At 43.7% G+C, this 40,488-nt stretch carries 33 protein-coding genes, 1 rRNA gene and 1 pseudogene; 33 read left to right on the top strand and 2 right to left on the bottom strand.

Translation table 11 applies throughout. The annotated features are described in order from the left end of the window. Positions 1 to 214 (bottom strand): annotated as a pseudogene (locus G590_RS0117430) (IS5/IS1182 family transposase); the annotation flags it as partial. A 235-nt stretch (positions 215 to 449) separates the two neighbouring features. Between G590_RS0117430 and G590_RS21600 the strand changes: the two are divergent. From G590_RS21600 to G590_RS0117405, 5 genes are all read left to right on the top strand, one after another. Then, a complete protein-coding gene (locus tag G590_RS21600; RefSeq protein ID WP_022766924.1) occupies positions 450 to 2,201 on the top strand; it encodes a hypothetical protein in 1,752 nt (583 codons plus the stop codon). Positions 2,202 to 2,322: 121 nt separating this feature from the next. Beyond that, positions 2,323 to 3,792 carry a histidine kinase N-terminal 7TM domain-containing protein gene (locus G590_RS0117420; RefSeq protein ID WP_022766923.1) on the top strand — a complete coding sequence of 490 codons (1,470 nt, stop codon included), beginning with the start codon at positions 2,323 to 2,325 and terminating at the stop codon, positions 3,790 to 3,792. Then, positions 3,783 to 5,036, top strand: a complete 1,254-nt coding sequence (locus G590_RS0117415) for a hypothetical protein (RefSeq protein ID WP_022766922.1) — start codon at positions 3,783 to 3,785, stop codon at positions 5,034 to 5,036. The genes G590_RS0117420 and G590_RS0117415 overlap by 10 nt, the downstream gene beginning before the upstream one ends. Positions 5,037 to 5,057: 21 nt before the next feature. Then, positions 5,058 to 5,702 carry a response regulator transcription factor gene (locus G590_RS0117410; protein WP_035763716.1) on the top strand — a complete coding sequence of 215 codons (645 nt, stop codon included), beginning with the start codon at positions 5,058 to 5,060 and terminating at the stop codon, positions 5,700 to 5,702. Positions 5,703 to 5,748: 46 nt separating this feature from the next. Further along, positions 5,749 to 6,315, top strand: a complete 567-nt coding sequence (locus tag G590_RS0117405) for a CAP domain-containing protein (protein ID WP_196802516.1) — start codon at positions 5,749 to 5,751, stop codon at positions 6,313 to 6,315. Positions 6,316 to 6,322: 7 nt separating this feature from the next. Here the strand turns inward: G590_RS0117405 and G590_RS20920 are convergent, their stop codons facing one another. Continuing rightward, complete coding sequence (locus tag G590_RS20920; RefSeq protein WP_022766919.1) at positions 6,323 to 7,366, bottom strand: hypothetical protein; 1,044 nt, start codon at positions 7,364 to 7,366, stop codon at positions 6,323 to 6,325. A gap of 106 nt (positions 7,367 to 7,472) precedes the next feature. On the opposite strand from G590_RS20920, the gene G590_RS20110 reads away from it, so the two are divergent. From G590_RS20110 to G590_RS0117260, 28 genes are all read left to right on the top strand, one after another. Then, positions 7,473 to 8,567, top strand: coding sequence for a ribose-phosphate pyrophosphokinase (locus G590_RS20110; protein WP_022766918.1), 1,095 nt, complete (start codon positions 7,473 to 7,475; stop codon positions 8,565 to 8,567). Between the two features lie 67 nt (positions 8,568 to 8,634). Beyond that, the gene (locus tag G590_RS0117390; protein ID WP_022766917.1) at positions 8,635 to 9,996 is read left to right on the top strand and encodes a hemolysin family protein; all 1,362 of its coding nucleotides are present in this window, start codon (positions 8,635 to 8,637) and stop codon (positions 9,994 to 9,996) included. 29 nt (positions 9,997 to 10,025) lie between these two features. Beyond that, entirely contained in the window at positions 10,026 to 10,763 is a 738-nt protein-coding gene (locus G590_RS0117385; protein WP_022766916.1) for a YebC/PmpR family DNA-binding transcriptional regulator, read from the top strand. 25 nt (positions 10,764 to 10,788) lie between these two features. Continuing rightward, on the top strand, positions 10,789 to 12,606 hold the full coding sequence (locus tag G590_RS0117380; RefSeq protein WP_022766915.1) for a hypothetical protein: 1,818 nt from the start codon (positions 10,789 to 10,791) through the stop codon (positions 12,604 to 12,606). A 24-nt stretch (positions 12,607 to 12,630) separates the two neighbouring features. Beyond that, positions 12,631 to 15,561 (top strand): insulinase family protein, encoded by a 2,931-nt coding sequence (locus G590_RS0117375; RefSeq protein WP_022766914.1) that lies wholly within the window; start codon positions 12,631 to 12,633, stop codon positions 15,559 to 15,561. A gap of 42 nt (positions 15,562 to 15,603) precedes the next feature. Beyond that, positions 15,604 to 16,635, top strand: a complete 1,032-nt coding sequence (locus G590_RS20105) for a DUF4349 domain-containing protein (RefSeq protein WP_022766913.1) — start codon at positions 15,604 to 15,606, stop codon at positions 16,633 to 16,635. Beyond that, entirely contained in the window at positions 16,619 to 17,686 is a 1,068-nt protein-coding gene (gene era, locus G590_RS21750) for a GTPase Era (protein ID WP_026494245.1), read from the top strand. The genes G590_RS20105 and era overlap by 17 nt, the downstream gene beginning before the upstream one ends. Positions 17,687 to 17,695: 9 nt before the next feature. Then, entirely contained in the window at positions 17,696 to 18,355 is a 660-nt protein-coding gene (gene recO, locus G590_RS0117360) for a DNA repair protein RecO (RefSeq protein ID WP_022766911.1), read from the top strand. 72 nt (positions 18,356 to 18,427) lie between these two features. Next, positions 18,428 to 19,048, top strand: a complete 621-nt coding sequence (locus G590_RS0117355; RefSeq protein ID WP_022766910.1) for a hypothetical protein — start codon at positions 18,428 to 18,430, stop codon at positions 19,046 to 19,048. Positions 19,049 to 19,076: 28 nt separating this feature from the next. Further along, positions 19,077 to 20,486 (top strand): glycine--tRNA ligase, encoded by a 1,410-nt coding sequence (locus tag G590_RS0117350; protein WP_022766909.1) that lies wholly within the window; start codon positions 19,077 to 19,079, stop codon positions 20,484 to 20,486. 10 nt (positions 20,487 to 20,496) lie between these two features. Next, positions 20,497 to 23,148: an alanine--tRNA ligase gene (gene alaS, locus G590_RS0117345; protein ID WP_022766908.1), complete on the top strand. Its 2,652-nt coding sequence runs from the start codon at positions 20,497 to 20,499 to the stop codon at positions 23,146 to 23,148. Between the two features lie 10 nt (positions 23,149 to 23,158). After that, positions 23,159 to 24,967: a hypothetical protein gene (locus tag G590_RS0117340; protein WP_022766907.1), complete on the top strand. Its 1,809-nt coding sequence runs from the start codon at positions 23,159 to 23,161 to the stop codon at positions 24,965 to 24,967. A 149-nt stretch (positions 24,968 to 25,116) separates the two neighbouring features. Beyond that, positions 25,117 to 25,293, top strand: coding sequence for a 30S ribosomal protein S21 (gene rpsU / locus G590_RS0117335; RefSeq protein WP_013280615.1), 177 nt, complete (start codon positions 25,117 to 25,119; stop codon positions 25,291 to 25,293). A 122-nt stretch (positions 25,294 to 25,415) separates the two neighbouring features. Beyond that, positions 25,416 to 26,300 (top strand): metallophosphoesterase, encoded by an 885-nt coding sequence (locus G590_RS0117330; RefSeq protein ID WP_022766906.1) that lies wholly within the window; start codon positions 25,416 to 25,418, stop codon positions 26,298 to 26,300. Next, on the top strand, positions 26,290 to 27,039 hold the full coding sequence (locus G590_RS0117325) for a segregation and condensation protein A (RefSeq protein WP_022766905.1): 750 nt from the start codon (positions 26,290 to 26,292) through the stop codon (positions 27,037 to 27,039). The genes G590_RS0117330 and G590_RS0117325 overlap by 11 nt, the downstream gene beginning before the upstream one ends. A 1-nt stretch (position 27,040) precedes the next feature. Further along, a complete protein-coding gene (gene scpB, locus G590_RS0117320) occupies positions 27,041 to 27,610 on the top strand; it encodes an SMC-Scp complex subunit ScpB (protein WP_022766904.1) in 570 nt (189 codons plus the stop codon). A gap of 125 nt (positions 27,611 to 27,735) precedes the next feature. After that, positions 27,736 to 29,166 (top strand): acyl-CoA carboxylase subunit beta, encoded by a 1,431-nt coding sequence (locus G590_RS0117315; protein ID WP_022766903.1) that lies wholly within the window; start codon positions 27,736 to 27,738, stop codon positions 29,164 to 29,166. A gap of 17 nt (positions 29,167 to 29,183) precedes the next feature. Next, complete coding sequence (locus G590_RS20915; RefSeq protein ID WP_196802515.1) at positions 29,184 to 30,035, top strand: OadG family transporter subunit; 852 nt, start codon at positions 29,184 to 29,186, stop codon at positions 30,033 to 30,035. Positions 30,036 to 30,061: 26 nt separating this feature from the next. Next, the gene (locus G590_RS0117305; RefSeq protein ID WP_022766901.1) at positions 30,062 to 30,424 is read left to right on the top strand and encodes a biotin/lipoyl-containing protein; all 363 of its coding nucleotides are present in this window, start codon (positions 30,062 to 30,064) and stop codon (positions 30,422 to 30,424) included. Positions 30,425 to 30,471: 47 nt separating this feature from the next. Continuing rightward, positions 30,472 to 31,614 (top strand): sodium ion-translocating decarboxylase subunit beta, encoded by a 1,143-nt coding sequence (locus tag G590_RS0117300; protein WP_022766900.1) that lies wholly within the window; start codon positions 30,472 to 30,474, stop codon positions 31,612 to 31,614. 37 nt (positions 31,615 to 31,651) lie between these two features. Beyond that, positions 31,652 to 33,064 carry an oxaloacetate decarboxylase subunit alpha gene (locus G590_RS0117295; RefSeq protein ID WP_022766899.1) on the top strand — a complete coding sequence of 471 codons (1,413 nt, stop codon included), beginning with the start codon at positions 31,652 to 31,654 and terminating at the stop codon, positions 33,062 to 33,064. A 171-nt stretch (positions 33,065 to 33,235) separates the two neighbouring features. Then, on the top strand, positions 33,236 to 35,413 hold the full coding sequence (gene glgX, locus G590_RS0117290) for a glycogen debranching protein GlgX (RefSeq protein ID WP_022766898.1): 2,178 nt from the start codon (positions 33,236 to 33,238) through the stop codon (positions 35,411 to 35,413). Next, positions 35,403 to 36,011 (top strand): hypothetical protein, encoded by a 609-nt coding sequence (locus G590_RS0117285; protein ID WP_022766897.1) that lies wholly within the window; start codon positions 35,403 to 35,405, stop codon positions 36,009 to 36,011. The genes glgX and G590_RS0117285 overlap by 11 nt, the downstream gene beginning before the upstream one ends. A gap of 16 nt (positions 36,012 to 36,027) precedes the next feature. Beyond that, on the top strand, positions 36,028 to 36,705 hold the full coding sequence (locus G590_RS0117280) for a response regulator transcription factor (protein WP_022766896.1): 678 nt from the start codon (positions 36,028 to 36,030) through the stop codon (positions 36,703 to 36,705). A 7-nt stretch (positions 36,706 to 36,712) separates the two neighbouring features. Beyond that, positions 36,713 to 38,218 carry a sensor histidine kinase gene (locus G590_RS0117275; protein WP_022766895.1) on the top strand — a complete coding sequence of 502 codons (1,506 nt, stop codon included), beginning with the start codon at positions 36,713 to 36,715 and terminating at the stop codon, positions 38,216 to 38,218. A 1-nt stretch (position 38,219) separates the two neighbouring features. After that, positions 38,220 to 39,071, top strand: coding sequence for a hypothetical protein (locus tag G590_RS0117270; RefSeq protein ID WP_022766894.1), 852 nt, complete (start codon positions 38,220 to 38,222; stop codon positions 39,069 to 39,071). A 14-nt stretch (positions 39,072 to 39,085) separates the two neighbouring features. After that, entirely contained in the window at positions 39,086 to 39,931 is an 846-nt protein-coding gene (locus G590_RS0117265) for a DegV family protein (protein ID WP_022766893.1), read from the top strand. Between the two features lie 391 nt (positions 39,932 to 40,322). Next, positions 40,323 to 40,488, top strand: a 16S ribosomal RNA gene (locus tag G590_RS0117260); the annotation flags it as partial.

The following is a 40,488-nucleotide window of genomic DNA, read 5'->3' as shown; positions in this document are numbered from 1 at the left end:
ATAAATACTGAATGAATGGGATTTTTATGAGAGTGACAGGATCCATGCTGGGCCTGCCCATGTCGGATGAATACTTATCTTCAACAAGGTCATATATAAATGACCAGTCAATGGCTTTATCGATAAGACGTAGCATGTGGTCCTGGGGAACCAGGTCATCCATGCTCACAAACTGCATCTGTTCGCGTTTTCTTTCGGTATTAGAAGTCATCATAAAGGCAATCCCCATTCCCAACTTTGATACTTCTATTATACCAGAAAAAGTGCCTCAATCCCAGATAAATACTGGGTTCATGACACTTTTACAAAGAAAAATCCACGGCGAATGCCGTGGACTTTGTCTACAGTCTGAAATCACCCGTTTGGGTGATTTTTTATTTTACTTCCGGATATAAAATCTTATCTGCAGTTAGAAACTTTGTTTATCTATTATGAGGGAGATAGCAAATATGGCAAATAAGAGAGTAAGAGGAATTGTTCTGAAAGTGATTGCCGGTGCAACGGCAGCAATGGTAATGGGAACCACGGTAACTGCAGCCTCGCTTCCGGTTTATGCTGAGGAAGATGGCTATGACGATGGTTATGACGATGGTTATGACAATGGTGAGTATGACGGCGGAGATGATATCAATCCCGGCGATGTCGATGCTGAATTCGACGATGATGACTACGACGATGATGACTACGACGATGATGACTACGACGATGATGACTATGACGATGATGACGACGATGATGACGATGATGACGGCGACGACGATGACTACGGCGACGATGATGATGACTTCGACGACGGCGATGATGACGACGATGATGATGACTACGGCGATGAAGACGACGATTACTATGACGAAAATGGCATTCATTGGGAAGGCCCTGAACTTGTACTGGCAGATGAAGATGACGATAGCGAATACTACGAATATGGCGATAGGATCGGCGAAGGCTTTGAGGATGAGGAGCAAGCCGACAGGATCGCTGCTGAAAAGCAGGCAGAGCAGGACAAGATAGAAGCTGATTTTATAAGCAAAGGCGGAGATTATTCAGGAAGTGCGACTGTTGTTCATGATGGTGAAGAATTTACAAATTATTATTATACTGAGTCTCGTTCTGACGCTATGGACTTTGCCGGATCAGTTGATGGCAACTGGTATATTATAGATTCTTATACTGATACAACAGAGCCCGAAATGTTTGCAGATCAGGATGCGGTTGACGCTAAAGAGAAGGAGATAAGAGAAGACGAAAATGTAGTAAATGTAAATCAGGTGATCCTGTCAAGTGCCACTGAAATGACAGCGACGCAGGTCGATTTTGCTGAGGATGGCAGGGACATTGAAGGAAAAATACATTTTGACGGATATTATGTTGAGTATGTGAGTCCGGAAGATGAACTCGCACAGGATACTGAAGCCTATAGGATAGTTGTTACGGGCGGCCTCGACGAGATCATTATCGATCTTTCAGATATATTCAGAATAGCGAAAGGTGGCTTTGATCTGATCCAGTTCGCTGAGATCCAGATTGTTAACCAATCAGGAGATGACTATATAGTTGATGAATATTATTCCAGTCTTAAAGATCAAGATCAAAATCAATACGGAAGTAATGATCCGGCTAACCTTGATGAGCTAAAAAACAACGTAAATTATGGCACTTTCTATTCATACGTACCTGATTTTGAAGCAGAATCATTTATTGAGCAGATGAGGCTTAAGTATTTCTCAGGGATTACGGCCATGTTTGAGGTTGAAATAGCAACCGGCTATGAGGTTGAGTACACTGATTATGATGATGTGATCAAGGTTGTCATAAGCGGTAGCGGATGGCTTCCAAAGGAAAGACAGGAAGAGCAAGAGGATACACCTGATGATCCTGTAAATAACGATGAGCCTCAGCAGGATACACCTGCTGACGAGCCTGTTCAGCAGACAACTCCTGAGACACTGGCATCTGAGCCTACAACAGTAACAACAGCTACTATTACAGATACACCGGTAGCTACAGCACCTGCAGCTGTTCTTGGCGAAGTAAGAGAAAATGCTTCTGCAGAAGCACCTAGCGGAGTAGTACTCGGCGCAAGAAAAGGTTCAACAGAGGATACAGCTAATTCTATGGCAAGAGTTATCATAATGATACTTGCAGTAGCCGGCTGTATGGTTGCAAACATCATTTCAGTATTTATCAAGAAGAAAGCATGATAGCTTAACATTTTAGTAAAAAATATTTAGGGACTGTAAAAGTGACTGTTAGTTCTTTTACAGTCCCTAGTTTTTTAGTAAACTGTATATAGTGAATTTATTTTATTGGGAGATGATAATTTTGTCCGGGATAAAACTGATTAAAACAGATGACTACGCTATATACGTGATGACCGCGATCTATCTGCTGGCAATACTCAGCAGATATACCCCGGCTGATTTTATGACCAATGATCTCTCTATCTTTTTGTGTTTCGTGGCATGTGTGGTCTGGATAGTCTATATCAAGGCCAGGATTGTTGTCGGAAGGCAGAGACTCCTCCTTTGTCTTATAGCTCTTTTACTAATGCTCCTTCACTTTACCCAATTATGTAAATATACGATATTCTCTGGTGCTGAGGTTTATGAGAGAAGGATGTGGTATGCGTACTACATACCAACTACAGTCGTGCCTCTTTTATCTCTATATATATCTGTACTTACGGGTAAAGCTTCGACAGAGAAGATACCCGTATATCTAAAGCTTTTATTGGTGCCTGCTCTGTTGCAGATAGTTCTTTTCATGACCAACGATTACCATCAGCTGGCATTTTCATTTGGGGATGGCTTTGCAAATTGGAACAAGGACTATGGCCATGGGATACTTTTTTACATCAATATGGCCTGGACCTATCTTCTTATGCTGATCAGTTTCATTATCATCCTGGATAAAGGCTTTCGAAAGAGGCTTAGAAGGGGAACCGCTATCGGCTCTTTTATTGCTGTTTGTCACTATGCTTTGACTCTGGTCCTGTTTGTTAATACTTCAGATAATCTGAAAGTATTCGGGACTGTCCCTATAACCATGCCCATGCTCTATAGCATGACCTTTGTCATGTTCTGGGAGACTATGATCCATTTCAAACTGTTTCCGTCAAGTTCGGGATATGCCGAGATTTTCAATATTGCTGATATTTCTGCTGTTATCAAGGCTAAGAGAGGTAAGGCTACCCTTGAGTCCAAAAACAAGATAATAACCGACTCAGAGGATATCAAGCAGCACAGTAAGAACATAATGGGAGGCACGATCTATTGGAGTGAGGACATCAGCAGGATCAATGCTCTTAACAGGACTCTTAAAGAAGTCGGTGATGAACTGAGGGAAAGCAATGCTCTGCTGATAGAGGAGGCAGAGATCAAGGCCAGAAGCGCAAAGCTGAAGGTAAAAAATGATATATATGATGAGATCGTATGCTACATGAAACCTCATTTCGGAATCATAGAAAAAAGCCTTAAAGGCTCGGAGGATCTTACTGAGGAAGAGTTTAGGGAAAGGCTGATTATTTCATGCTTTGAAGCCTGCTTTATCAAGAGAGGCGCAAACCTGCTCCTTGCGGTAAAGAGTGGAGAGGACATAAAGAAAAGAGATTTTTCCATTGCAGTAAGTGAGCTCTTTAACTTTGCAAAAATGGCCGGAATAAAATGTGGAATTCGCATATGTGATTACGGGAAGCTGACCAATGAAAAGATGATAGACATCTATGAGTATTCCCATAAGGCGTTATTTGATGCCTTTGAGACAGGAAGTGAGGTGAAGGTTTTATGGAACTGATCCATGTAAGACTCTTAGCCCTTTTCTTCACTGCCATGTTCATACTTGGAATTGCGATATCTTCGACCTTTATCAACAGGAGACGGAAATTTAAATATGTCTTTCTGGGCCTATTGTTTTCAGTGGGAGCATATGTATTCTCGCAAATATTCTTTGAGTATATAACAAAAATTGTTGAAGCAGATCCAAATAGAGGAGCGCTGTACAGCTTTGTGGCTGAAATGCCTAAGCTCTCAGCGATTGCTCTTGTTAACGGGTACATTGTAATTTACACGGTACTGATCCTGGAAATACATTCATATCTGTTTTCGACTATCACGCCTGTCAGTATTAGAGAGGGATTCAATGCACTGCCTGACGGAGTTATGTTCTTTTATGATAATGAGCCTATTCATATGATAAATCCGGCGATGATCAGTATTTCACAAGAGATATGCGGAAGGACTCCGACTTATGGAAAAGAGCTAACAGACAGACTTGATGAGCCGATAGTAAAAATGTCCGATGGAAGAGTATTCTCTTTTGAACAGAGAAAAAAGGACTATCGGGGAAGCGCTATAAATGAAGTTCTGGCCTTTGATGTCACAGAGGAACACAGGCTTTTGGAAGAACTTGCGGGGAAGAATGCAGAGCTTGAAATTCAAAGTAGAAGACTTCGCAGCCTCAACGAAACAATTACGGATATGACCATTGAGGGAGAAGTTTTAAAGACCAGGATCAGAATACATGATGAACTTGGCAATTGTATCGGCGCAGCCAAGCATTATCTGGATACCGGTGCGGGGGACAGGAATGATGTAGTGGTCCGATTCCTTAACAACATCAGTATCCTGGATGAAGACAACAAAAAGGATATGTCCACTGACATTGAGGTGGTGCTCAGGGCTGCAAAAGATGTGGGTGTTTCTGTTGTTATTGAGGGAAATATTCCTGATGGAGGTGCTGCAAATAAGATAATTGCAGCTGCCATAAGGGAATGTACAGTCAATACCTTTAAACATGCAGGTGGTGATGCGGTGGTAGTAAAGTGCGTCACTGATGGAAATCTGATCAAGGTCATCATCAGCAATAACGGTAATCCACCCGGAAAAGAGATCGTCGAAAGCGGAGGCCTCTTAAATCTTAGAAATCTGGTTGAGAGAAACGGCGGGACTATGAAGATCAAAAGCATACCGGTATTTCTTTTGACCATAACACTGGATAGCAGGCTTAGCGAGATATTACCTGAGGTATATGCAATATAAGAGGGTACATAAGTGGGAGATATGATTGAAAAGATAAAGGTCATTGTTGTTGAAGATCAGGCGATGCCAAGACAGCTTTTTAAGCTTTTGATTGATGATTCTGACAGATATGAGCTTTTGTATGCGCTGGAATCGGCATCTGTGGCGAGCATGTACTGCGACAGATTTGCTGTTGATCTGGTGATAATGGATGTGGTCATGAGGGATGGCTCAAACGGGATTGATGCTGCCGAGAGGATCAAGAAGTCACACCCCGATATCAAGATCATAATAGTTACTTCAATGCCTGAAGTGTCCTACATCGATAAAGCCAAAAAGATCGGTGTGGAGAGCTTTTGGTACAAGGAGAACTGGGGCGGAGAGGCGTCGGACCTTTTGGATGTTATGGACAGAACCATGGCTGGAGAAAATGTGTATCCGGGAAGTGCTCCGACAGTATATATCGGAAAGGCTAAGAGTACTGACCTTACCAGGGCAGAATTTGCTGTGCTCAGGTGTCTGACCAAGGGTATGAGCAACACTGAGATCGGGGAAAAGCTATTCATAGGCCCGGATACTGTTAAGACTCATATATCCAGCATGCTTCAAAAGACAGACCTTCAAAACAGAACAGAACTGGCAATAAAGGCCAGGGCTACAGGTCTTGTAATAGAGGATGATAAGTAAATCTAATATTGAGGAGTGGATAGAAATTATGGGAAGACGTCGCTTTATGATTCAGGTGATATCTGCGACTATGGCACTGTGCATATGTGCCTGTGGTAGAAATACAGCATCTAATAATATGGAGTTCTCGGAAATAAGGGCATACCGAGATACTTCACAGCTTGATTATGGCACAGCACCTGATATTGAAGATATTATTGACGGCTACTACATGGCGCCTGATAATCAGGAGCTTATTTATGAGGCTTTTGAGATGCTGAACACGGCTCGAGATGACAATGGACTTAGTGCATTTGTCTGGGATCAGGAGCTTGCAACCTGTGCAGTAATCCGGGCTGAGGAGATTTCATATAGTTTTGATAAGAACCATATTCGCCCAAATGGAGCGGAATGGTATACGCTCTATCCGAGTATGCTTCTGGGGGAGGATATCTGCAGAGCTTCAGGTGACGTAAAAAAAGTCATGGAATCATGGCTGGAGAACCCTGCTGATAGGGAGAATTTTCTCTGCCCTGATTTTACAAAAGTTGCGATAGCTGTTTATGAAGACAGCAAAGGTCAGTTTTACTGGACGTGTGAGTTTGGTAATGACAGCTCAAAAAAAGCAGAGTAAACACAGTTCACTGAAATCTTTTCTTGGCATCGGTATACTGGGCGTTGATCTCCTGAAGAGCAGCAGTGTCACCGTCCATGTTGTCGGGGTGATATAGTTTGACGAGCGATTTGTATTTCTTGTCTACGCTTTCGCGGCTGTTACAGCCTGCGAAGAAATCGAAGGCAGCAGAAGGGGATGGCCTGCGGCTGGGTTTCGGATCATCATAGTCATCCTCGAAGTCCTCGTCTTCATAGTCTTCGTCTTCATCTTCGTAGTAGTCTTCTTCGTCCTCGTAATATTCCTCTTCATCTTCGTAGTAATCATCTTCGTCTTCGTAGTAGTCGTCAGGATCTTCATAATCATCGTAATCATCGTAATTGTCGGATCCGTCGTCCTCGTCTTCGTAGAACTCGGCACGCTTATCGCGTTTTCGGCTTCGTTCTTCCGCCTCGAGTTCTCGATTTCTCTTTTTCATCATCCTGTCATATTTGCGTTCCTCGTGCTTCCTGCCGGCTTCTGGGAACATCCTGTAGTATCTGCCCATGAGCTGGGAGATAAAGCTCTTGCCAAAAAGAGCCATCAGGACATAGAGTACAGCATCAACTACCGCAGCGATGAACAGGACATTTCCGTAGGAGGCGAAAACCGAGATGAGGAGCAGTACGCACACTACAGGAAGGAACATGAGAACTGTCAGGACTAAAAGTGCGATGTAAGCAACACTTCCGCTATAGGAGTGAATATTAAACATCCACCAGCGATAGAGCTCAGCAAAAATAGAAATAGTCACATGTCTTCCTCTGTCCAGTACGGGCGTGGCCTGCTGGGCAATGTCAGTTCCCTCCGGGATATTGCTCACAATACTGTTAAAGCCCCCAAAGAGCAGAAATATATTCACAATAAAAAGCAGGAAAAAAACAATGCAGGTGACCGGCAGAGCCGCAAAGAACAGCTTGACAACCTTAAGAAAGCTCTTAAGAAACCATGAAATCAGCGAAAAAAACGCTTTCAGGGCATACAGAAGAGCAGTGGTCACTGCATTGATGATCATTGTCAGAAATGAAACCATTTTGCCTCCAATCAATACTTTCTCAATTATAAGAAAAATGTGACACCTGCACAAGATTTTCATATAATTAGGGTACAGTAACTATGCAAAAACACGGAGGCTATAGATGACACAAAAGCTTGGAATAATAGCCCTTGAATCAGCAGCGGGTATAGGAGAGAAGGTCAACGACACATTAAAGAAATGGCGCGGAGAGGATTATCTTATTGCGTGTGAGTGTCCGAGATTCAACAGCGGAGAAGCAAAGGGAATAATAAGAGAATCGGTAAGGGACAAGGACATCTACATAATTGTTGATGTGTGCAACAATTCCATTACTTACAACATGGACGGAGAGCCGAACAGGATGTCTCCGGATGACCATTATCAGGATCTTAAGAGGATAATAGCTGCATGTAACGGAAAGGCTTCAAGGATTACCGTTATCATGCCTTTCCTCTATGAGAGCCGCCAGCACAGAAAGACCATGCGCGAGTCGCTGGACTGCGCTGTTATGCTTAAAGAGCTTGAAGCGATGGGAGTGTATGATGTTGTAACGTTTGATGCCCATGACCCCAGAATGCAGAATGTAGTTCCTCTTAAGGGAATTGAAAACATCTCGCCTGCTCTTCAGTTTTCACAGGCTCTTCTTACGGAATACGATGATATTCAGATCGACAAAGAGCATCTGATGTTTGTTGCGCCTGATGAGGGAGCAACTGAGAGAGTAGTTTTCCTTGCATCAATCTTTGGCGTAAATATCGGAATGTTCTACAAAAGAAGAGACTATTCCACAATCGTTAACGGTACGAACCCGATTGTCGCTCATGATTTCTGCGGCGGAGATGTATCAGGCATGGACGTTGTAATTGTGGATGACATGATAGATTCCGGCGGAAGCATGATGGATGTTTCAAGGCAGCTCAAGGAAAAAGGCGCCAAAAGAGTATTTATCTTCTCAACCTTTGGTCTGTTCTCAAGAGGCTTTGAGAAATTTGATAAGGCATACGAGGAAGGCTTATTTGACCGCATGTTTACCACGGACCTTATCCATCAGAAGCCTGAACTGCTGCAAAAACCCTACTATTGCAGCGTAAAAATGGGAAGATATATTGCAGCGATCATAGATACCATAAACAAGGGCGACAGCCTGCATGCGATCATCAAACCTGCGGACAGAATCAAACAAACTATAGAAAACTATAAAAAGAATGAAGCATAATATAAGAAAATGTGGTATAGTGTAATTTGACTTATTTTGCAAACCTTTTTATACAGGAGGAAATATTATGGAGGGTGGTCCCTCTTCGGCCGCTATTATCGCCTTTTTTGTCATTCTCATTATTGATTTCCTGATCCATGGTTTTGGCATGGCACTTGAGCATGTCAGCAAGGATGAGATTGAGAAAAAGAGCCTTGAGAACAAGGACAGGATCAGTGCTAAGCTGTTAAAGCTCCTGGAGGATGAGACTCACCATATAGAAGCTATGCAGCTGCTGACCATCATACTGAATATGGTGCTTGGCATATTGTGCGTTTTGCAGCTCAGCAGATTTTTTGCAAAGGTCTTTTCATTCTCGGAAAGCGGAGTGACTTGTGCAATAGTCACTATACTGACCGGGATAATTGTGGCTGTGCTCATTATGAGCTTCGGAATCCTTATTCCAAGAAGGCTTTCAGCACGAAACCCTGAGAAATGGGCATATGGGTGTTATTATCCGGCCGCTATTTTCAGAGTGATCCTATATCCGCTTGTGATGCTTTCGGTGTTTTTATCAAGCAGTATCCTTTACATATTCGGTATCAGAGGAGATGATAATCTTACCGATGTCACAGAGGAAGAGATCAAATCCATGGTAACTGAGGGACAGGAGCAGGGCGTTATTCAGGAATCCGAGGCGGATATGATCTCCAATATCTTCGAGTTTTCTGACAAGGAAGCTCAGGATATCATGACCAACAGAAACGCCATGGTGGCAATTGATGCCAACATCAGCCTGAAGGAAGCGGTAGACTTCATGATGGACACCAACAATTCAAGATTCCCTGTGTATCTTGATGATATTGATCACATCATAGGAATCATGCATATAAGAGATGCCATGAAGAAGCTCTCCGACAGTACTGATTCGGATCTCCCCATCAGGAAGATCAAGGGACTCCTCAGGCAGCCCAAATTTGTTCCTGAGACCAGGAATATTGATTCGCTCTTCCACAGCATGCAGTCTTCCAAGACTCAGATGGTAATTGTCATTGATGAGTACGGACAGACAGCGGGACTTGTTTCCATGGAGGATATCCTTGAGGAGATCGTAGGAAACATCATGGATGAGTACGATGAGGATGAGAACTACGTCAAGCCCACCAGGAACGCCGGTGAGTTTACGGTGGATGGCAAGACTCCTCTTGAAGTACTTGAGAAGAAGTTTAAGATCTCTTTTGGAGAGAGTGAGTTTGAAACCCTCAACGGATATATTATATCCAAGCTCGACAGGATCCCTGAGAGCGATGAGGACTTTGAAGTAACAGTGGATGGCTATAATTTCAAGATTCTTTCAGTTCAGAATCACATGGTTAACAGCGTTCTTCTGACCAAATTGCCGGAGGAAGCGCCTGCTGAAGAAGAAAAAGAATCAGAAATAGCAAAATAGATTAACAAGTAATACGAAAGGAAGTTTTTATGTCAGGACATTCAAAATTTGCAAACATCAAGCACAAAAAAGAAAAGAATGATGCAGCAAAGGGTAAGATCTTTACCATTATCGGAAGAGAAATTGCTGTAGCAGTTAAGGAAGGCGGACCTGATCCTGCCAACAACTTCAAGCTTGCTCAGGTTATCGCCAAGGCTAAGGCTAACAACATGCCTAACGATACAATCGATCGTGGAATCAAGAAGGCTTCAGGCGCTGAAGGCAACGTTGATTATAAGAACATTACTTACGAAGGATACGGCCCCGGCGGAACAGCCATCATCGTAGAGGCACTTACAGATAACCAGAACAGAACAGCATCCAATGTTAAGGCTGCATTTTCAAAGGGAAACGGAAATGTTGGTACACCCGGATGCGTATCATACATGTTTGATAACAAGGGACAGATTCTCATCGACAAGGAAGAGTGCAAGATGTCATCAGATGATCTTATGATGCTTGTTCTTGATGCCGGTGCAGATGACTTCAACGAGGAAGACGACAGCTACGAGATCCTCACAACTCCTGATAATTTCCAGGCAGTAGTAGAGGCTCTTAACAAAGAGAATATTGAGACAGCTTCAGCTGAGGTTACAATGATCCCTCAGAACTATGTTGCTGTTACAGATCCTGAGAATGTTAAGTATCTTCAGAGAATTCTTGATCTTCTTGATGAGGATGACGATGTTCAGGCAGTATATCACAACTGGGATGAGCCTGAGGAATAAAACTTAAAATGTTGGGGGACTTAAAATGAAACTGAGACGTGCATGGCCTGCAGTAGGCATCTGGGTTATATTTCTTATATTTGAATTTGTTATGGTGGCAAGTTCCGGTTTCTTTTTAGGTCTTTTCCCCGATGAGAATAAACTTATCTATTCCATAGTTTTTGCAGTACTCAGTATTCTGCTAATGTCAGTTGTAGTGATATTTGCAGGCAGGTGCAGCGACACTCTTGGTGCCGATAAATGGCCTACCAAGGTGCCGTTTGTTGTTGCTTATCAGATAGTACTGGCCCTGATTCTCACAGGCGCAGTCTGGTACAGATTTGAACTGCTTGCACATACGTCACAGGAGGTCACAGGTAAGCTGAGCCTTTATGAGAATGCCATGGTCGGCGGAACTCCTGTAGCAGAGTACGATCTTTTATCTATTATCTACTCAAGTATACTTAAGGTTATACTTCTGTTTACCGGTAATATCATTACGGTTCCGTTCTTTTTCCAGATAGCATGCTTCTTATTATTCATGATATGCAGTTTCTATACGGTTAAGATGCTCCTTGGTTACGGCGCAGCTCTGGTGTTTACAGCATACGTTGCGTTCATGCCTGTATTCACACCGGCATTTACAGGACCGCAACTCAGTACAGATCCGTTGTTTATGGCAATGTTTGGAATTGAGATGCTTTTTGTGGCACTCTTTTTGGAATGCTCTTCTAAGAAAAGATATAAATCCGGAGCCTGGATTATCTGGTACATGATAGTGGGCGTGGTAGTAGGATTTATGTCCTATATGGACGCCGGAACCATTATCATGATTATTCCGTTTTTGTTTGCGGTACTGTTTATCTACGGAACAAAGGTAAAAGAGGAGGCACTCAGGCTCCTTGTAGTTATAGCTGCTGCAGTACTTACCTTTATCGGGATGTTTATTCAGGAGCAGGGAATTATGATGGCCGATGTGCGCTTTGCCAACTGGGCGTCATACTATTTCCACAATCTCAATACTTTCGACATGTTCTGGGCTTACACAGATTACAAGATCATCTATCTTGTTACACTCGTTGTCATGAGCGGAGTGATTGTGGGCTTTTGGAAGAACAGAACAGTTGAGAAGATCTCACCGTGGCTTTGGTCCATAATCTTCATCTTTGTCTCAGTTCCTTTTATGGGAGCCACAAGGATGAACACTCAGACCTTCGTTACCGTGTACTATGCATTTATCCTCGCTTGTGTGGTTTCTCTCATTGCACTTCCCGCTGATGAGGAAGAGGCAGAGTATGTAGAAGCGTCTGCCGGTGAGTCTGCAGAAGATGAGACGGAAGAAGAGCTTAAGAAACTGGCAGAGGATGCAGAAGAAGATTTGGCAAAAGAGCCTGAAGAAGAAATTCAGCAGTCTTCACCTGAAGCAGAACAGGGTGTTGCAGAAGTGACAGAGCCCGATTATGAGTTTGAGGATGAACCTGAAACAGAGCCCTATGCGGTTCCAAAAGCAGAAGCACCAGAGGCAGAGAAGCCAAAAGCTGATCCTGAGCCTAAAGAGGAAGAACACAAGGGGCACTTTGTACCTGAGGGAATGGTGCTTCCTGAGGACGATGAGGACGTCGATCTTACACCCCGCATGAAGATTCCTGAGTTTACAGGAACCATCAGCCTTGCAGAGACAGCAAGACAGGTCAATGAGAAACTGAAGGCACAAGAGAAAAAAGAAGAAATCAATAAGGCAGAGGACAAGAAGGCCGAAGTCAGGAAGCCTGAAGAACGCAAGAATAAAGCCGCCGCCGCTCCAAAAACAAGGAAAGATGATTTTGATATCGACCTTAAGCCCGGCGATGACTTTGATCTATAAGATTACAGATAGGATGGAACATAAATGAGAATTGAAGATTTATCTTCTTACGAGATCATCGAGAAGAGACGTATCGATGACCTCAATTCAGAAAGCTATTTAATAAGACACAAAAAGTCAGGGGCAAGAGTAGCTCTTTTGTCCAATGATGATGACAACAAGGTGTTTGCAATCGGCTTTAGAACACCGCCCAAGAACTCAACAGGTGTGGCTCATATTATCGAGCATACCGTGCTCTGCGGATCAAAAGAGTTTCCTGTCAAGGACCCTTTTGTAGAGCTTGTAAAGGGTTCACTCAATACATTTTTGAATGCAATGACATATCCGGACAAGACCGTGTATCCGATCGCCAGCTGCAATGATGCTGACTTCCAGAATCTGATGCATGTATATCTGGATGCAGTCTTTTACCCTAATATATACAGTACTGACAAGATATTTAAGCAGGAAGGCTGGCACTATGAGATGGAGGATGAAAAGAGTGATCTTACCATCAACGGTGTTGTTTACAATGAGATGAAGGGAGCGTTTTCATCTGCGGATGACATGCTCTCAAGAGAAATCCAGAACTCTCTTTATCCTGATACGACCTATGGTATTGAGTCAGGCGGAGACCCGGATGTTATTCCTGAGCTTACTTATGAGGAGTATCTGGACTTCCACAGAAAGTACTATCATCCTTCAAACAGCTATATCTATCTGTTTGGAAATATGGATATGGCTGAGAAGCTTGATTATATTGACAAGAACTATCTTTCAAAGTTTGACCGCATAGAGGTTGATTCTGAGGTTGGTGTTCAGAAGGCGTTTGAGGAGCCGAGGAAGGTAGTTAAGCCTTATCCTGTACTTCCGGACGATGAGATAGCCAAAAACACATATCTTTCATACAACTTCAGTGTAGGCTCACCTCTTGATAAGAAGCTCTATATCGCTTTTGATATCCTTGATTATGCTCTCTGTTCAGCACCCGGAGCGCCGATCAAGAAGACCCTTATCGAAAAGGGAATAGGACAGGATGTTTACAGCGAGTATGACAATGGTATCAGACAGCCTGTTTTCTCAATTGTTGCCAAGAACGCAGACGAATCACAGCTCGATGAGTTTGTTGATACGATACAGGGCATTCTCAGGGATCAGGTTGAGAAGGGAATTGACAAGAAGTCTCTTCTTGCAGGTCTTTCCTATGATGAGTTTAAGTACCGTGAGGCTGACTTTGGCCGCTTCCCCAAGGGCTTGTTGTACGGACTTCAGGTCTTCGACAGCTGGCTCTATGACGATAACATGCCATGGATAAATGTTGAGGCCAATGAAACCTTTGCAGAGCTCAAGAAGGAAGTGGATGGCAGATATTTTGAGGGGCTTGTACAGAAGTACCTTCTTGATAACAATCACAAGAGCGTAGTGGTTCTGCGTCCTGAGAAAGGCCTTACCGAAAAGAAGGATGAGGAACTCAGGGACAAGCTTCAGAAATACAAAGAGTCTCTTTCAGAGGAAGAGATCAGGAAGATAGTGCAGGAGACAAAAGAGCTGAGGGAATACCAGGACACTCCTGATGATCCTGCTGATCTTGCCAAGATACCGCTTCTTACCCTTGCGGATATGAGGAAGGAAGCCGACAGGTTTATTTATGAACTCAGAGATGCCGAAGGAACCAAGGTTCTTTTCCATGATGTGTTTACAAACGGCATCGCATATATCAATTTCGTGTTTGATATGAGCAGCGTTGATGCTGAGCTTCTTCCGTTTGCATCTTCTCTTAAGAAGGCACTTGGCATGCTGAACACTGAGCATTACAGCTACGGCGATCTTTACAATGAGATCAACATCAGAACCGGCGGAATCAGCGGTTCAATCAGCACATATACAGACTCAGAGGATGTTACAAAGTTCCAGACCAAGTTCGAGATCAGCGTCAAGGTGCTTCATGATAATCTTCATTACGCCTTTGATCTGGTAAAAGAGATCATGACTTCCACTAAATTTGACGACGTCAAGAGACTTCGCGAGATCTTTGGTGAACAGTACGCAAGACTTCAGTCAGACCTTGCATCTGCAGGACATCAGAGCGCAGCGCTCAGGGCTATGTCCTATGTATCACCTGCGGCAATGGTATCGGACAATGTAAGCGGAATAGGCTATTTCAGACATCTTGAGAATCTTAATAAAGCCCTTGATACAGAAGATGGGGCAAAAGAGATTGTTGAGAAATTTAAAAAACTCTGTCACCTGATCTTCAGACCTGAGAATCTTCTTTTGGATATCACGGGAACAGAGAAGGAATACGACGGAATAGAGGAACAGACCAAAAACTTTGCCAAGGCTCTTTATACAGAGGATGTTACCAAGGGTGAGTTAAAGCTTGTTCCAAAGAAAAAGAACGAAGGCTTTAAGACTGCCGGTCAGGTTCAGTATGTTTGCAGAGCAGGTAACTTTGCAAAGAGTGGTCTTAAGTACCACGGCTCTTTAAGAGTACTGAAGGTTATGATGGGCTATGACTATCTCTGGAAGAATATAAGAGTACTGGGAGGAGCCTACGGCTGCATGAGCAGCTTTGCCAAGAATGGCGACAGTGCTTTTGTGACCTACAGAGATCCGCACCTTACAAACAGTATAGAAATATTTAAAGGTGCTTCGGAGTACCTTAGAAGCTTTGATTCTGACGACAGAACGATACTTCAGTATATAATCGGAGCTATCTCAGACCTTGATACACCCAAGACACCATCAGCCAAGGGAGCATATGGACTTACTGCTTACCTGTGCAATGCCAAGATGGAAAACATCCAGAAGAACAGGGATGAGCTTCTTGGAACAACCAAGGAGACCATCAGAAGTCTTGCGGACTATGTTGATGCATTTATGTCAGATGAGTGTCTCTGTGTTATCGGTTCAGCTGAGAAGATTGATGGCTCAGCAGATATCTTTGGCTCAGTAGAGCAGCTTGTCGGAAGGTAAGAGATCTTTTACGACAGAGGTTCTGTCAAAAGGAGGGGAATTATGAAAAAGAGAAGTGTTAGAGTTTTAGGTGCAGCAATGGCTCTTTTCATGGGAGTTGTGCTCACTGCCTGTGGATCATCAAGTGATTCTGCCGGATCAGCCAAGTATGCAGCAACTGAAACCGCAGCTGACTATGGCGTGTATGAACAGCCTGCAATGGCTGAGGAAATGGCTGATTATGATACTGCTTCAGGCAGTTCTACCGAGCAGGTTCAGGATACCAGCAGAAAGCTTATAAAAACAGTAAATCTCGAGACAGAGACCGAGGACCTTGAGCAGACCGTTGCTCTTGTAGAGCAGAAAGTAAGAGGCCTTGGCGGATACATCGAGTCCAGCAATATTTATAACGGAACAAGCTATTCCGGACGCTCATCAAGAAGTGCCAGCATAACAGCGAGAATCCCGGCTGCCAATCTGGATGCCTTCGTTGATGTGGTTGAGGGTAACACCAACATAACCAGAAAGTCAGTCAATGTAGATGACATCACTCTTACCTACGTGGATATTGAGAGTAAGAGAAATTCACTCAGGACAGAGGAAAAGAGACTCCTCGAGATCCTTGAGTCTGCAGAGACAGTTGAGGACCTCATAACCGTAGAGGATAAGCTTGCAGATGTAAGGTACGAGCTGGAGAGCATTGAGTCACAGATTCGAAGCTATGACAACCTCGTAGATTACAGCACTGTATATCTGAACATCGATGAAGTGGTTAAGTTCACTCCGGTTGAGAAGGAGAGCGCTTTCAAAAGAATGGGCAAGGGATTCATGGAGAACCTCTCAGATGTGGGAGAAGCAATTGTTGAGTTCTTCGTATGGTTCGTATCTCATATACCGGGACTTTTAGTATTTGTACTTATTATCCTGATCATAGTTCTGATCATCAGAAAGATCAGTGTAAAGAGCAAAGCAAAAAAGGCGGCCAGGATGCAGGCGGCATATCAGGCATCTATGCAGAGCCAGCCGGTAAACACAAGTAAAGAGTCACCTGTACAGAAACAGGAACCTGAAAAAGGAAATGATGGAAATAAGTAAATTTAAAACAGGATTTGTAACTTTAATAGGACGCCCGAATGTTGGAAAGTCAACTCTGATGAATCATCTCATCGGACAGAAGATAGCTATAACCTCCAACAAGCCTCAGACCACCAGAAACAGGATCATGACTGTTTATACCGATGATGAGGCTCAGATGATATTCCTTGATACACCGGGGATTCATGATACCAAGAATAAGCTTGGTGAGTACATGACCAAGGTGGCAAAGAGCACACTGGAAGAGGTTGATCTTATACTGTGGCTTGTTGAGCCCAGCACCTATATCGGTGAAGTTGAAAAGTCAATCATTGAGGAACTTAAGAAATCAAAAAAGCCAATAATTCTGGTCATTAACAAAATAGATACCGTTTCACCCGAGTCTCTTCAGAAGTTTGAAGATGCCTACACAAGGGAAATGGATTTTGCCAAAGTGGTCAGGGTGGCAGCTCTTAAGGGGCAGAATGTTGACGGAGTTCTTGCTACTATCAAGGAGTTCCTTCCGTACGGACCTGCGCTTTATGACGAGGATACCATTACGGATCAGCCCGAGAGGCAGATTGTAGCAGAGATCATAAGAGAAAAGGCACTTCGCCTTCTTCAGGATGAGGTACCTCACGGAATCGCTGTTACAATAGAGACTATGAGGATGAGGGAGAAAGAGACACCAAAGCCCAAGAAAAAGAGACATCAGCATCCTCCGAAGAAGAGCGCGCTGGAGAAACAGATGGCAGAGGATATGGAAGACCTTCCGGATGGTCCCGTAGTCTTTTCACTTGATGACATGAATGCTGAGGAAGAAGCATACGATCCAAACGGAATAATGGATATTGAGGCAACTGTCATCTGCGAGAGGGACTCCCACAAGGGAATCGTAATCGGAAAGGGCGGCGCTATGCTAAAGAGAATCGGCAGCGCAGCCAGAAAAGACATCGAGGAGCTCGTGGGGTGTCAGGTCAATCTGCAGCTTTTTGTTAAGGTCAGAAGAGACTGGCGTGATGATACGCAGCAGATGAAGAATTTTGGTTACAATCCAAAGGATTTTAAATAGGAGCTTTTGATGGAAGATATCATAACCGTCAGAGGAATAGTACTAAAGCATAGTCCCAGCGGGGATTATGACTGGGTAGCAACCATATTTACCGCCGAGAGAGGCAAGATTACAGCCTTTGCCAGAAGTGCAAGAAAACCAAACGGACGGCTATCGGGCACAGTTGAGCCTTTCTGCTTTGGGACATTCAAGCTCTTTGTGGGCAAGAGTTCCTACAATATAGTAGAGGCGGATATAGAGAACTACTTCGAAGGATTTAGAGGGGATCTTGAAGGTGCCTGTTACGGCACCTTTTTCCTTGAACTGGCTTCTTACTATTCCAAAGAGAATATAGAAGACAGGGAACTGCTCAACCTTTTGTACATATCTCTGAAGGCTCTTCAAAAGGATTCAATTCCCAATAAGCTTGCAAGATGCATATTTGAGCTAAAGAGTCTACAGATAGAGGGAGAGTATCCGGGTGCTCCATCTAAAATGGAGATACTTGACTCGACAAGATACGCACTTTCTCATATAGAAAGCGCCCAGCTTGAGAAGCTCTATACTTTTAATGTAAGTGATGAAGTTCTGGATGAGCTGTGCAAGGTCACATCTCTGTACAGAACAAGGTTTATTGACAGGACACTTAAAAGCATGGAAATGCTCGCCACCTTTGACGATGCCCTGTAAAGAAGGCGCTATTGAAAAAGAAAAATGATTTGGATATAATTACTTTGTTTGTGAGGTGAAAAGGTGGTAGTAATGGGTAAATTTGGATCCGGATTTCGGATAAAGAGAATACTCGCGGCTGCAGCCGTAATGTCTTTTACCGTGACAGGACTTACCGCGTGTGGAAAAGAGACCGCCGGAGTATCTACCGTTTCGGTGGACAAGGAAGGCAAGGTGGAGAGCGTCCTGTATGAGGAGTTCGACAAGGACTACTACAGTCTTGATGAGCTTACTAACATGGCAGAAGATGAGATATCCGGATACAATTCGGAGTATGAAACACCCAGGATCACGCTCTCAGATGCTCAGCTTCTCGAGGATGAGGCTGTTGTTAAGCTGACATTGGACTTTGAGAGCACATCGGACTATTCATATTACAATCAGGTGGATCTGTTCTACGGAACAGTGGAAGAGGCCAGAAATTCAGGGTATGAGCTTAATCTGAATCTGGTGGACGATAAGGGAGACAAGATCGATCCTTCCATAATCGACAGGAATCCTGACAGACACATTATCATCACAAACGACAAGACAAATATAAAGACTCCCTATAATATCCAATATATGTCAAAGGGAGTTACATGCCCCGGAAAAAAGGAAGCAGAGCTGCACTCAGTTACCGCTGATTACGCACAGCTCCTTCTTTCAAAATAAGAAACATTTACAGAGAGGAATATTTAAGATGGAAAAATCAGCAAAGACAATGGACAAGATTGTTGCTCTGGCAAAGGGAAGAGGCTTTATCTATCCCGGATCTGAGATCTATGGCGGACTGGCGAATACTTGGGACTACGGTAATCTCGGTGTAGAGTTCAAGAATAATGTCAAGAAGGCATGGTGGCAGAAGTTTGTACAGGAGAGCCCCTACAACGTAGGTGTAGACTGTGCGATCCTTATGAACCCTCAGACATGGGTTGCTTCAGGACATCTTGGCGGTTTCTCAGATCCTCTTATGGATTGCAAGGAGTGCCACGAGAGATTCAGAGCAGACAAGATCATTGAGGACTTTGCTGCTGAGAATAACATTACACTTGAGACTTCAGTTGACGGATGGTCTCATGAGGAGATGGAGAAGTTCATCAATGATCACAACGTTCCATGTCCTTCATGCGGCAAGCACGACTTTACAAGCATCAGAGAGTTTAACCTTATGTTCAAGACATTCCAGGGTGTAACAGAAGATGCCAAGGACACAGTATATCTTCGTCCCGAGACTGCTCAGGGTATTTTCGTAAACTTCAAGAACGTTCAGCGTTCATCACGTAAGAAGGTGCCTTTCGGAATCTGCCAGGTAGGTAAGAGCTTCCGTAACGAGATCACACCAGGTAACTTTACTTTCCGAACAAGAGAGTTCGAGCAGATGGAGCTTGAGTTCTTCTGCAAGCCCGGAACACAGACAGAGTGGTTTGAATACTGGAGAAAGTTCTGCTATGAGTGGCTTCTTTCTCTCGGAATCAAGAAAGAGAACCTTCGTCTTCGTGACCATGATCCTGAGGAGCTTTCATTCTACTCAGATCACACAACAGATATTGAGTACGCATTCCCATTCACAGAGTGGGGCGAGCTTTGGGGAATCGCTTCAAGAACAGATTACGACCTTACACGTCATCAGGAGACATCAGGTCAGTCAATGGATTACTTCGATGATGAGACCAATGAGAAGTACATCCCTTATGTTGTTGAGCCTTCACTTGGTGCAGACCGTGTAGCTCTTGCATTCCTTTGCGAAGCTTATGATGAGGAGAACCTTGGAACAGAAGACAAGCCTGATATGAGAACAGTTCTTCGTTTCCATCCTGCTATTGCACCTGTTAAGATCGGTATCCTTCCTCTTTCCAAGAAGCTCAATGAGGGCGCTGAGAAGATCTACGCACAGCTTTCCAAGAAGTACAACTGTGAGTTCGATGACAGAGGAAACATCGGTAAGAGATACCGCAGACAGGATGAGATCGGAACACCTTTCTGCATTACATACGATTTCGATTCAGAGACAGACGGCAAGGTAACAGTAAGATTCAGGGATTCAATGGAGCAGGAGAGAATTGCCATTGATGAGCTTGAGAGCTTCTTTGCCGATAAGTTTGATTTTTAATGGAGGATTTATGAAACAGTTTACTGCTAATGAGCTTAGAAAGGCATGGAAGGACTTCTACATCAAGAGAGGTCACGTTGACTGCGGAGCCGTTTCACTTGTTTCAGACGGTTCAACAGGTGTTATGTTCAACGTTGCAGGAATGCAGCCGCTTATGCCTTATTTACTTGGTAAGAAGCATCCCATGGGAACAAGACTTTGCAACGTTCAGGGATGTGTTCGTACCAACGATATTGATTCAGTAGGTGACAAGAGCCACGGAACTTTCTTTGAGATGATGGGAAGCTGGTCTCTTGGTGACTACTTCAAGAAAGAGCGTTGCCAATGGAGCTATGAGCTTCTTACAGAGCTCTTTGGATTTGACAGAGATCACCTTGCTGCTACAGTATTTGCAGGTGATGAAAATGCACCAAGAGATGAAGAGGGTGCTAAATACCGTATTGAATCAGGATTTAAGCCTGAGAATATATTCTATCTTCCTGCTGAGGATAACTGGTGGGGCCTTGAATACGGCCCCTGTGGTCCTGACTCAGAGATGTTCTATGTAAAAGATGTTCCGGACTGCGGACCTGATTGCGGCCCCGGATGCCACTGCGGTAAGTACACCGAGATCGGTAACGACGTATTTATGCAGTATGAGAAGCATCATGACGGATCGCTTACTCCTCTTTCACAGAAGAACGTTGATACCGGATGGGGACTTGAGAGAATCCTTGCATTCCTTAACGGCGTTGATGATGTATACAAGATCGACCTTCATGCTCCTGTTATCGCTTATATTGCAAAAGAGAGCGGAATCGCGTACGAAGCAGATGAGAAGTCAACAAGATCCATGAGGATCCTTGCTGATCACACAAGAACAGCAGTAATGCTCATCGGTGATGAGGCAAGGCTTCTTCCTTCAAACACCGGAGCAGGCTACATCTTAAGGAGACTTATCCGTCGTGCCGTAAGACATGCAAGAGCACTTGGACTTAAGAAGGAGCAGATCCTCGGAGTAGCAACAATTTACCTTGATGAGTACTCAGAGAGCTATCCTAACCTTGTTAAATACAGAGAGTTCGTATTAAGAGAACTTGGAAGAGAGATTGACCGTTTCGAGTCAACTCTTGAGAACGGTATGAAGGAGTTCAAGAAGATCCTTGATAAGACTTCAGGCGAAGGCAAGAAGGAGATTGACGGCAAGGACGCATTCTTCCTTTATGATACATTCGGATTCCCTGTTGAGCTCACAGTTGAGCTTGCAGAGGAGGAAGGCTTTACAGTAGATGAAGCCGGATTTGCCAAGGCTATGGAAGAGCAGAAGCAGAAAGCAAGAGATAATCAGAACTTCTCTGCTAACCTTACTACAGGTGCAGGAGTATTCGATTCTCTTGACGAGTCAGTAGCTTCTGAGTTTGTTGGATATACACAGATTACAGCTGATGGTAAAGTTGTTGCAATGGCTGATGAGGAGCTTACAGATGAGCTCACAGCAGGATCTAAGGGCAGCATTATCACAGATGTAACTCCTTTCTACGGAACAATGGGCGGACAGGTCGGAGACATCGGTGTTATTGAAGGCGCAAACGGCGCTAAGTTCACTGTTACAGATACCATCCATGTTGCAGGCGGAAGAACTGCTCATGTAGGTGAGGTTACAGAGGGAACATTCAAGACCGGAGATGCTGTTAAGCTCTGCGTAGATGCGGAGAACAGAGCTAAGACCTGCAGAAACCACAGTGCAACCCACCTTCTTCAGAAGGCACTTCAGGAGGTTCTTGGTGATCACGTTGAGCAGGCCGGTTCTTATCAGGATCCTGACAAGACAAGATTTGACTTCTCTCACCATCAGGCAATGACAGCTGAGGAGATCAAGAAGGTTGAGGATCTTGTAAATGAGAAGATTGCAGCTGCACTTCCTGTTGTCACAGAAGAGATGACAATGGAAGAGGCCAAGAAGACCGGAGCTATGGCTCTCTTTGGAGAGAAGTACGGTGAGAGAGTCCGCGTAGTCAAGATGGGAGATTTCTCAATTGAGCTCTGCGGCGGTACTCATGTATCCAATACAAGCCATGTGGGTATTTTCAAGATTGTTTCAGAGAGTGGTGTTGCTGCCGGAGTTCGTCGTATTGAGGCTCTTACAGGAAGCAACGCAAGAAATTACTACAGAGATGTTGAGAACAGACTTGATGAGGCTGCCAAGGCCCTCAAGACAACACCTGCCGATATAACAGAACATATCAAGAAGCTCCAGGAGGAACTCAAGGCTCTTAAGAGCGAGAATGAGTCCTTAAAGAGCAAGGAGGCTAAGGCTGCTCTTGGTGATGTTAACGATCAGGTCAAGGAAGTTAAAGGAGTTAAGCTGCTTGCCACATCCCTTAAGGGGGTTGACATGAACGGACTCAGAGACCTGGGAGATCAGATGAAGACTAAGCTCGGTGAGGGCGTAGTAGTTCTTATCTCTGAGCTTGACGGTAAGGTTAACCTTGTTACAATGGCTACAGACGGAGCAATGGCTAAGGGTGCTCACGCAGGAAACCTTGTAAAGGCGATAGCGCCTAAGGTTGGCGGAGGCGGCGGTGGTCGTCCCAATATGGCTCAGGCAGGCGGCAAGAACCCTGCAGGTATTGCAGATGCCATAGCTGAGGCAGAAAAAGTCCTTGGTGAGCAGATAGGATAAAAGGAAAAAGATGGGGCTATTCGATTTACTACAGATTAAGACACAAAATGAAGACGCCTTTGAAGAAGAATTAAAAGAACTCGAGACTCAGAAGAAACATATCATCAGAGAGATCGGTGAGAAGTTTGCTTCTGAGAATCGATACAATGATATGTCGGGAACCGAATACGAGGAGCTGTTTGCAAGGCTTTCGAAGATAGAGAGTCAGATGGACAAGCTCCTTGATGAAGGTCCCATTGACAACGTACTTAAAGGCGAAGATGACAACAGGCAGTATGAGGAGGAAGTTGCAAAGAGACGACTTCAGTCTAAGCTCGTAATTTCCGGATCGTTGCTGTTTATTGTTGTATGCCTTGGCGCAGGACTGCTTCTTTTGAACAGAAAGCCAAAAGTAGATCTTGGTATAGAAAATGCAGATCAGGAAATTGTAAACGCTGTACCTGATGCAGCATCGGCTGAGAGCACTTTTGTTTCACCGGAGCAGTTGATGGAAGATTTTGGACTCTTTAAGTCAAATCGTGCGAACTATGGAAACGGTCAGGTTCTTGACTATACCAAGTATAAGAGATATGACTCGGAGATAACCGGCTTTTCATTCTGTTATCCATCAGATATTTACAATGATGTGAAAATGGTCAACAACAAGGACGGTTCGGAGTACGGTAAGACGATAAGGAGTCTTGTTTTCTCCGGATCAGACGGTTCAACTGCTGAGTTTTCTGTTTATGAAAACGGTCTGAGCTACAAAAAAGACATGGATGCCATGGCAGAGAATGTGCTAAGGACAGAAAAGGATAAACTGTTTGCACCTGTTGTGGAGAAAAACCAGATATCCAAGGAAAAGGATAATGCTATTTTTATCCTGACAGCATATGCTGACGGAGGAGCCGATGCCGAGCGCGTATATGATCTGTGCAGGGTTGAAGCTGACAAGATATATCAGATGAAACTGACATATCCAAGACCAGTGGATGAGGAAGAGGACAGGCAGAAGGCATATTATTCTTATGTTCTCTACAATCTTTGCGGATTCAGCGGATCTGATTCCGACAAGCTCGAGACTTACGAGGAGTTTGTTGACAGGAAGTACAACAACTTCCAGCTTGCAGATTGGCAGAAGGATATCTTCTGGGGCATCATGGATAATATGGTCACCAGCAGACCTCTGTATGACCAACAGGAAAAGGAATATGTAGTACCTGTTGGAACCACACAGGAGCTGGCAGCACTTCTTTCTGAGGATTCGCTTCTTCTGCAGATGTACTTAAGGGCAGGAATCGGTAAGGACAGTGAGTATATCCAGTCTGAACGTTTTGCTTGCATAGTAGATCACGGCAATAACGGTACCAAGATGTACTTTAAGGACGAGATCGGTAAGGATGAGTTTGAGCAGTTCTACAGTAAGGCCATCGGTGAAAAGGATGTACTGAACGGATGCCTTGCTTATGCCAAGACTTTTTATCGTGATCTGTTCTCTTTGGAGCTTGATGTAAATGATGTGATGCAGGATAATCCAAGTGTTTATCCGGGAGATTCATCACTTCTGCTTTACAGTCCAAGCTATGATGAACTGGTATATGCCAGCGGCTATGGAAACAGAAATCGAGTAGACGGTCCGGATGACTGGGACTACAACGAAGAGCTGCAGTGTTTTGATTACCACATGGGACCGGTATATGAACTGACCATGGGAGATCTTAACTGGCAGCAAAAGAGGGATGAAGAAGATCCCGGAAACGGTATATATATCGCTCATATCAGGCCATACAGTAACAATTCGCTTGGATTTAAGTTACTTGGTATCGAAAGAGATGAGTAAATAAAACAAAAGAAATTAAAAATTTCCCTTGACGAGAAAAGGGTTTTATGCAATAATATGTGATGTTATGTGAGCAAATGGCTCAAAACATAGCAAATAACCCAATCAGTCATGTACTTGAAGGGACTGAAGGGAGGGTAAGAGTAGAGATGTCAACTGTAGTAGTAAAAGAAAACGAGACTTTGGATAGCGCACTGCGTCGTTTTAAGAGAAGTTGCGCAAAGGCTGGTATCCAGCAGGAGATTCGTAAGAGAGAGCACTACGAGAAGCCAAGCGTAAGACGCAAGAAAAAGTCTGAAGCAGCAAGAAAGCGCAAATATAACTAAATCAATGAGAAGGGTCCCTGGTTTTACCGGGGACCTTTTTATGTTATATACAACTCAAAGTACAAATCTTTGATTAGCTGTGATAAAATGTTTCTTGTTACGTTTGAAATGGAAAATAGTTTATGTGGATTGTTTATCTTGCCATAATTGCATTATTGATAGTCTTATCGGCTGTTGTTATCTATCATGATACCCATAACTTCAAGGTATATGAGTATGAGGTTTCAACGGATAAGTTAGACGGGGATTATGTCTTTGTTTTCCTGACCGACCTTCACGGTTATTTCTACGGCAAGGGGAATGAAAGGCTTATAGAGGCTGCCGACAGGATTTCGCCCGATGCAATACTGTGTGCGGGAGATATGATCACTGCGTCCAAGAGTCACCGTAATGTTGAAGTTGATTCGGGACTTCGCCTTTTGGAAGAGCTTGCTTCCAAATATCCTGTTTATGTTTCAAACGGTAATCATGAGGAAAAGATCAAGACCTACAGGGATAGCTTTGGAAATCTGTTTGACAGATATAAGAACAGGCTTATAAGAGCAGGCGTCAAATATCTTGAGAACAGCTCAGTTATGATGGAAGGGACGAATATAAGAGTTACAGGACTGTGCCTTCCTCTTGGATTTTTTACCAAGATCGTAAAGGTAAAAATGAGCGATGGTTACCTTGATACTCTTATAGGTCGTGTTAACAGTGCTGAGAAAGAAAACTTCCAGCTTCTGATAGCTCACAATCCCATTTATTTTAAAAACTATGCCAAATGGGGAGCGGATCTTTCACTGGCCGGGCATGTTCACGGAGGCATAATAAGGCTTCCGCTTTTAGGAGGAGTAATATCGCCTGCGATATCTCTTTTCCCTAAATATGACGGCGGCAAGTATGAGGAAGACGGAAGCACAATGATACTCAGCAGAGGTCTTGGAACACATACCATTCATGTGAGAATGTTTAATCCCGGAGAGGTTTCCGTTATCAGATTAAAGGGGAAAAAGAATGTCACTTGAGGTCAAACTTCAGGTGTTTGAGGGACCGCTGGACCTTCTGATGCACCTTATAGATAAGAATCAGATAGATATTTACGATATTCCTATCGTTACAATAACAGAACAGTATATGGCATATATCAATGCCATGCAGAAAGAGGACATGGACGTAACCTCCGAGTTTTTGGTGATGGCAGCGACACTTATTGACATCAAGTGCAAGATGCTTCTTCCCAAAGAGGTCAATGAGGATGGCGAGGAAGAGGATCCGAGAGCCGAACTTGTCGAGAAGCTGCTTGAGTACAAGATGTACAAGTACATGGCCTATGAGCTCAAGGATATGCAGATGGATGCCGATATGCAGTGGTTCAGGGCCAAAGACCTGCCGCAGGAAGTCAAGGACTACGAGATGCCCATCGACTTTTCAGACCTTATCGGTGATACCACGCTGACTAAGCTAAACTCCATTTTCCAGGAGCTTTTAAAGAGACAGGAGGACAAGGTCGATCCTATCCGAAGCAAGTTCGGTAACATCGAGAAGGAAGAGATCGACATGGATGCCAAGACGCTTTACATCAAGGCATACATAAGAGAGCATGACAGATTCAGCTTCAGACAGCTTCTTGAGAAGCAGCACAGCAAGACAGAGATAATCGTTACTTTCCTCGTTATGCTTGAAGAGATGAAGCTGGGCGAGATTGAGATCGAGCAGGAGACTACGTTCGGCGACATAATAATAACATCAAGAAAGGCAAGCTAAGATGACCAGAGAAGAAGGCGCAGCCATTGTTGAAGCTATTCTTTTTACCATGGGAGATTCCGTTGAAATAAATGCCCTTGCTAAGGCAATGGAGGAAGAACCCAAGAATATTAAGGAATATATAGCATATCTGAAAGAAAAATATGAAAAAGAGGACAGCGGAATAGGCATAATTGAACTTGATAAGGCTGTTCAGCTCTGTACCAAAAAGGAGATGTACGAGTATCTGGTCAAGATTGCCAAGGCACCCAAAAAGGCAGTGCTCACAGATTCGCTGATGGAGACTCTTTCAATAATCGCTTACAAACAGCCTATTACAAGGCTTGAAGTCGAGAAGATCCGCGGTGTAAACAGCGATCACGCAGTCAACAGACTTGTGGAGTTTGGACTGGTCCAGGAGCTTGGAAGGCTCGATGCTCCGGGAAGACCTCTTTTGTTCGGAACCACAGAGGAGTTCCTCAGGAGTTTTGGCGTTCGTTCCATCGAAGAACTGCCGGCAATAGGCACTGTTCAGGTGGAAGAGTTCAAGGCACAGGCCGAAGCAGAGGTTAATTTAAAACTTGATATTTAAAAAACCTAGGGAGAATGTGAATTATTTAGCATTCTCCCCTTTTTTTTGCCAGGTTTTATGGTATACTATACTGTGACTAAAGTTGCGGAATTTATGCATAAAAATATATTCATGGAGGTAAACAAATGAGTAGTTCTTCACAAGCGAGTCAGAGAATCAATTCTTTGCTCGATGAAAACAGTTTCGTTGAAATCGGCGCTCTTGTGACAGCAAGAAGCACAGATTTCAATCTGAAACAGGAAGAGACACCATCAGACGGTGTAGTAACCGGCTACGGTGTCATCGACGGAAAACTGGTGTATGTATACAGCCAGGATTCGTCAGTGCTTGGCGGATCAATCGGCGAGATGCATGCCAAGAAGATTGTCCGTCTTTATGACCTGGCTATCAAGACCGGATCACCTGTTATCGGACTTATCGATTCAGCAGGCCTTCGTCTTCAGGAAGGCAGCGATGCACTCAATGCATTCGGTGAGATTTATCTTAAGCAGGTGGAGGCTTCAGGTGTAGTTCCTCAGATTACAGCTGTCTTTGGAACATGTGGTGGAGGACTTGCTTTAATCCCTTCAATTACAGATTTCACATTCATGGAGTCTGACAAGGCTAAGCTTTTTGTCAACTCACCTAACGTACTTGATGGCAACTACAAAGAGAAGCTTGATACATCAAGTGCCAAGTGGCAGAGCGAGAACGCAGGCAATGTTGATGTTGTAGCTGATGAAGCTACTGTCTATGCTCAGATCAGAGAGCTTGTATCACTTCTTCCTTCCAACAACGAAGACGGTGATTCTTATGACGAGTGCACAGACGATCTCAACAGAGGATGCGAGAATCTCGACGGATTCACAGCAGATCCTGCACTTATCGCAGGTCAGATCGCTGATAACGGCGTATTCTTTGAGACTAAGAGAGATTACGCAAAAGAGATGGTTACAGGTTTCGTTAAGTTAAACGGATCAACTGTTGGTCTTGTAGGAAACCGTACAGCACTCTTTGATGAGAACGGCAAGGAAGCAGAGAAGTTTGGTGACAAGCTCACAGCTCATGCTTGCAATAAGGCAGCTGAGTTCATTAACTTCTGTGATGCTTTTGATATCCCTGTTCTTACACTTACAAATGCTACAGGCTTCGGGTCAACCCAGTGTGACGAGAAGCATGTTGCCAAGGCTGCAGGTAAGCTTGTATTTGCTCTTGCAAACGCTACAGTTCCAAAGGTTAACCTTGTAACAGGCAAGGCTTTTGGAAGCGCTTATGTTGTAATGAATTCCAAGGCACTTGGAGCTGATATTACAATCAGCTGGCCTGATGCACAGATCGGAACAATGGATGCAAATATTGCAGCCAAGATCATCTGTGATGGCAAGGATGCTGAGACTGTATCCAAGACAGCTACAGAATATGCTCAGCTTCAGAACAACGTTAAGAGTGCTGCAGCAAGAGGATATGTAGATGAGATCATTGAGCCCGCTGACACAAGAAAGTATGTCATCGGTGCCTTTGAGATGCTTTTTACAAAGAGGGATGAGCGTCCTGCTAAGAAACACGGCACAGTTTAATGAAGGGAGCACTCAGAATGAAGCATAAAATACTTGTTTTGGGACTTGTAATGAGCTGCCTTCTCGGACTTACAGGCTGTGGAGAAGAAACTGCTATCAACACAGTAGAAGGAAGCAGATACGATCCCAATAAATTTACAGGTGAATTCGTCGACAATTATGCCAATATTTTCGAGGATCAGTTATTCGAGAAATGGTATCTTGAAGGCGTAACACCGGAGAATTTTGAAAAGGAATTGTACTTTGACGTAGCTGCTAACCAGCAGAACGGAACTATCAGCTACGATGATGACTTCTTTGAGACATGCAAATCCGGATATGATAGCTGGTATAAGGCTATTAAGGATATCGGATTTACATCAAACGAGTCATTGGCCGATGAAGTAAGCGTTACAGAAACATCTTACTTTATCAACGGCGATGGGGTTCTTGTAATAGACGCTACAGTCACAGGAACCAAACACGATGCTCTTATGGAGATGTATTTAAACAACGAAGGCCTTCCTACAGACCTCGGTGTAACAGTCAATAAGACCACCGGTGAGAAGCTTGAGAATGCCGGTCTTAATACCCTTCTTGGAATGGGTATGGCATTCACAGTACTTATCATTATTTCTCTTATCATTTCATTGTTCCCGCTTATCTCCGGAACAGGCAGAAAGAAGAAAGAGAGCGATAAGGAAATTGCCCAGAAGGCAATGGATAACACAATCACTCAGATTGCTGACAAAGAAGATCTTTCCTCTGATGCAGAGCTTGTTGCAGTTATTGCGGCAGCTATCGCAGCATATGAGGGAAGCGCATCTACTGATGGCTTCACAGTAAGATCTATCAGAAGAGTAAATTCAAAATGGAAGAATAACAGATAAGCCAGTGAGCTTTGAAAGGAGAAACAATGAAGAACTATACAATAACCGTTAACGGAAACGTATATGATGTAACAGTAGAGGAAGGCGCAGGCGGAGCAGCTCCTGCAGCAAGAGCAGCAGCTCCCGCTCCTAAGGCTCCAGCAGCACCTGCCAAGAAGGCAAGCGCAGGCGCAGGTTCAATCAAGATTGAGGCAGGCGCAGCAGGTAAGGTTCTTAGAATTGATGCCAGCGTAGGACAGGCCGTTAAGAAGGGTGATGCAGTTATTACTCTTGAGTCAATGAAGATGGAGATCCCTATGGTTGCTCCTTCAGATGGAACAGTAGCAAGCATCGATGTTGCAGCCGGCGATTCAGTTGAGGCAGGAAGAGTACTGGCTACTCTTAACTAATAAGGTCAGAGAAACTTAAAGTTTGAAAAAACAGAAAGAGGATACGAATGGATTACATAGTTAATACATTATCTAATCTCTGGCAACAGACAGCCTTCACAACAATGAAACCTGGCAACTACATCATGATCGTTGTAGCGCTTGTTTTCTTGTACCTGGCAATTGCCAAGGGATTTGAGCCTTTGCTTTTGGTACCGATTTCTTTCGGTATGTTACTTGTAAATATTTATCCTGAAATCATGGCAGAGCCTGTTGGCGGTGCAGCCGGCGGACTTCTCCATTATTTCTACATTCTGGATGAGTGGGCAATCCTTCCTTCACTTATTTTCATGGGTGTAGGAGCTATGACAGACTTTGGTCCGCTTATTGCCAACCCAATCAGCTTCCTTATGGGAGCCGGAGCTCAGTTTGGTATCTTCTCAGCTTACTTCATGGCCATTGCCTTTGGGTTCAATGACCAGCAGGCTGCAGCAGTATCAATCATCGGAGGAGCAGATGGTCCTACATCTATCTTCCTTGCATCCAAGCTCCACCAGACATCAATCCTTGGACCTATCGCCGTTGCAGCTTATTCTTACATGGCTCTGGTTCCAATGATACAGCCACCTATTATGAAGCTCCTTACAACACAGAAGGAAAGAACCATCAGAATGCAGCAGCTTAGAGAAGTTTCCAAGCTGGAGAAGATTCTTTTCCCTGTAATCGTTACAATCGTTGTATGTATGATCCTTCCTACAACAGCACCTCTTATCGGTATGCTGATGCTCGGTAACCTCTTCAGAGAGTCAGGTGTTGTTCGTCAGCTTCAGGAGACAGCTTCAAATGCACTTATGTACATCGTAGTTATCCTTCTTGGTACATCTGTCGGTGCTACAACAAGTGCTGAGGCATTCCTTAATAAGACAACTCTTATCATCGTTGTACTTGGACTTATAGCATTTGCCTTTGGTACAGCTGCCGGATGTCTTCTCGGTAAGCTCCTGTGCCTTGTTACAGGAGGCAAGATCAATCCTCTTATCGGATCAGCCGGTGTATCAGCCGTTCCTATGGCTGCCCGTGTATCACAGAAGGTTGGTCAGGAGTATGATCCATCAAACTTCCTGCTCATGCACGCTATGGGACCTAACGTTGCGGGAGTTATCGGTACTGCCGTTGTTGCCGGAACATTTATGGCGGTCTTCGGGGTATAAGTTTTAGAGAATAATTATCTTAGAAAGGATATTAGATATGGCAGAATTAGAGAGAAAACCAGTTCGCATCAATGAGACCGTTCTCCGTGACGCTCATCAGTCTCTTATCGCGACCAGAATGCCTACAGAGAAGATGCTTCCAATCATCGAGACTATGGACAAGGTTGGATACAACGCTGTTGAGTGCTGGGGCGGTGCTACATTCGATGCTTCAATGAGATTCCTTAAGGAAGATCCATGGGAGAGACTTCGTAAGCTCAGGGCAGGATTCAAGAACACCAAGCTTCAGATGCTCCTTCGTGGACAGAACATCTTAGGATACAAGCATTATCCTGATGACGTAGTTGAGTACTTCGTACAGAAGTCAATTGCTAATGGTATTGATATCATCCGTATTTTCGACTGTCTGAACGACCTTCGTAACCTTGAGGCTTCAGTTAAGGCCTGCAAGAAGGAAGGTGGACATGCACAGATCGCTCTTGCATACACACTTGGTGATGCATACACAGAAGAGTACTGGATGAACATTGCAAAAGATATTGAGAGCATGGGTGCAGATTCAATCTGTATCAAGGATATGGCAGGACTTCTCCTTCCTTACGAGGCAGAGAAACTTGTTAAGGCTCTTAAGAGTGCTACTAAGCTTCCTATCGACCTTCACACACATTACACCTCAGGTGTTGCCAGCATGACATACATGAAGGCTGCTGAGGCTGGTGTTGATATCATCGATTGCGCTATTTCACCATTCGCTCTCGGAACATCACAGCCTGCAACAGAGGTTATGGTTGAGGCCTTCAAGGGACAGCCTTTCGAGACAGGACTTGATCAGAAGGTTCTTGCTGAGATCGCTGATTACTTCAGACCATACAGAGAAGAGTGCCTTGCAAGCGGACTTATGGATCCTAAGGTTCTTGGTGTTAATATCAAGACTCTTATGTATCAGGTTCCCGGCGGAATGCTTTCCAACATGGTTAGCCAGCTCAAAGAGCAGAACGCAAGCGACAAGTACACAACAGTGCTTGAGGAGATTCCAAGAGTTCGTAAGGACTTCGGTGAGCCGCCTCTTGTTACACCTTCATCACAGATCGTTGGTACTCAGGCCGTTATGAACGTACTTATGGGTGAGAGATACAAGGTTGCTACAGACCAGACCAAGGATCTTCTTGCCGGCGAGTATGGTAAGACAATCAAGCCTTTCAATCCTGAAGTTCAGAAGAAGATCATCGGTGACAGAGAGGTTATTACCTGCAGACCTGCAGACAAGCTTGCACCCGGACTTCCTACATTCGAGAAGGAAGTTGCACAGTGGAAAGAGCAGGATGAGGACGTTCTTTCATATGCATTGTTCCCTCAGGTTGCTACAGACTTCTTCAAGTATCGTGCAGCTCAGAAGGACAAGGTTGATCTTACAGCAGCTGATACTAAGAATGGGGCATACCCTGTGTGATATAGCAGACGGAGCAATCCGTATATCACCTATAACCTAAATATTCAAAAAGAGATGAATTTTGCTAAACAATGCGAAAATTCATCTCTTTTTTGTTTTAAACGGCTTAATTTACACGAAATTTCAACTTTTTTTATTCTTTGCATTGCACAGTAGTGGTAAAATGTATATATGGACGAGATTAGAAGACATGCTAGGACAAAAAAACCTGTAGAAATAGGTGAAAGCCAGCCGAGAGAGCTCAGAAAAGCCGATGTGGGAAGGCAACTGCTTGCTCTCAATGAGGTGAACGGCTACAGGATAAGGCCGGGCTTCTACAATATCAACGGCGCCACCATGCTCACAGATGGCGTTAATTTTACTGCCTATTCCAATGGGGCAACTTCCATAACACTTCTTTTGTATAAAAGAGGTGAAATAAAGCCCTTTGTGCAGATTCCTTTTCCTGAGAGTTATAGAATAGGCAAAGTGTATTCAATGATCGTATTTGGCCTTGATATTGAGAATCTGGAGTATTCCTACAGCGTTGACGGTCCCTGGGAGCCGGAGAAAGGTCTTTTGTTCGATAAAAACCATCTGCTCCTTGACCCATTTGCCAAGGCTGTTTCCGGTCAGAGAATCTGGGGACAGAACCCTAATAAGGACGGAGCTTACAGAGCAAGGGTTGTAAGGGACAACTTTGAGTGGAATGATACCAATTCCCTTGGAATCCCTATGTGCGATTCGGTTATCTATGAGATGCATGTAAGGGGATTTACCATGGATCCGTCTTCGGGAGTTAAGTTCCGGGGGACTTTTGACGGAATAAAACAGAAGGTTGAGTATTTAAAGAGACTTGGCATAACAGCGGTAGAACTGATGCCTATCTTTGAATTTGATGAGACCAGGGACAAGAGAGAGGTAAACGGCAAGACTCTTCTTGATTACTGGGGATATAACACTATAAGCTTTTTTGCACCAAATACAAGCTATGCATCTCAGAGCGAGTACAACAAAGAGGGTGTTGAGCTCAAACATATGATAAAGACACTCAAGGATAACGGAATCGAAGTTATCCTTGATGTTGTGTTCAATCATACAGCTGAAGGTAATGAAAACGGACCGTTTATATCTTTCAAGGGATTTGATAACAATATTTACTATCTGCTGACACCCTATGGACAGTACTACAACTTCAGCGGATGCGGAAATACCATGAACTGTAATCATCCTATGGTTCAGGAGTTTATCGTGGAGTGCCTGAGGTACTGGGTAGAGGAGTACAGAGTTGACGGATTCAGATTCGATCTTGCAAGCATTCTGGGAAGAGATCAGGACGGAGCACCGATGGAGAAGCCTCCGCTTATCCAAAGACTTGCTTACGACCCGATACTCGGCAATGTAAAGCTCATTGCTGAGGCATGGGATGCCGGCGGAATGTATCAGGTAGGTAATTTCCCCGCATGGAAGAGATGGGCTGAGTGGAACGGCAAATACCGTGATGATATCAGATCATATCTTAAGGGCGATATCTGGTCTGCGCCGGAAGCGGTAAAGAGGATTACGGGATCAATGGACCTTTATGGCGGTTCATATCTCGGATACGATTCTTCAGTTAATTTTATTACCTGTCATGACGGTTTTACCCTGTATGACCTTTATACCTACAATAACAAGCATAATGAGGACAACGGCTGGAACAATACAGACGGAGCCAATGACAATAGAAGCTGGAACTGTGGAATTGAAGGTGAGACGGATGATCCCGCTGTAAAAGACCTCAGATTCAGAATGATGAGAAATGCCATAACCGTTCTTATGTGCAGCAGAGGAACCCCTATGATCTATGCGGGGGATGAATTTGGTAACACTCAGTTTGGAAATAACAATGCATATTGTCAGGATAATGAGATTTCCTGGCTGAACTGGGAACTGCTTGATAAAAACAAGAGTTTCTTTGACTTCTACAGAAACATGATCCAGTTCAGGAGAAAGCATCCCTCTATCAGGAAGGAGCTTAGACCTGCTCAATGCGGATATCCATCAATCTCAGTGCATACGGAGAATCCTGATCACGGTAATATCACCAAGGATTCAAGAGTAATATGTGTAAGATATGCAGGATATATCCAAAAGAAAGGCCACGATGACATCGTATATCTGGCTGTTAATGCATACTGGGAAGATATTCAGATCATGCTTCCAAATCCTCCGGAAGGAGCATACTGGGCGCTTTGCGTTGATACCGGAGATGAGAGCGGTAAGTATTTTTACAACAGACCAAAACCCATGACATGGCGCAACAAGACTCTTAAGGCCAGAAGTGTTAACGTATTCATAGCATCTTACGGAGCTGAATATGGCGGCTGATGAAGGAAACGGCAGAGATAAATTAATAGTCGGCGGATATGAGTTTTTATCGGAAAATGATGCTCAAAAAGCAGAGATGGACCTTTCAAAGATCAAAGTCTTGGAGGGCAGGGTAAAAGCGAGCAGACCGAACGACATCAAAGCTGTATATGAAAAATCTATAGAGAATAAGATATTCAAGACACCTATAGGTTGGGGATATCTGGTGGGATTAAGGAGAAAGCTTCTTGAGAGTGGGTTTAAAGAGGAGGATCTTACTCCCATTCCTTTGAATGTGTCCATGACAAGGCATTCTGCGCTGGATACATTAAATGTCAAGCAGAGGATAATCCCTGCAGAACCAAAGAAAAGCACAAATTTCAAAACTGTATTTTCGATTATCCTGAATATAGTGCTTCTGATCCTTGTAGGGCTGATGTTTTACATAGCAACTACCAGTGAGACCGATAATATCATTAACTACAGGAAAAACATTACAAATCGATATTCGTCATGGGAGCAGGACCTTACAGACAGGGAAAAAGCTGTAAGAGAAGCTGAAAAAAAGCTTGGCATCGAGGATACTTCGGTCTATTATGAGGATAACGGAACTAATTAGACAGGAGGAACCATCAGTGGACGATTTAAAGATACTTGTTGTTGATGACGAGAGTAGAATGCGCAAACTTGTTAAGGACTTTCTGACCAAGGACGGATATATCGTTCTTGAAGCGGAGGACGGACAGCAGGCACTTGATACATTTTATGCAGATAATGAAATAGCTCTTATAATTCTTGATGTAATGATGCCCAAAAGAGACGGCTGGGAGGTATGCAGAGAGATAAGGACAACATCCAAGGTGCCTATCATCATGCTTACCGCCAAGGCAGAAGAGAGGGATGAGCTGCTTGGATTTGAGCTTGGCGTAGACGAGTATATTTCAAAGCCCTTCAGTCCCAAGATCCTTGCAGCAAGAGTTTCTGCAATTCTCAGAAGAACAACCGGTCAGTCTGTTAACAATCAGGTGATGGAGATCGGTGGAATTGTAGTAAATAAGGTTGCTCACAGTGTTCAGGTCGACGGAAAAGAAGTTGAGCTCAGCTATAAAGAGTTTGAGCTTTTGTCATACTTCTTTGAGAATAAAGGAGTAGCTCTTTCCCGTGAAAAGATACTTAACAACGTTTGGAACTATGACTATTTTGGAGACGCACGTACCATTGATACCCATGTTAAGAAGCTCAGAGGCAAGCTTGGTGAAAAGGGTGAGCTTATAAAGACCATCTGGGGCATGGGCTACAAGTTCGAGGCGTAAGTACCAAATGAAAAAGGGGAAAATCCATTCACTGCGATTTGAGATAAGTGCTGTGTTTATCAGCATTATGGTAGGCACATTTTTAATGTGCCTTGTTGTTAACCTCTTCTTTATGGAGAGATTTTATATCCAGAACAAGAGAGAGGCTATCATAGCTGCTTATAGGAGCATATCTCAGGCAATCGGAAACGGTGATATCACATCAGAAGAATTCGATGTTGAGATCTACCACATCTGTGAGAGATACAATATCGAAATGATAGTTTTGGACGCTGATTCCAAAACGCTTAAGACATCCAGTAATAACGCAGAACTACTTGCCAAGGTCCTGTGGGATAACATGATCACTTCAGCAACAGGAGCTGCGAGTGAGCTTTCTGATAAGACGATCATTGATTACGGCGATGATTACACTCTCCAAATTACCGTTGATAAGGGCACAGGAAGGCAATACCTTGAGATGTGGGGAATTGTCGGAAACGGAAACCTGATCCTTGTCAGGACAACAATGGAGAGTATTAAGGATAACGTATCCATATCAAATACTTTCATGGTATATGTGGCGGTAATTGCCATTGTTGTAGGTTCGGTTCTAATTCTCTATATCTGTAAAAAAGTAACGGACCCGATCAAAAGACTCTACTACATCTCGGATGACATGAAAAAGCTCAATTTCGAAGCAAAGTATGTCCCTGAGAATGAGTACAGAAATGAGATTGATGTTCTCGGTCAGAATATGAACGAGCTGTCTGAAACCCTTGAGAGCAATATCAAAGAGCTCAAAAATGCAAATATAGCACTAAAACGTGATATTGCCCGCAAGGAAGAGATTGATGTGATGCGAAAAGAGTTTTTGTCCAATGTATCACATGAGCTCAAGACCCCCATTGCTCTTATCCAGGGCTATGCAGAGGGACTTAAGGAAGGCATCAATGATGACGAAGAGAGCAGAAATTTTTACTGTGAAGTCATTATGGATGAAGCTTCCAAGATGAATATCATGGTCAAAAAGCTCCTTACCCTCAATCAGCTTGAGTTTGGCAATGACAGTGCCAATATGGAGCGATTTGATATTGTCGACATGGTTTCGAACTACCTGAAATCTGCCTCAATGCTGGCTAAACAGAAGGATGTTACTGTTAAGTTTGATGAGTATCCTCCGATATTTGTATGGGGCGATGAATTCAAGATTGAGGAAGTACTGCAGAATTATTACAGCAATGCCATCAATCATATAGCCGGTGATATGGTAATAGAAGTCAAGATTACCACCACAGAGGACAATCACGTAAGAGTTTCAGTGTTTAATACCGGAGAGCCCATTCCGGAAGACAGCATAGGACATATCTGGGAGAAGTTTTATAAAGTTGACAAGGCAAGAACCAGAGAGTACGGGGGAAGTGGTGTAGGCCTCTCCATTGTAAAGGCCATTATGGAGGGTATGCATCAGAAGTACGGTGTTATAAATTACGATAATGGTGTTGAATTCTATTTTGAACTGGAGACAAAATAGTATGAAAAAATCAAGGTATTTGCAGGCGGCACTAATAGTAGGCTTAACACTCATAATGACAGGATGCGGAGAGAAGTTTCCGGATCTGACTGAGGAACAGTACAAACAGACTGTGGAGTATGCTGCAGGTCTTTTGATGAAGTATTCCAATAACGGTCAGGAGCGACTTGTTGTTGTGGATGTAAAAGAGGTTTTAAAAGAACGTCAGAAAGAAGCTGCAAGAGCCGCAGAGCTTGAACTTGCAAAAGAGAAGGCAGCCAAGAATAAAGCAGAGCAGCAAATACCTACACCGGTTCAGGAGACAGAACCGGTAGAACCTGAAGAGCAGAACCTTACAACGGATCCTGATACAGGAGTTGAAATCGAGCAGACGCAGGGAGAAGAAAGCACAGAGACAGAGGAAAGTACTACTACTGCCGATCCAAATGCAATTGTCCTTTCTTCTGATGAATCTCAGGAGATAATGCAGGATATATTCCTTTCTTATCAGGGGTATATGGTATCAAGTACATATCCTGAGAGCTCCAAGAGCTATGTTGTAAATGCTGACAAGGGCAAGAAGCTTCTTGTTCTTCGTTTCGACCTGTATAATGGCTCGGATTCATCGAAATCAGTAAACATGATCCCTTTGGGACTTAGTTTTAAGATAATCCTTAACGGCAAGGATTTAGGATATTCATCAGTTACATTTTTGCCAAATGACCTCTCATCATATGCGGGAACAATTGATTCAAGAGCTCACGAAAGCGTAGTAGTCCTTACTCAGATAAGCGACAGCGACTCTACAAAGATAGAGAGTTTGGGAATGAATGTTACCATTAAGGGTGAGACAGAGACAGTTATCCTTAAATAAATCGGAGAATGGCAATGATCAAGATCTTATCGGACAGCACATGTGATCTGTCACCTGAGCTGATACAGAAATATGATATAGGCATTATTCCTTTGTATGTAAGACTTGGAGAAAATGAGTATCTGGACGGAGTTAACATAACTCCGGCTGATATATACAAGTGGTCCGATGAAACGGAAAAGACTCCAAGTACAGCTGCTCCAAGTGTTTCTGACATAATAAACATCCTTCATAAATATGATGCGGATGATTTTATAATATTTACGATCTCAGCCTCCATGTCTTCGTGCTACAGCAATTGTATGCTGGCAGCCGAGGAACTTACAATGGAGGATCATATTCATGTAATAGATTCCAAAAACCTTTCAACAGGAATAGGGCTTCTTGTAATTGAAGCTGCTCAAAAGGCCGAGCAAGGTGAGAGTGCAACAGCAATTGTAGACTATATTGAAAAGCTCAGGCCCAATGTCAGAGCCAGTTTTGTTGTCGACACACTTACATACCTCTACAGGGGCGGAAGGTGCTCAGGTGTGGCGGCTTACTTTGGCAATGCTTTAAAACTCCAGCCCAGGATTGCTGTAGTTGATGGCGGTATGAGGCCTGAAAACAAGTACAGAGGACTTCCGAGGAAATATATAAATGATTATGTAAAAGACATGGAAGAGGCACTAAAGAGTGCCAAGAAAGAGAGGGTGTTCATAACCCACTCGGGCTGCAGCAAAGAACTGGTCACCATGGTAAGGCTGTATCTGGCCGGTCTGGGGCGCTTTGATGAGATCATCGAAACCCGTGCGGGAAGCGTTATTTCATCACATTGCGGCCCCGGTACTCTCGGAGTGCTGTTCATAAATGAAGAATAAACAAATTCATTTGCGCTATCCTTTTTAGGATAGCGCTTTTTTATAATGTCTTTATAATTTTCTGCATAATTATTTAAAATAACAACTCGAAAACGGCGTGGTTGCGCCGTTTTTTGATTGCAATTATAAAAACTTTAAAAAAATTTGAAAAATGTTGTTGACATTGTTTTTGGTGGGTGATATAGTAATATTCGTTGCGGCGCTGATGAGTTCAAAACGGCGCAAACGCAGCAGTGGAGCGGGTTCTAGGCTCCTGTACCTTGACAAATAAACAGTAATGCAACCCTGAAAAATTCTAAGAGAATTATTCAGAAGAAACAAACCAAAAGTAATAACGGACAGAACGAAAAGCTAACGTTTTAGTTCTGGCTGGAATTGAACTAACTTATTTAAACGTGAGAGTTCGATCCTGGCTCAGGATGAACGCTGGCGGCGTGCCTAACACATGCAAGTCGAACGGAGTTTACTCGCTGATGAAGCTTCGGCAGAATCTTGAGTAAACTTAGTGGCGGACGGGTGAGTAACGCGTGGGCAACCTGCCTCATACTGGGGGATAG

It is taken from the genome of Butyrivibrio sp. XPD2006, from assembly GCF_000420865.1.
In the GTDB taxonomy this organism is placed as follows: domain Bacteria; phylum Bacillota; class Clostridia; order Lachnospirales; family Lachnospiraceae; genus Butyrivibrio.
Note: the sequence above shows the minus strand (reverse complement) of the source record. Positions and strands in the feature narration are given on the sequence as shown.

Excerpts from the sequence above, each read along its gene's own strand:
- G590_RS21600 (WP_022766924.1), top strand. The coding sequence starts at position 450 with ATGGCAAATAAGAGAGTAAGAGGAATTGTTCTGAAAGTGATTGCCGGT.
- G590_RS0117415 (WP_022766922.1), top strand. The coding sequence starts at position 3,783 with ATGGAACTGATCCATGTAAGACTCTTAGCCCTTTTCTTCACTGCCATG.
- G590_RS0117410 (WP_035763716.1), top strand. The coding sequence starts at position 5,058 with ATGATTGAAAAGATAAAGGTCATTGTTGTTGAAGATCAGGCGATGCCA.
- G590_RS0117405 (WP_196802516.1), top strand. The coding sequence starts at position 5,749 with ATGATTCAGGTGATATCTGCGACTATGGCACTGTGCATATGTGCCTGT.
- G590_RS20920 (WP_022766919.1), bottom strand. The coding sequence starts at position 7,366 with ATGGTTTCATTTCTGACAATGATCATCAATGCAGTGACCACTGCTCTT.
- G590_RS20110 (WP_022766918.1), top strand. The coding sequence starts at position 7,473 with ATGACACAAAAGCTTGGAATAATAGCCCTTGAATCAGCAGCGGGTATA.
- G590_RS0117390 (WP_022766917.1), top strand. The coding sequence starts at position 8,635 with ATGGAGGGTGGTCCCTCTTCGGCCGCTATTATCGCCTTTTTTGTCATT.
- G590_RS0117385 (WP_022766916.1), top strand. The coding sequence starts at position 10,026 with ATGTCAGGACATTCAAAATTTGCAAACATCAAGCACAAAAAAGAAAAG.
- G590_RS0117380 (WP_022766915.1), top strand. The coding sequence starts at position 10,789 with ATGAAACTGAGACGTGCATGGCCTGCAGTAGGCATCTGGGTTATATTT.
- G590_RS0117375 (WP_022766914.1), top strand. The coding sequence starts at position 12,631 with ATGAGAATTGAAGATTTATCTTCTTACGAGATCATCGAGAAGAGACGT.
- G590_RS20105 (WP_022766913.1), top strand. The coding sequence starts at position 15,604 with ATGAAAAAGAGAAGTGTTAGAGTTTTAGGTGCAGCAATGGCTCTTTTC.
- era (WP_026494245.1), top strand. The coding sequence starts at position 16,619 with ATGATGGAAATAAGTAAATTTAAAACAGGATTTGTAACTTTAATAGGA.
- recO (WP_022766911.1), top strand. The coding sequence starts at position 17,696 with ATGGAAGATATCATAACCGTCAGAGGAATAGTACTAAAGCATAGTCCC.
- G590_RS0117355 (WP_022766910.1), top strand. The coding sequence starts at position 18,428 with ATGGGTAAATTTGGATCCGGATTTCGGATAAAGAGAATACTCGCGGCT.
- G590_RS0117350 (WP_022766909.1), top strand. The coding sequence starts at position 19,077 with ATGGAAAAATCAGCAAAGACAATGGACAAGATTGTTGCTCTGGCAAAG.
- alaS (WP_022766908.1), top strand. The coding sequence starts at position 20,497 with ATGAAACAGTTTACTGCTAATGAGCTTAGAAAGGCATGGAAGGACTTC.
- G590_RS0117340 (WP_022766907.1), top strand. The coding sequence starts at position 23,159 with ATGGGGCTATTCGATTTACTACAGATTAAGACACAAAATGAAGACGCC.
- rpsU (WP_013280615.1), top strand. The coding sequence starts at position 25,117 with ATGTCAACTGTAGTAGTAAAAGAAAACGAGACTTTGGATAGCGCACTG.
- G590_RS0117330 (WP_022766906.1), top strand. The coding sequence starts at position 25,416 with ATGTGGATTGTTTATCTTGCCATAATTGCATTATTGATAGTCTTATCG.
- G590_RS0117325 (WP_022766905.1), top strand. The coding sequence starts at position 26,290 with ATGTCACTTGAGGTCAAACTTCAGGTGTTTGAGGGACCGCTGGACCTT.
- scpB (WP_022766904.1), top strand. The coding sequence starts at position 27,041 with ATGACCAGAGAAGAAGGCGCAGCCATTGTTGAAGCTATTCTTTTTACC.
- G590_RS0117315 (WP_022766903.1), top strand. The coding sequence starts at position 27,736 with ATGAGTAGTTCTTCACAAGCGAGTCAGAGAATCAATTCTTTGCTCGAT.
- G590_RS20915 (WP_196802515.1), top strand. The coding sequence starts at position 29,184 with ATGAAGCATAAAATACTTGTTTTGGGACTTGTAATGAGCTGCCTTCTC.
- G590_RS0117305 (WP_022766901.1), top strand. The coding sequence starts at position 30,062 with ATGAAGAACTATACAATAACCGTTAACGGAAACGTATATGATGTAACA.
- G590_RS0117300 (WP_022766900.1), top strand. The coding sequence starts at position 30,472 with ATGGATTACATAGTTAATACATTATCTAATCTCTGGCAACAGACAGCC.
- G590_RS0117295 (WP_022766899.1), top strand. The coding sequence starts at position 31,652 with ATGGCAGAATTAGAGAGAAAACCAGTTCGCATCAATGAGACCGTTCTC.
- glgX (WP_022766898.1), top strand. The coding sequence starts at position 33,236 with ATGGACGAGATTAGAAGACATGCTAGGACAAAAAAACCTGTAGAAATA.
- G590_RS0117285 (WP_022766897.1), top strand. The coding sequence starts at position 35,403 with ATGGCGGCTGATGAAGGAAACGGCAGAGATAAATTAATAGTCGGCGGA.
- G590_RS0117275 (WP_022766895.1), top strand. The coding sequence starts at position 36,713 with ATGAAAAAGGGGAAAATCCATTCACTGCGATTTGAGATAAGTGCTGTG.
- G590_RS0117270 (WP_022766894.1), top strand. The coding sequence starts at position 38,220 with ATGAAAAAATCAAGGTATTTGCAGGCGGCACTAATAGTAGGCTTAACA.
- G590_RS0117265 (WP_022766893.1), top strand. The coding sequence starts at position 39,086 with ATGATCAAGATCTTATCGGACAGCACATGTGATCTGTCACCTGAGCTG.